The 56,927-nt window shown below is 61.7% G+C and carries 53 protein-coding genes, 1 pseudogene and 1 riboswitch (1 of these 55 running past the window's edge); of the genes and pseudogenes, 29 read left to right on the forward strand and 25 right to left on the reverse strand.

The features are described 5' to 3' along the window. From BLT50_RS19005 to BLT50_RS09060, 8 genes and pseudogenes are all read right to left on the reverse strand, one after another. Positions 1-103, reverse strand: a pseudogene (locus BLT50_RS19005) (IS5/IS1182 family transposase); the annotation flags it as partial. Between the two features lie 232 nt (positions 104-335). Then, a complete protein-coding gene (locus tag BLT50_RS09035) occupies positions 336-2,330 on the reverse strand; it encodes an acyltransferase family protein (protein WP_090028360.1) in 1,995 nt (664 codons plus the stop codon). Between the two features lie 227 nt (positions 2,331-2,557). After that, complete coding sequence (locus tag BLT50_RS09040; protein WP_090028361.1) at positions 2,558-3,352, reverse strand: WecB/TagA/CpsF family glycosyltransferase; 795 nt, start codon at positions 3,350-3,352, stop codon at positions 2,558-2,560. Beyond that, positions 3,352-4,221 carry a hypothetical protein gene (locus tag BLT50_RS09045; protein WP_090028362.1) on the reverse strand — a complete coding sequence of 290 codons (870 nt, stop codon included), beginning with the start codon at positions 4,219-4,221 and terminating at the stop codon, positions 3,352-3,354. Before BLT50_RS09045 ends, BLT50_RS09040 begins: the two co-directional genes overlap by 1 nt. Before the next feature lie 11 nt (positions 4,222-4,232). Then, positions 4,233-5,336 carry a Gfo/Idh/MocA family protein gene (locus BLT50_RS09050; protein WP_090028363.1) on the reverse strand — a complete coding sequence of 368 codons (1,104 nt, stop codon included), beginning with the start codon at positions 5,334-5,336 and terminating at the stop codon, positions 4,233-4,235. 7 nt (positions 5,337-5,343) lie between these two features. Beyond that, the gene (locus BLT50_RS19010) at positions 5,344-5,613 is read right to left on the reverse strand and encodes a hypothetical protein (protein ID WP_139170498.1); all 270 of its coding nucleotides are present in this window, start codon (positions 5,611-5,613) and stop codon (positions 5,344-5,346) included. Positions 5,614-5,684: 71 nt separating this feature from the next. Next, a complete protein-coding gene (locus tag BLT50_RS09055; protein WP_175491438.1) occupies positions 5,685-6,701 on the reverse strand; it encodes a glycosyltransferase family 61 protein in 1,017 nt (338 codons plus the stop codon). Positions 6,702-6,705: 4 nt separating this feature from the next. After that, positions 6,706-8,226, reverse strand: a complete 1,521-nt coding sequence (locus BLT50_RS09060; protein WP_139170499.1) for a hypothetical protein — start codon at positions 8,224-8,226, stop codon at positions 6,706-6,708. Positions 8,227-8,621: 395 nt separating this feature from the next. On the opposite strand from BLT50_RS09060, the gene BLT50_RS09065 reads away from it, so the two are divergent. Together BLT50_RS09065 and BLT50_RS09070 are read left to right on the forward strand one after the other, a co-directional pair. Beyond that, positions 8,622-9,269 (forward strand): hypothetical protein, encoded by a 648-nt coding sequence (locus BLT50_RS09065; protein ID WP_139170500.1) that lies wholly within the window; start codon positions 8,622-8,624, stop codon positions 9,267-9,269. Positions 9,270-9,559: 290 nt separating this feature from the next. Then, complete coding sequence (locus tag BLT50_RS09070) at positions 9,560-10,630, forward strand: leishmanolysin-related zinc metalloendopeptidase (protein ID WP_139170501.1); 1,071 nt, start codon at positions 9,560-9,562, stop codon at positions 10,628-10,630. Positions 10,631-10,793: 163 nt separating this feature from the next. Here the strand turns inward: BLT50_RS09070 and BLT50_RS09075 are convergent, their stop codons facing one another. Beyond that, complete coding sequence (locus BLT50_RS09075) at positions 10,794-11,531, reverse strand: VPLPA-CTERM sorting domain-containing protein (protein WP_090028368.1); 738 nt, start codon at positions 11,529-11,531, stop codon at positions 10,794-10,796. 622 nt (positions 11,532-12,153) lie between these two features. On the opposite strand from BLT50_RS09075, the gene xrtD reads away from it, so the two are divergent. Then, positions 12,154-13,746 carry a VPLPA-CTERM-specific exosortase XrtD gene (gene xrtD, locus BLT50_RS09080; RefSeq protein ID WP_090028369.1) on the forward strand — a complete coding sequence of 531 codons (1,593 nt, stop codon included), beginning with the start codon at positions 12,154-12,156 and terminating at the stop codon, positions 13,744-13,746. A 190-nt stretch (positions 13,747-13,936) separates the two neighbouring features. Here the strand turns inward: xrtD and BLT50_RS09085 are convergent, their stop codons facing one another. From BLT50_RS09085 to BLT50_RS19015, 3 genes are all read right to left on the reverse strand, one after another. After that, complete coding sequence (locus tag BLT50_RS09085) at positions 13,937-17,926, reverse strand: PA14 domain-containing protein (RefSeq protein ID WP_175491439.1); 3,990 nt, start codon at positions 17,924-17,926, stop codon at positions 13,937-13,939. Positions 17,927-18,390: 464 nt separating this feature from the next. Further along, positions 18,391-18,678, reverse strand: coding sequence for a hypothetical protein (locus BLT50_RS09090; RefSeq protein ID WP_139170502.1), 288 nt, complete (start codon positions 18,676-18,678; stop codon positions 18,391-18,393). A gap of 52 nt (positions 18,679-18,730) precedes the next feature. Beyond that, the gene (locus BLT50_RS19015) at positions 18,731-19,045 is read right to left on the reverse strand and encodes a hypothetical protein (RefSeq protein WP_139170503.1); all 315 of its coding nucleotides are present in this window, start codon (positions 19,043-19,045) and stop codon (positions 18,731-18,733) included. A gap of 51 nt (positions 19,046-19,096) precedes the next feature. On the opposite strand from BLT50_RS19015, the gene BLT50_RS09095 reads away from it, so the two are divergent. Further along, complete coding sequence (locus BLT50_RS09095; protein ID WP_175491440.1) at positions 19,097-21,682, forward strand: AMP-binding protein; 2,586 nt, start codon at positions 19,097-19,099, stop codon at positions 21,680-21,682. A 10-nt stretch (positions 21,683-21,692) separates the two neighbouring features. On the opposite strand, the gene BLT50_RS09100 is transcribed toward BLT50_RS09095, so the two are convergent. Further along, a complete protein-coding gene (locus BLT50_RS09100; RefSeq protein ID WP_090028373.1) occupies positions 21,693-22,895 on the reverse strand; it encodes a glycosyltransferase family 4 protein in 1,203 nt (400 codons plus the stop codon). Positions 22,896-23,210: 315 nt separating this feature from the next. Here BLT50_RS09100 and BLT50_RS09105 point away from each other — a divergent pair, with 315 nt between their 5' ends. Beyond that, the gene (locus BLT50_RS09105) at positions 23,211-24,074 is read left to right on the forward strand and encodes a glycosyltransferase family 2 protein (RefSeq protein ID WP_090028374.1); all 864 of its coding nucleotides are present in this window, start codon (positions 23,211-23,213) and stop codon (positions 24,072-24,074) included. Positions 24,075-24,078: 4 nt separating this feature from the next. Continuing rightward, positions 24,079-24,885, forward strand: a complete 807-nt coding sequence (locus BLT50_RS09110; RefSeq protein WP_175491441.1) for a sulfotransferase — start codon at positions 24,079-24,081, stop codon at positions 24,883-24,885. Between the two features lie 3 nt (positions 24,886-24,888). Here the strand turns inward: BLT50_RS09110 and BLT50_RS09115 are convergent, their stop codons facing one another. The 3 genes from BLT50_RS09115 to BLT50_RS09125 are packed head-to-tail and all read right to left on the reverse strand — an operon-like array spanning position 24,889 to position 27,700. After that, positions 24,889-25,866, reverse strand: a complete 978-nt coding sequence (locus BLT50_RS09115) for a glycosyltransferase family 2 protein (RefSeq protein ID WP_090028376.1) — start codon at positions 25,864-25,866, stop codon at positions 24,889-24,891. Continuing rightward, a complete protein-coding gene (locus BLT50_RS09120; protein WP_090028377.1) occupies positions 25,856-26,707 on the reverse strand; it encodes a sulfotransferase family protein in 852 nt (283 codons plus the stop codon). Before BLT50_RS09120 ends, BLT50_RS09115 begins: the two co-directional genes overlap by 11 nt. A 3-nt stretch (positions 26,708-26,710) precedes the next feature. After that, positions 26,711-27,700, reverse strand: a complete 990-nt coding sequence (locus BLT50_RS09125) for a glycosyltransferase family 2 protein (protein WP_090028378.1) — start codon at positions 27,698-27,700, stop codon at positions 26,711-26,713. 218 nt (positions 27,701-27,918) lie between these two features. Between BLT50_RS09125 and BLT50_RS09130 the strand changes: the two genes are divergently transcribed. The 12 genes from BLT50_RS09130 (at position 27,919) to BLT50_RS09185 (ending at position 38,164) form a co-directional block, all read left to right on the forward strand. Next, positions 27,919-29,013: a CaiB/BaiF CoA transferase family protein gene (locus BLT50_RS09130; protein ID WP_090028379.1), complete on the forward strand. Its 1,095-nt coding sequence runs from the start codon at positions 27,919-27,921 to the stop codon at positions 29,011-29,013. Between the two features lie 35 nt (positions 29,014-29,048). Continuing rightward, the gene (locus BLT50_RS09135; RefSeq protein WP_090028380.1) at positions 29,049-29,846 is read left to right on the forward strand and encodes a crotonase/enoyl-CoA hydratase family protein; all 798 of its coding nucleotides are present in this window, start codon (positions 29,049-29,051) and stop codon (positions 29,844-29,846) included. Positions 29,847-29,897: 51 nt separating this feature from the next. Continuing rightward, complete coding sequence (locus BLT50_RS09140) at positions 29,898-30,557, forward strand: dimethylsulfonioproprionate lyase family protein (protein ID WP_090028381.1); 660 nt, start codon at positions 29,898-29,900, stop codon at positions 30,555-30,557. A gap of 58 nt (positions 30,558-30,615) precedes the next feature. After that, positions 30,616-30,837, forward strand: a riboswitch (cobalamin riboswitch). Positions 30,838-30,967: 130 nt separating this feature from the next. Beyond that, positions 30,968-32,761 carry a TonB-dependent receptor plug domain-containing protein gene (locus tag BLT50_RS09145; protein ID WP_090028382.1) on the forward strand — a complete coding sequence of 598 codons (1,794 nt, stop codon included), beginning with the start codon at positions 30,968-30,970 and terminating at the stop codon, positions 32,759-32,761. After that, positions 32,748-33,584: an ABC transporter substrate-binding protein gene (locus BLT50_RS09150; RefSeq protein ID WP_175491437.1), complete on the forward strand. Its 837-nt coding sequence runs from the start codon at positions 32,748-32,750 to the stop codon at positions 33,582-33,584. Before BLT50_RS09145 ends, BLT50_RS09150 begins: the two co-directional genes overlap by 14 nt. Then, positions 33,581-34,564, forward strand: coding sequence for a FecCD family ABC transporter permease (locus BLT50_RS09155; RefSeq protein WP_090028384.1), 984 nt, complete (start codon positions 33,581-33,583; stop codon positions 34,562-34,564). Before BLT50_RS09150 ends, BLT50_RS09155 begins: the two co-directional genes overlap by 4 nt. Beyond that, on the forward strand, positions 34,561-35,313 hold the full coding sequence (locus tag BLT50_RS09160) for an ABC transporter ATP-binding protein (RefSeq protein WP_090028385.1): 753 nt from the start codon (positions 34,561-34,563) through the stop codon (positions 35,311-35,313). Before BLT50_RS09155 ends, BLT50_RS09160 begins: the two co-directional genes overlap by 4 nt. After that, positions 35,310-35,960 carry an adenosylcobinamide amidohydrolase gene (locus tag BLT50_RS09165; protein ID WP_090028386.1) on the forward strand — a complete coding sequence of 217 codons (651 nt, stop codon included), beginning with the start codon at positions 35,310-35,312 and terminating at the stop codon, positions 35,958-35,960. The genes BLT50_RS09160 and BLT50_RS09165 overlap by 4 nt, the downstream gene beginning before the upstream one ends. Beyond that, positions 35,957-36,562, forward strand: a complete 606-nt coding sequence (locus BLT50_RS09170) for a MotA/TolQ/ExbB proton channel family protein (protein ID WP_090028387.1) — start codon at positions 35,957-35,959, stop codon at positions 36,560-36,562. The genes BLT50_RS09165 and BLT50_RS09170 overlap by 4 nt, the downstream gene beginning before the upstream one ends. Beyond that, on the forward strand, positions 36,562-36,942 hold the full coding sequence (locus BLT50_RS09175) for an ExbD/TolR family protein (protein WP_090028602.1): 381 nt from the start codon (positions 36,562-36,564) through the stop codon (positions 36,940-36,942). Before BLT50_RS09170 ends, BLT50_RS09175 begins: the two co-directional genes overlap by 1 nt. Before the next feature lie 5 nt (positions 36,943-36,947). Next, positions 36,948-37,325: an ExbD/TolR family protein gene (locus BLT50_RS09180; protein ID WP_090028603.1), complete on the forward strand. Its 378-nt coding sequence runs from the start codon at positions 36,948-36,950 to the stop codon at positions 37,323-37,325. Beyond that, on the forward strand, positions 37,322-38,164 hold the full coding sequence (locus BLT50_RS09185) for a TonB family protein (RefSeq protein WP_090028388.1): 843 nt from the start codon (positions 37,322-37,324) through the stop codon (positions 38,162-38,164). The genes BLT50_RS09180 and BLT50_RS09185 overlap by 4 nt, the downstream gene beginning before the upstream one ends. A 216-nt stretch (positions 38,165-38,380) precedes the next feature. Here BLT50_RS09185 and argE read toward each other — a convergent pair whose 3' ends face one another. Continuing rightward, the gene (argE, locus tag BLT50_RS09190; RefSeq protein WP_090028389.1) at positions 38,381-39,544 is read right to left on the reverse strand and encodes an acetylornithine deacetylase; all 1,164 of its coding nucleotides are present in this window, start codon (positions 39,542-39,544) and stop codon (positions 38,381-38,383) included. A gap of 173 nt (positions 39,545-39,717) precedes the next feature. Between argE and BLT50_RS09195 the strand changes: the two genes are divergently transcribed. The 5 genes from BLT50_RS09195 to BLT50_RS09215 all read left to right on the forward strand — a co-directional run bounded on the left by BLT50_RS09195 (position 39,718) and on the right by BLT50_RS09215 (position 44,885). Beyond that, on the forward strand, positions 39,718-40,338 hold the full coding sequence (locus tag BLT50_RS09195) for a CDP-alcohol phosphatidyltransferase family protein (protein WP_090028390.1): 621 nt from the start codon (positions 39,718-39,720) through the stop codon (positions 40,336-40,338). Between the two features lie 5 nt (positions 40,339-40,343). Then, positions 40,344-41,540, forward strand: a complete 1,197-nt coding sequence (locus tag BLT50_RS09200; protein WP_090028604.1) for an ABC transporter substrate-binding protein — start codon at positions 40,344-40,346, stop codon at positions 41,538-41,540. Between the two features lies 1 nt (position 41,541). Continuing rightward, the gene (locus tag BLT50_RS09205; RefSeq protein WP_090028391.1) at positions 41,542-43,224 is read left to right on the forward strand and encodes an ABC transporter permease; all 1,683 of its coding nucleotides are present in this window, start codon (positions 41,542-41,544) and stop codon (positions 43,222-43,224) included. Further along, positions 43,217-43,852, forward strand: coding sequence for an ATP-binding cassette domain-containing protein (locus tag BLT50_RS09210; RefSeq protein WP_090028392.1), 636 nt, complete (start codon positions 43,217-43,219; stop codon positions 43,850-43,852). The genes BLT50_RS09205 and BLT50_RS09210 overlap by 8 nt, the downstream gene beginning before the upstream one ends. 139 nt (positions 43,853-43,991) lie before the next feature. Continuing rightward, complete coding sequence (locus tag BLT50_RS09215) at positions 43,992-44,885, forward strand: crotonase/enoyl-CoA hydratase family protein (protein WP_090028393.1); 894 nt, start codon at positions 43,992-43,994, stop codon at positions 44,883-44,885. A gap of 83 nt (positions 44,886-44,968) precedes the next feature. Here the strand turns inward: BLT50_RS09215 and uvrC are convergent, their stop codons facing one another. The 8 genes from uvrC to BLT50_RS09250 all read right to left on the reverse strand — a co-directional run bounded on the left by uvrC (position 44,969) and on the right by BLT50_RS09250 (position 52,337). Next, entirely contained in the window at positions 44,969-46,831 is a 1,863-nt protein-coding gene (gene uvrC, locus BLT50_RS09220) for an excinuclease ABC subunit UvrC (RefSeq protein WP_090028394.1), read from the reverse strand. Positions 46,832-47,133: 302 nt separating this feature from the next. Beyond that, a complete protein-coding gene (locus tag BLT50_RS09225) occupies positions 47,134-47,913 on the reverse strand; it encodes an SDR family oxidoreductase (protein WP_090028395.1) in 780 nt (259 codons plus the stop codon). A 16-nt stretch (positions 47,914-47,929) separates the two neighbouring features. Next, the gene (locus tag BLT50_RS09230) at positions 47,930-48,883 is read right to left on the reverse strand and encodes a calcium/sodium antiporter (RefSeq protein ID WP_090028396.1); all 954 of its coding nucleotides are present in this window, start codon (positions 48,881-48,883) and stop codon (positions 47,930-47,932) included. Positions 48,884-48,886: 3 nt separating this feature from the next. After that, a complete protein-coding gene (locus BLT50_RS19280; RefSeq protein ID WP_175491442.1) occupies positions 48,887-49,054 on the reverse strand; it encodes a hypothetical protein in 168 nt (55 codons plus the stop codon). A 1-nt stretch (position 49,055) separates the two neighbouring features. Next, a complete protein-coding gene (locus BLT50_RS09235) occupies positions 49,056-49,853 on the reverse strand; it encodes a S49 family peptidase (RefSeq protein ID WP_090028397.1) in 798 nt (265 codons plus the stop codon). Between the two features lie 80 nt (positions 49,854-49,933). Continuing rightward, positions 49,934-50,695 carry an ABC transporter permease gene (locus BLT50_RS09240; protein WP_090028398.1) on the reverse strand — a complete coding sequence of 254 codons (762 nt, stop codon included), beginning with the start codon at positions 50,693-50,695 and terminating at the stop codon, positions 49,934-49,936. After that, positions 50,692-51,621: an ABC transporter ATP-binding protein gene (locus tag BLT50_RS09245; RefSeq protein ID WP_090028399.1), complete on the reverse strand. Its 930-nt coding sequence runs from the start codon at positions 51,619-51,621 to the stop codon at positions 50,692-50,694. The genes BLT50_RS09240 and BLT50_RS09245 overlap by 4 nt, the downstream gene beginning before the upstream one ends. Positions 51,622-51,824: 203 nt before the next feature. Beyond that, complete coding sequence (locus BLT50_RS09250; RefSeq protein WP_090028400.1) at positions 51,825-52,337, reverse strand: SRPBCC family protein; 513 nt, start codon at positions 52,335-52,337, stop codon at positions 51,825-51,827. A gap of 111 nt (positions 52,338-52,448) precedes the next feature. On the opposite strand from BLT50_RS09250, the gene BLT50_RS09255 reads away from it, so the two are divergent. The 6 genes from BLT50_RS09255 to BLT50_RS09280 form a co-directional block, all read left to right on the forward strand. Then, a complete protein-coding gene (locus tag BLT50_RS09255) occupies positions 52,449-53,429 on the forward strand; it encodes a DMT family transporter (RefSeq protein WP_090028401.1) in 981 nt (326 codons plus the stop codon). A 42-nt stretch (positions 53,430-53,471) separates the two neighbouring features. Next, positions 53,472-54,137, forward strand: a complete 666-nt coding sequence (gene pgsA / locus BLT50_RS09260; RefSeq protein ID WP_090028402.1) for a CDP-diacylglycerol--glycerol-3-phosphate 3-phosphatidyltransferase — start codon at positions 53,472-53,474, stop codon at positions 54,135-54,137. Continuing rightward, the gene (moaD, locus tag BLT50_RS09265; protein ID WP_090028403.1) at positions 54,134-54,382 is read left to right on the forward strand and encodes a molybdopterin converting factor subunit 1; all 249 of its coding nucleotides are present in this window, start codon (positions 54,134-54,136) and stop codon (positions 54,380-54,382) included. Before pgsA ends, moaD begins: the two co-directional genes overlap by 4 nt. 2 nt (positions 54,383-54,384) lie before the next feature. Continuing rightward, a complete protein-coding gene (locus BLT50_RS09270) occupies positions 54,385-54,828 on the forward strand; it encodes a molybdenum cofactor biosynthesis protein MoaE (protein ID WP_090028404.1) in 444 nt (147 codons plus the stop codon). An 86-nt stretch (positions 54,829-54,914) separates the two neighbouring features. Then, positions 54,915-55,343, forward strand: coding sequence for a peptidoglycan-binding protein LysM (lysM, locus tag BLT50_RS09275; protein ID WP_090028405.1), 429 nt, complete (start codon positions 54,915-54,917; stop codon positions 55,341-55,343). 155 nt (positions 55,344-55,498) lie between these two features. After that, a protein-coding gene (locus tag BLT50_RS09280; protein WP_090028406.1) for an acyl-CoA synthetase crosses the window boundary here: on the forward strand, positions 55,499-56,927 show its 5' portion. 455 nt of this gene lie beyond the right edge of the window; 1,429 of the gene's 1,884 nt are visible here — the first part of the coding sequence; it begins with the start codon at positions 55,499-55,501; its stop codon lies off the right edge, out of view.

Here is a 56,927-nt window from a genome sequence, read left to right on the forward strand (position 1 = left end):
TCAACACACGTCGATCATCAACGCGTGGCTTGCCGTGTGACTTGGGGAAGAAGGGCTCAAGACGCGCCATCTGCGCATCCGTCAGCCAGAAAAGATCAGACATGCTCACCGCTCGGTTTTCGAAGCGTGAATCACGCTCCAACGCGGAAATCAATGGGTCCTGACCCTAGGCGGAGTAGCGAATATCGATCGCAATGGTGTCAATAACTCTGAGAAGACTTTTTTGACTTGGAATTAGATCAAACAAAATGGCCGATACTTTTGTCGCCAGACAACCAAATCCTGTTGCAATTGCTGACCGCGAGATTTTTAACGCTGGAATGATTTGAACAAAATCAATTCTGGCCCACTTCAAAAATACTTTTCAATCCAGAGGGAAGCAGGTTAAGCGCGGCTGTTAGGCTAATATGATCATCGTCAAAGTACAGTGGGGTCCCTTGATCGTCTTTCATATGACAAAATTGATCATCACAAAAGAGATCTGACAACGGGATGTACCACACATCGTCGTAAGCCTCAGCGATATGTTCTAGAATTCGTTCAGTCTTGCCTGCTCTTGCTTCGTATTCCTTTCGAGTGACAGGAGAACTCACTGTCCAGCCAAGCAGGGCTTCCCGAGCGGTGAACTCTGGTACACTTCGACCAACTTCAGGAACAGGGCCGAGTAGTATCACCTTCCTTCTGGTGGCCACGATTTTCGCGACCGTTGCGCTCAACCCGGCTTCAAATAAAGCTGCATTGTCTACAGGGCTCGGTTGTTTCCCGGAGGGGCCTATCCATTCGAGGCTTACGCTGCCGCCTGCCTCGCCTTTATAGCGTGTCCCTTCGACTGAAAGTGTCCAGCGTGCACCGAGTATCACCAAAGGAATATCCCGCTGGCCTTCAAGCCAAGTCCAGACACTCTCATTGAAAGCTGTACACTTTTGACCGTTTGATACTCTCTGTATGTACAGGATAGGCGGGCAGGCGCTATGCCCTGCGAATATACCGGTTTGACCAAAAAGATCCGCCGTTCTGTCCATGCCTGGCATGAACGCGTCGGCGTGACTGTCGCCCCAAAACAAAAAATCTCGTCGACCGTCTTCACCGCGAGGTGCACCAATTGAACATAGGCCGTCGGACGGCTTGACACCAAAGCAATCATCTCTTCTTGGATTTCTATCGTCCGCAAATGACGCAATTGCAGTAACTGCCGCGGGCAATCGGGCAGGAACACCGTCCGAGGCGTGCAAGAACAAACCTGCTCCTATCAAAGTCACCAGTGAGAGAGCTGAGGTAAGAAAGATTGCGCGCTGGTTGAGCGATGCCCGAGAATGCATTCGAAACGGGCGTTCGACAAAGCGAAAGGACAGCCAAGCCATTGCGATGGAAACGGACACGGCAGTGATGGACGTTGCAAAGTGCAAGTGTGCTGTTCCCAATATAATCCGAAGGAATGCAAGGATTGGCCAATGCCACAAATAAAGCGAGTAGGATATCAAGCCGAACCATACAAAGACTCGGTTGCAAAGCAGCGTGTTGACTATGCTTCCTCCGCCGCGTGTTCCGACCCAAATTAAAACAGTCGTTCCAACTACGGGTGGCAACGCGGCCGCTCCCGGAAACGGTGTAGTGGCATCAAAAATGAAAACTGGAACGAGGATTGCGGATATCCCGGCCAACGCCAAAAATTCTCGTGCAAAGCGGTTTTTGGGAGAATGAATTGAAGCAAGAGCAAGTATTGCTCCTGCACCGAGTTCCCAGGCTCGAAAAAAGATCAAATAGAAAGCCCAGTCAGGTTGAATCGGCAGCATCAGTACTGCAGCCCCGAATGAGAAAACCGAAAGACCGATCACAATCCAAAGCGGTTTTCTCCGATCGCGCCAAGGGAGGAGCATCAGTAGAAGAGGAAAGAATAGGTAAAACTGTTCTTCTACAGCAAGCGACCAAGTGTGTAGGAGAGGAGCAAACTCAGCTGCGTTGGCAAAATAATCAAGCGTTTTCGTAAAGTATACGTTTGATAGGAAAAAAGCGGTGGCAAAAGCGGACTGGCCGAGTTTCTTCATCTCTGCTGGCAGTAGAACAAACCAACCAATTGCGAGCGAGGCAAGAACAACAGCCGTCAGTGCCGGTAAGATGCGGCGAGCACGTCTCTCATAAAAGGAAACCAGCGAGAAACTGCCTTTTGCGATCTCATCGGCTACGATTGAAGTAATTAGGTAGCCCGAGATCACGAAAAATACGTCGACGCCAATGAAGCCGCCTGAGGGCCATGGAATGCCTGAATGGTAGAAAACTACCGGTAGAATAGCAACGGCACGCAAACCGTCTATATCTGCCCGATACTTCATTCAGCCTGTTGACCTCTCATGCGCCAATAATCTTTGGTTGCTTCTTAATGCAAAAAAATCGCTTTCTCATCTACCAATACGCCTTGTGTGTTCAGCAGCTTTAACGAAGACCACCGAGAGATCGAGTTTGTTAGCTGCCCTTATGCTGACGCCAGTATAAGCAGGGGCAGGGCGACGAAGACAGCTTTGAATCTTGATGAGCTTTGCTGTGGATCGAAAATAACAGTTTAGCCAAACGGACTGCGATACATACCCAGTTTCTGCTTCAGAACAGCCCAGAGAAACGGCGGTTCATGCACCACGTAGCGATGGAAGCGGGCGCGGGGTTCCTTGAGCAAGCGGTAAAGCCACTCGAAGCCCCATTCGGTGATCCAAGTTGGTGGGCGGGCGAAGGTGCCGCTTTCGTAATCGATCGTACCCCCCAAGGGCAGCCAGAGCCGCACTTCAGGCATGCGGTCACGGTAGCGCATGATGAACTTTTCCTGCCGTCCACCGCCCAGCCCGACGAGGCAGACAGTCGCGCCACTGTCGTTTACGGCCGCGATCATCCGGTCGATTTCGGTGGGATCGGTCTCGAAATCAAAGGCAGGGGCATCGGTCCCGACGATCATCTTACGGCCGACCTTTTCGTTGATCCGCGCAGCGGCCATATCGGCAATTCCCGGCTTGCCTCCCATCAGGAAAACCGTAACCGACGGGTCATCGGCATAGCGCGTGTAAAAACGTGGAAAATAGTCCGAGCCCGACACGCGCTCACGCACAGGATTGCCAAGAAATTTCGTAGCGAAATACATGATCTGGCTGTCACAGGTGATCACGTCGAACCGGTCGAGCAGAGCATGAAACTCGCGGTCGGTCTGGAGCTTCATAATCATGTCGACGTGCAGCGTCAGCATGGCACCTTCGCGGAGATTCTCGATGATGTCATCCATCGACACGTCGTGAACCCAGGCGTTGAGCATGGGCACCCGTTTCAGCTGCCCCAATTTTCCACCGCGTTCCATGTTGCTGCCATCCGCCATCACGCTGTTGCCCCCATATACTTTTCCACCAGCGACTTGGTTCCGCGTATATTGCCCGCCGAGGAGGCGCCGAAGACAATCGATTCCACGCCCGGCAATTCGGAAATCCAGTGTATCGCCTCGTCCGCCGGGATAGCCCCGGAGGCATAGACAGACATCGCCACCGCCCGCACCCGGCCTGATTTCAATGCGTCGAGATAGGCATCGAACCCACCCGACATTCGAAAACCGATCTTGTTGATATTGGCACAGACGATCGGTCGCTCGATGCCTTCCTTTTCGACCGCGTCGAGCAGCATCGGCAGGTTCATGGTGATATAGGCGGGCTCAGCCCCATATTTTTCGATGATATGGTCGTGGAAGATCCGGAAGGCTCGGGTAAAACCCATGCCCAGCAGCAGATCTGTAAAGACGTTTTGCACGAAGACTACCGGCGTCTTGGTGCCCTGGAACATCTTCATCTCCATGTCGATTAGGACACGGGCGATGCCGTCCACCTCCTTGGTTGCCAGCGCCTTGCCGCCCGCCAGCGCCGTCGAAAGCAGTCCGTCGGAAGGCATGAAATGCCGCAATGCGCCAACCATACCGTGTTCGGTCACGGCATTGGCGTATTTATGGGCGTATGGCATGCAGGGGTAGAACTGGAAATCGCCATAGCGCGCGGGGTTTGCACGAATGCGATCGGCTACCTCGGCGATCCGGTCATGGGTGGTGCACATGAAGGTGCGGATACCCTCGTCATAGGCGACGTCCAAGACATCCATGATGGCGTCCGCGTGCTGAAACCGCATGGCCTGGGCGCGCGCCTTTTCCTCGGACATATGATTGATACCGAAAAACTGGTTGTCGCCGAAAAGAAGCCTGTCCATTCTCGGCATGATCAAGCCCCCCGTGCGAACCAGCTGCGTTTGCGCGCCGGTATTGTCTGTTTTGCCATCGGTGGTGAACCTACAGGCGCGCCCGTCTCGGAGTTCTCGATGACCATGGCCATCGTCCGGTCGGTTTGCGTGGCCGAGGCAAAATCGTTCTCGATCGCCTTGCCCTTTCCTGCCGCTACGGCGGTGACGAAATCGTTCAATTGGGCGGAATATTCCTCACCGCGGAGGTAAAACCAGGGGTCCTCGGTCAATTCGGTGGTGTATTTCACGGTCCAGCCTGCATCGTAGCTAGGCAAGGCCGGGTCTGACTTACGTAGGTAAACCTGACATTCCTGCCGGTCGGCAAAGATGCGACCGTTGGTACCTATCATGGTAACGCGTGTTGTCATCTTCCGATGGCTTTCATCGGACCAATTGACTGAAAGCTGTGCTGTCGGACCATCGTTCCAGCTGAGCGTCGCCATGACCTGGTCGTCGATCCCATCGGAAAAGACAGGCGTCAAGACCGAGCCCGAGACCAGCGACGGCACTCCGAAGAACCAGTTCAACAGGTTAAGCGGATGTGCTGCATAGTCGTAGAGGCATCCCCCGCCCTCTTCCTTGCGGGTGCGCCACGTGCCGCGCTTGGGTCGCAGAACGACAGGACCATAAGCCTCGGCGATGACATGCGTGATCCGCCCCAGCGCCCCGCTGTCGACGATACGTTTCATCTCGCGGAACGCTCCCACATAGCGATAGTGATACCCCACCTGCGCGACACGCTCTTTCCCGGCCGCCATTTGCGTCAGCCTTTCACTGTCGGCCCAGTCGAGACAAAAGGGTTTCTCACAAAACACATGCAAATCTCGCTCGAGGGCTGCCGTGACCATCGGGGCGTGCAGCCGCGATGGCGTGGCAATCAGCACTGCATCCAGCCGCTCGGTTTTCAGCATGGCATTGTAATCGCGATGGACCGGGGCAGTAATATTCCGGCTCAGTACATCGACCATGAATCCGGCACCGTCACAGGCCACGGTATCGACCTGCGGATGTGCATTGACCATCGCGAAATGCGACAGGCCCATTTTGCCCAAGCCAACCACCGCGATCCTGATCTTATCGTTCATTCTACTCTTAGCCTCTGTTGTGGCGTTTGCCATCCATGTATCGGTCCATACTTGCAAGCATGGCCAATCCCTGCGGCATCGCCGATATCTTTGCAATGCGCATCGGGCTATAGTAAGGCAACATTCCGCAAAGATTTCGCTGATATTCGGACGTAAATATTTGAGGTGGTCCGGTCAGGGTCGGAGGTCGAACCATCAGCTTGATACGTGACCAGAGCGGCAGAACACCCGCGGCCAGTTCGAATGTTTTTCTGAGTGCTGGCGAGAAATACTTCATGAAATAATGAATGCACGTGACAACTTATTGTCAAACAGCCAAGTTTAAGTGTGAAAGCTTATTCTTTAAGGCTATTTCATGTCCAACGCGATTTCCAACGACTTTGGATCCACGCTGAAGGACTGAAGTGAATACTCAAGGAACGGCTTGTCCAAGTCGTAGGCGCCGGCGATATGTTCAGGTTTGATCCGTCCGCGCACACCGATCCACCGGCATCCGACCTGATGGCACATGACCCGAAAATTGTCAGTCATGTGGCCGCATGGGAAGAGTTCGACTAAACGACTTAGCAAAGACTCCGGCCTCCGATAGAGTAGAGGCGCAATCGCAGCCCCGTGTATTGAAACAATTTCTTCTGCATGTTGAAATATCTTGAATTGGTCGCTAGCAGAAAAGTCTTCTGCGTATATTTTGTGGTAACCCCTTTTCGACAGAAGTTCAGCTATTTCGGTTTCATTCTCAAGGTTGCGAGTAGCTCTTCGCGAAATGAAAAGCTTTCTTGGTAAAGAGTATGATGACGCATCAAATACGCCATGTGTTAGCAGGATATCGTCTACTTCCCTCGAACGCGCCCACAAATGTCTCACAGGACGATTCGAAGTCCATGGCTGCAAAGAGAAAGCCAGGACACTACCTTTCACTGGCGTATCTGTTTGTATTGTATTGATAGAAAAGAGCTTTGCGGCTTCGACTATGTATCTTGGAGTCTTCTTTGGTAGTAAAACCCTCAGCGTTTCTTTCTTCAGTCCGGACTCTTCGATCAGTTTGTAAAGCAAGGGGAGGTGATCATTTAGAAAGTGTGCCCAATTTTGCGGGTGGTGTGTCCGAAAGTCAATCAATACGCCATCGAGTTCATGGGCTTTTTTTCCAAACATTGCTGCGCGCTGAATTGTCCGTAAGTGATCTGAGTGCGAAATCGATTCTTTAAGCTTGATTTTCAAACTTCCGCCGCGCACTGTTTTCGGTGGCAAGGTGATTACTTCACAATCTGGAACAAATCTATCGACCAAGTGCGAGCTAGCTGAAATCAAAATTCCTTTAGGGCACTTATATGGTGGAATTTTAGTTGTAGGAAATTCGTCAGTCATCAATCTACCCCTGTCTCCGGCTGCGATGATGCAAGGGGCGTTTGGCATGATTTGACATAGGCTTAGGTTTATGGCCCAGCGATGATGGGACGCCGTCAAGCCTATTGGTTGCCTCGCGTTGAAAATTTTCTTTCTTGTGAGGTGGTTTCTCGATTTTGCATGCCGTTTGATACCTTCCGGTCAAAGCCCCAGCTAGGAGCCAAGTGATCGGAGATATGGTTCCGTTAGGCAAAAGGTCGATCATCGATCCTGCCAGAGCCAAAGTTAGGCCAGTACTTGCATGAGTAATGCCCTGAAGTTTCCGACTTGCAGCCAGCAAAACAGTCGAAAACCCAAGTAAGCCGAACTGTGCTGTGTAACCAAGCCATCCATAGACGCCGGCGACAATAATCCAATATCCATCTGATGCTATGGTGCGTCCCCGCTCAGTTTTGACTCGGTTACGGCCACCGCTTCCCCAACCGGCCCAAGGTTTGTCGTTGGCGTGAGCAAGCATGGCCTGCTCTGCGTCAAAGCGGTATTCTAGGGAGTCAGCACGCTCCTGGCTTATGCTGGCCATCACCGAATATATTTGTTTTGTCGGCACGAGGTTCGCACCTCTCAAAGCTGGGTATGTGAGTACAGCTAAAACGATAGTTGCGGCTGCAAGCAGCTGAATTCTCGCGGAAAAAAATAGGGTCAGCGGTAACAAGAGCAGCGCGATAACAATAGCGGTCAACGATTTGCAAAGTATTAACGTCATTAGCAGCCAGAAACATGTCATCAGCCAACGCCCGGCTTCATTTGTGGCCCTCATTTCGCGCCACAAAGCACCAGCTGCAAGCACGGCAGCAGCAAACACGATCGCAACCCAGATACCGTGATTGAGGAAAATCACAGGTCGGTATCCGCCAAAGCGTACATGTTGCGCGAACCGGTGCGGCGAAAAGCCATAGATCTCACGGTTAAGTTGTGGGCTCATCCTGACCTCGTAGAGCGCCAGCAAAGAATAACCGAGGGCGGCCACCACAAGAACTTTCAGCAATACAACCTGGCTTTCGGCGCTGTAAAGAAACCTGCGTGCCAAAAAGAATGGAGTAACCATTACAAGAAGATCCAAATTGGCGGAAAGCCCGTCGTAGATCTTGAGGCCTGCCAGAAATCTGTCTCCATCGATAAATGGTTTGGAATTGTTCAACGCGGTAATTATCGGCGAGCCGAAGAGAAGCAGAAAAAGCCCCCAGAATAGAACCTGACCGCGCCTTACTGTAAAATCGTCGGCAAACGCAGTCTGCGGGTGCTCGGTAACTCTTTGGCTCGTCGAGCCCCGGTTTTTCCCGCGTCGCGACACAATAGCCGCGTAGCACATGATAACTGCGAAAAGGCTCGGCACCAGATCTTTGTTCCACGCTGGCAGTAGGGGCAGGTCAAAAACCGCGATGTTTGGCAGCAGCAGGTACCCGCCGATGATCGTCCATGCCAGGGCCTCGTTCAGGGGGCGCGTTCGGAAAAGGACGATGGTAACCACCGGCCAGATGAACAGCATGGCGTATGCGAAAGTGTTCGGCATGAAATGCGTCTGCAGGTTCCGTGGGGCGCGTTATCAGCGGCGGTGGCTTCAGATCATCTGGTTTCAGTCATACGTGGTTTGGGGCTTCGGAAAAACCTTCGTTTTGAACTTAAACCGATTGTATCCGCCGTGTTGCAGGTTTTCTTGCTGCCCTCGTCCAATTAAGCCGATTCGGCTCGGTTTTGCTTGCGGATAGGGCTGAATACTACCTTGGCGCTAATGGTGGCGATGGGTACGTCTTTGCCTTCAATCATTGGGTGAATCTTGCGGGTCGTATTCTGATTTTCCTACAAAATGGGGCGAGAATGTGGCAGTGTTCTGGGGAATTTTACGAGTTGTTTTTGAATGGTTTGCATCCAAGGAGATTCGAAATGGACTTTTTCAAAAAGCTGGCTTTCCCGATCTGTGCGGCTGTTGGACTGTTTGCAGCTGCATCGGCAGATGCGTCTACTTGCAGTGTTTCTGGCGCGACTATTACTAAAATCGGAAGCACCAACGTCGCGCCCGCATTGGCCGCAACCGCATGTGAAGACTACGCAGGGAACATTGGTGCCGGCAGTACTTTCATTGACGGCCTCAATGCGGGCACGTTTTTCACGGGTGAGTTCGCTGCCGGAACGACTTGGACATTCGTTGGAAAAGAAGATTCAAGCACAGATGATCCAGACATAACTGCGCAAATCGGCAATACGATTGGTACATGGTCTGCCGACTTCGATAGCTTGCTGGTCAACAATGTCATCATTGCCCTCAAGGGTACTCAGAATGGTGCTTTGTTCCTGTTCAAGGGCCTGAACCCATCTGCTTCCTATTTTGAGGGTGGATTTGACATGACTTTGGCCGGGTTGATCGCTGGTGGTTCTGGCGGCGGTGGCGGTCTATCTAACCTGTCTGTTGCCGGAGTGTATGTTAGCGACCCGCCGGGCGGCGTAATTCCACTTCCTGCTGGCCTTCCTCTCCTGCTGTCGGCCATAGGGATCGGTGGACTTATCAGCCGGCGAAAGCGTAAAACGGCGTAAACTCGCCTGCAGCCACAATACCTTGGGATAGGGCGCCTTGATGGGCGCCCTATTTTCGTCATACTGGCCGCATAATAACAAACCCCGGTCGGGGGCAAGATCGAGCGAGAGCGGACATGAAGCAGCACAACGGCAAGGGCCCACGCGGGCCAATGGCAGACATTCTGCCCCCGGTGTTTGATGCAGAAGCGGTATCCGAGTTTTTTTCACGAGAACATCCAGGCAAGGCGGAACTGCCAGCCGATATTCCCTCCTTTGAACCAGAGTTGACCCGGTCGCATCACACGGAAGTGGACAGCGCGATCGAGCACCCCGTTTTGCCCGACGCGATGCAGAACGCAAAGGACGGGCTGGAGCGTGCGGACGACGTTGCGGCGGTTGACCTGCAGGATCGCGCGACCCCGTTTTCCGTTTTCGAAAGGTCTGAAGCACCGTCAGACATCATTCTGGATGCCGCGGCCAAGCCAAGCTGGGCTGGCGGCGGCGATAAGACCACCGATGGCGGTGGCGGCGGTAAAGGTAAAGGCAAGAACAAGTCTGCCGATATCGGTGATGGTACGACCGATACCAATCCCGATAGCGGAACGAACACCGGCACCGATACGGGATCGACTACCGACACCGGGACCGGGTCGAATACCGGCACGGACACAGCGACCGGTACGGGCACCGAAACCAACACCGGCAGTAACGATCCAAACGTCTATGTCAGCGGATTGGACACACCGGATGGTTACAACATCGCACTCGTTTTCCAGGGCGACTGGTTGCAGTCGCAGCGTGACGCACTTGCGCGCGCCGCCGAGGCAATCAGCGATTTCATCACCGGTGACGTGGCCAGCCATAACGGCATCGACGATATCGAACTCACGCTGGTGCAGGCCAGCATCGACGGTGGCGGCGGGGCTTGGGCGACTGGTGGGCCGCGCTCTCTACGGTCGGACAGCTTGCTGCCCAGCACTGGTGTTCTGACGTTCGATACGGCCGACATCGGCAGCCTCGACTCAAGCGGGCTTTGGGAAGACCTGGGCATGCACGAAATGCTTCATGCGATGGGGTTTGGCACGCTGTTTTCAGCGCTTGGGCTGATAGACACGGTCGATGGCCAGAAACGATTTACCGGAACGAACGCTGTCGAGGCTTACAATGCCGAATTCGTGACGATCGCCGGCAACGATCCGCTATCCGATATCGGCATTCGCCTCGATAGCTCGGGCGCGCATTGGGATGACGGCACGTTTACCAAGGAATTGATGACGCCTTACCTGCGCTATTCGGGCAACTACCTGTCGGACATGAGCATCGCGGCGATGGAAGACATCGGCTATGAAACGATTTACGAGCCCGTCACCATAGCCTGATTGTTGGCCAAGCAAGAGCCGGTGACGCGAATGCGACACCGGCCCTCTTCAATGCGAGACCGCAGAATGAGGTTCGCGGTCCTCTTGATGAAAAGATCGTCGGCACATGGCCGTTAAAAGTGCTTTCTACGCGACCCAGGCACTAGTTACGGTAATTCGTTGATCAGTCATTGCTCTGCTTACGCTTCCCGCGGCCGACAGCGGCAAGTCCACCGAATGCTCCGAGCAGAAGAAAACCGGCAGCGGGCAGGGGCACGGGCGTTGCAGTGACCAGGTTCTGGCTCAACTGTGCGCCGGTCTGATCCAAGCCGGATTCCAGGAAGGTAAGCTTGTAGCGCTTGGAAACCGGTCCATCGATATTTGCCAACAGGTTGTCGGCAAAGACCTCGCCGGCGTTGTACCCATTCGCCTTGAAGTCGCCCGAGCTGATATCGAATTGTCCCAGTGCAACGCGGCCGTCGCTTTCGTTGATGACCTCCCAAAGGGCCAGTTGGAACCCGACGGATTGGTCGTCCTTTGTCAGATCCAGCGTCGCATAGGCCGTGTCGAATAGCTTTTGCACCAGCGACTTGCGTTCAAGCGACAAGGGCGAAGACGTGTAAGGCACATAGCCTGCGCTGTCCTCGGTCGCTTCATACGTATTGGGAAGCTTCAGCCAGTGGTCGATATCGAGGCAGAACGCGACGAAGTCTCCTAGGCTCCCGCCGGTCAGGGCGAAGGCACCCACATCGGCATCAATCTTGGTCCCTGCATCCGACAACTCCATGATCTTGTGACCATAGGGGCCAAAGGTGCTCGAGAATTGCTTGGAGATCGTCAGGGTTTCCGCCTGCGCACCGCATGCTGCCAGCGCAAAGCCCGCTGCCATTATTGTGGATTTGGCGATCGAAACACTCTCCATAAACTCAACTCCTGTCCTGTAGCCCCCGGTGCCAAAGCTCGGCTGAAAATTGACACGTTACCGCCACAATCTATCAATCGGCGAAAATTGGGCATAGAACAGAGTGCAAAATACCACCCTGGCGAGAAATGCTTGCCAAAATTTTGACACATATCTCGCATTGGTAGATTTCAGCGGGAACAATTTTTGTCTGTAATTTCGACTGGTTCAGAACCGGAAACAGGGGATTTGCAGGTTCGCCAGAAAATTGCCCAGATTCACACTGCGCAAATGGTGGGCGATTCTCGTCGATGATGGCGGTTTTCCCGGGGGTCGGGCAGATCACTGCGTTTCGTGATCCAGAACAGTTACGCAGAAACTTACTCAGATCTTGGGCGCAATTGTTGCATGAATTCTATACAAAATATTGAAAGAAAACGAAAAAACTATACTTCTCCTGCTTGTTTTGGGTGTGTTCACAAAAATGAGGCAAAAACTCCCGCCATCTGCGGACGTCCGTTCACGGCTGCGTCAGCTGGCATGATTAATTTGGTTTTTCGGGCTTCTTCAGGTAGAACCGTGTGAGTTCACACAATTTTCTTGCCCACCGGGTTATTAGATTTCGACAGGGTCTGACTCAGTCATGACAGATATATCAAGGTCTCATACGCCGATCGTTTCAGGCTTTCTTCATTGGGGAACATTCTGGCTGCTTTTGGCGACCCTCGCTGCGGCCGTGTTCTACTGGGATGGCGTAGCCGAACTTCTCGTGGCTTGGCAGCTACCGGAATACAGTCATGGTCCTTTGATTCCGGTTCTTTCTGCGCTGCTTTTCCTGCGTCAGCTGAAAACCGTACCCGTCAACCACGGACCGGTCCATGATCGTTGGCCCGGTGTCCTTCTTCTTGTCATAGCGGTTGCGCTTGGCGGGGCAGGGCGGTTGTTGGAAATTCACGACATCGTGGCATACGGGCTGATCCTGTGGGTCGGGGCGATCCTGCTGATCAGCTTTGGCTGGGATACGGGCAAACATTTCTGGCCGCCCGTGGTGCACCTCGTTTACATGCTGCCGTTGCCCGGTGCGCTTTACTATGGTCTCTCGACCTATCTTCAGGGCGTGTCGTCCGAGTTGGGCGTCTACTTTCTACAGTTGATCAGCGTGCCTGTTTTCCTCGAAGGCAACATCATCGACCTCGGAGTTTACAAGCTCCAAGTGGCCGAAGCCTGTTCCGGTCTGCGCTATCTGTTCCCTATTCTCAGCTTTTCGTACATCTTCGCCGTGCTCTATCAAGGTCCGATGTGGCACAAGGCCCTGCTGCTGATTTCGGCGGCACCGATCACAGTCTTCATGAATTCGGTGCGCATCGCGATCGCAGGCTTCATCGTGAATCACTACGGCCTCGACTGGGTCGAAGGCTTTACGCACTTCTTCGAAGGCTGGGTGATCTTCATCGCCTGTGTCCTGATCCTGTTTGCGCTGGCATGGGTTCTGGTCCTGCTGCGCCGCGACAAGGTGGGGCTGATCGAGGCGCTCGATCTTGAAACCGACGGGCTTGGCACTCAGGCAAAGCGCATCGGACTGGTCCAACCGAGCAAGGCAATGCTGACTGCGGCCTTGCTGGTCGGCTGCCTTGCTATGGCCTGGAAGGTCATACCCGAGCGCGAAACCGTCTTTGTCGAGCGTGAACCCTTCACGCTCTTCCCGTCCAGCGTCGGTGACTGGCGCGCATTGCGCCTTGGATCGTTCGACCCACAGGTCGAACGGGTGCTCGCCGCCGACGATTACCTCGTGGCGAACCTAACCCAACCGGGCGTGGCCGAACCTGTTGAATTGTTCGTCGCATGGTACAAGGACCAAAGCCGGGGTGGCGTTCACTCACCCGAGGTTTGCCTTCCAGGCGCTGGCTGGGAAATCGCCGCGCTGGATCCCATCGACGCGACGGACGAAACCACCGGCCATGCGTTTACCCTGAACCGGGCGATCATCCAGAAAGGCGTAAACCGGCAGCTGGTTTATTACTGGTATGAACAGCAGGGCAAGCGGACGTCGTCCATGTTCACGGCGAAACTGCACCTGTTGCTCGGCAAACTGGCGAACGGCCGCAACGACAGCGCAATCGTGCGCCTTACGACGCGCATGGGCGCCGACGAAACGGTCGCTTCGGCCGAGGCCCGGCTGCAGGAAAGCATGCAAGATGTTCTGGTCCGCTTGCCGCGTTTTGTGCCGGGGCTTTGATCAGGGCGTATCGTATCGATAAATAGGTGGCGTTTCCAGAACAGTTCAAGTTTTTCTGGCTTGAGCAGGATACGTTTGGCCCATCTGAGTTTTGCGTACTTGGATTCATAGGTGCTATGTTATCGGCAAGCAAAAAACGGCCCACTGAGAGCTCCGTGGGCCGAAATGCAATCCAGATTATCCCAAAAGGTTAGGCGTCGTAGATGTCGATGAAGACCGTGCCCTTGGACAGAACACCGTCCCCGTCGGAAACCCAATAGTCGAAACTTTCGACCCCCACCTTGTTTTCATGCGGTGCAAACAGCAGGGTGCCATCCTCTTGTAGGCTGAGATCGCCATGGAACGGATTGGTGAAACCATCGACATGCAACTCGCCACCTTCGGGGTCCAAGTCATTGGCCAGAACGTCGATGACGATGGGTGCTTCCATTGGTGTGCTTACGAAATCGTCCCGAGTGACTGGAGCCAGGCTGTCGAGGTTGATCAGACCGTTGTTGTTCACCTCATACTTGGCCAGTATCTCATCCGAGATGTCGAGCGTTATCACGTGAACCATTTTTAATAGCTCACCTGTGGCCCGATCTGCGATGAAATCCTTCAATAGCATAACGTGCTCGCCATTTTCGGTTTCGTAGTAACCATCGCGCTGTAGCATTGGCAGAATGCTCGTTTTAAAATCTACTACATGAACATCGTCGGCAAATTCACGTGTGCTTTCACCGATCGAATCGATTTTAGTTCCAGTCAAGTAAAGGTCTTCCCACATTTCGATCGTCGTGTCGCTGTCAAGCACGAAAGATAGTCGGCCTTCAACAAGCTCATCAGACGCTATTATTGTGTGTTTGCTTGGGTCGTACCCAATCATGTCATACTTATTATTAAGCAACTCAACATCGATGAGAACATGGCCAACATCTTCTGGTGACCAATCGGGTCGTTCCCGTTGGTCAAGGTCGAGACCTGTAGCAAAACCATCAATTGTCATGCCATTTAGCGCAAAATCAAAGGTATGAGGACCAAACTCATAACCCGTATGAGCCCTTGCTACGTAGTCTGGATTTGTTGTCCCTAAGAGGTCAAAATCAAGCAGGGTATAATGCGATGTATATGTCATTTGAACGCCGTTTGAGGTTTCCCAGTTGGTGAAACCATCCATTACCGTACGTACGTCATGTCCCTGCCAATTCATCCGCTTGACGACGATCATGCCAACTTGTGTGCCGAAGGCTTCATTGTCGTGAAAGCCTTGAATTGGGACTTGGGCATTTGCTCGTGGGCTTTCACTTCCATAATATGCGTCTGGGTTGTCGAGCTGATCAACCGTAGGAACGCCGTCCGAGGCACGTAGCATCCATACGTACCCATGTGTTGTGTTCGCTGCTACATTGTGGCCTGTCTCAACCGCCCTCCCAGCGAAGAAGAAAGCATCACCAGTGCGCCCGACATCATCCCGCACCACATCTTCGCCGGATTTGGTCTTGGCATGCCCGTAACCGACGCCCTCCGATTTGATTGCCATGTTTTCCCACCAAAGCCCGGTCTCGTTGCCGTCCTCAGCGACAAATGCAGCGCCAAATACATCAAAGGCAATGTTCTGGACAAACTCCGCATGGCTGTCATGGTGCACATAACCCCAGCCGGGGGACCCGCTGACGGTGTTGCCGAATGCGATCGCGGGGTTATCCTGATCCTCGGTGCCCGTCTTGTGCAGGTGGAAAGAATAGCGACCCTGGATATTCGTATCGGCCTCGATCGTGGAAGGGTCGAGGCGCTCGATCAGGAAGGCCGGTTTTGACTTGTCCGTACGTCCCAGATCGTCGAACGCGGCATAGCGCACATCGACGTCGTCATTGTGCATGAACATGACGTGACCACGGTGGTTGATAGCCGTTGCATCGCCATCTTCGCTCGAGAACGTGATGTTGCGGCTCATGTTCGCGACATAGCCCGAAAGGTCCTCGCGCGGGGCGTCGTGATCATACTGAAGCGGGCGGTCGACTGTGATCTTGTCACCGTCAATGGAAACGATCACCAGTTCTTCATCTTGGCTCTCAGTGTGCTCTTTACGTCCGTCCACCAAGGTCCAACCGGTCTTGTGCGTTCCCGTCACCACAATGGTGTCGCCGACGGACCAGTTGTCGGGCACCTCGTCGAGTTGGATCACGGAGTCACCGGCCATCGGATCAGCAGCGAACTTGGTGTAGGCCGTCTTTTCGGCACCGTGGATTTCCACTTCACCGTGCGAAATCACGCCACGCGACAGCAGCATCGGATCCCAGCTGACATCGATATCGCCATTGTTTGCGATCACGATTTCCACGTTCACGTCATCCTGCACCGGGTTGTCTTCGGTCCCGATTTCCAGACGGCCGGACTTCGAAACGATCATCGTGTCGACCAGCAAACGGCTATCCATGTCGGTTGCAAAGGAAAGCTCGCCATCGACGCGGACGGTGAACAGCGATTCATCGCTTTCGCCGGCGTATTTGACCGACACGCCTTCCGGGATCAGAACCTTCGCGCCCTCATCGGGAATGCGGCCCTGGTACCAAGTGTCCGGGTCGAACCAATCGCCATCCCGCACCGCGACGTGTGTCGCTTCAGAGCGCGGCACGAGATTGAGCAATTGGCTATGTTCCGAGGCCTTGTTCACGTCGTCCGAATGGACCGTGTGCCCGCCGGTATCGGCTTGTGCCATGACTGCGGCAACGAATGCGTCTTCTTCCTCAGGCGTGGTGGGCTGCGAGATGGCCATATCGCCATGGTCGCCGTGGTCCATGCCGGTGTCACCGCCCATGTCCATGCCTGTGTCGCCACCCATGTCCATGCCTGTGTCGCCACCCATGTCCATGCCGCTGTCGACCGAGTCCTCGCCTTCCGATCCAACCAGCGAGTCATCCTCCGCGGGCGCCTCGTGCGTGAAGCTTTCGCCGCCGATGGTCTGGCGCGCACCGCCTGAATCCGGGCCTTCCCATTCGAGCGTCAGAACCTGTTCGCGGTAGTTGTCGAAATACTGGACCTCGAACGCATGTGCCCCGGCGTCCAGTTCGATGGTCACGGTTTGCAATGTTGCGCTATGCGCACGGTCGTTGTCGATGATCTGCTCACCATCAAGGTAAAGCGCCGAGCCATCATCCGAGGTCAAATAAAAGGTGTAGGTGCCACCGTTCACGATGTTCAGGAAGCCTTCGTACTGCGCGGCAAACTTGTTTGCGGCGCCGCCGTCCCAAAACGCGTCGTTCGTATGGGTGTAGTCGAGCGCATCGACTACCGCGGTGGCGTCCGGCGTTGCGTCGAAATCGATTTGCGACAACGAGCGCACATGAGTGTCCATTGCGAAGAAGCTTGCCCGCAGACCAAAAAGGTTGGCCTGATCCTCTTCGACGGTGTCCGGGGCAGTCGTATTGTCGCCGCCCATGTCCGCGCCGGTATCGCCGCCCATATCCATGCCGCTGTCGACCGAGTCCTCGCCTTCCGAACCAACCAGCGAGTCATCCCCTGCTGGCGCCTCGAGCGTGAAGCTATCGCCGCCGATGGTCTGGCGCGCGCCGCCCGAATCCGGGCCTTCCCATTCGAGCGTCAGAACCTGTTCGCGGTAGTTGTCGAAATACTGGACCTCGAACGCATGTGCCCCGGCGTCCAGCTCGATGGTCACGGTTTTCAATGTTGCGCTGTGCGCACGGTCGTTGTCGATGATCTGCTCGCCATCAAGGTAAAGTGCCGAGCCATCATCCGAGGTCAGGAAAAAGGTGTAGGTGCCCGCCGTTTCGACATTCAAGAACCCCGTATACTGCGCGGCAAACTTGTTCGCGGCGCCGCCGTCCCAAAAGGCGTCGTTGGTACGGGTGTAGTCGAGCGCGTCGACCACCATCGTGGCATCCGGCGTCGCGTCGAAATCGATTTGCGACAACGAGCGTACATGTTTCGCCAAGGCGAAGAAGCTTGCATTCAGACCCGTCTGGATTCCGCCTGCGGCAACGTCGCCGCTGTCGGAGATGACTGTCCCGCCCGCATCGCCCGTGGATGTGGCCAATGTTCCCATCGGCTCGGTCTGCAGGTTATGCAATTGAACATCCATGTTGCTGACGGTCAGCGGTGTCGCGCCTTTGCGCTCGTCATCCTGAAACAGGGTTTCCAGGTTGGTGTTGGTCGTCAGTTTCTTGCCTGCCACGCTTTGCATTCTGTCTGCTCCTCGGAAACGGATCGCGTTGTTTGGCGCCATGGGTGACCCAGCTTTTGGGCCAATTTGCGGCGCGCTGTTGTCCAATTTGGGAAGTCATCCCAAAGCCACGGAGCAGCCTAAAGCTTGGAAATCATTGTCATTCCGTTCCTCATCCCGGTCTCAACCGACTTCCAGGGCAGGATGCGGCATGGCAAACGGACGCGCGAAATCACGCGCACCGAAATGCATCCACAACCAATAACTGAGCGGAAATCCGTTGAAACACACTGCCATCACGTCGCGGCTTAATTGCCGCGATCTTTTATGCATCCTGAGGTAACTAAAGGATTGACACCGGGCAATCTTCCGGCCGTTCACGCCCCGAAAAGAGCGTGATTTCGCGCATTACGCTGGGTCAAAAGGCAAAAGAACGCCGTTTCCTGGCGTTCTGCACCCGTCCAAGCGGCTGGCGGAGCGATTACTTAAAGATTGAAGTGGAAATCGTCCATCGACAGGTAGTCCGAGACCGCGGCCTTCTTCGGAGGCGTTGCGTCGGGGTCGTGAAACGTGCGCGGGCGTGATTGCGGCACGGCTTTCGCCTGGGTCAATTTCAGCGGCTTGGCCGTTTCGTCGATGCGCCGGGCAAAAGCTGGCACGTCGGCGGCATCATGTGGCGCGGGATCGGCGCCTGCCTGGAGCAGAAAGAAAATGCCCTGCCGGGTTCCCACAAGATCTTCGGGAATCGGGGCTTCGTCGGTGATTTCTGACATATCCAACTCTCCGCGGTGTTTTTTCACCAGGCGCCGGGCCTTGCTCTAGAATTCAGACAAAATTGTCGAAAAAACGGCAGAGCGCCGGAAAGCCGCGGAAACGTTGGCACGCGAATATTTGGCCATGATGACTGCTCCTCAACGCCCAACCGCAGTTGGGCCCGCCTGTATGCATCGTCGACGGTGTTGTTGTCCCCGTTCGTTCGACGCGTCTGTTATTTTGCCTCGCGGTCATAGTGCCTTTTTCAGTTTGATTGGAAAAGCCCCAAATGGACGTGTCGGCGGCAAACCCCTTGATTGCCGTAATGAAATGCTGCCACTCTTGGCCTGCATTTGAAATCGGTTGGGACAGACTATTGTCGATCATTCGTTTCTTACAGTTCGGTGGTAACGCGCTTGTGCAGGGGCGATGCCGCAAATGACCGCAAGGCTTTCGGCTGTGGCAATTCAGGCCACGAACTCACTGGATTTTCTTGAGCGGGCTTTCTCGCTTTATGCCGCGGGAACGACCTTCACCGTTCAGCGACCGGGTCTGGATCTTTCTCGATATCCGGGTCTTGCTGTCGCGGACCGGCAAGAAGCGCTTGCCGGTGGAGGATGGGGCAAACTGTCCTTCGTGCCCGAAGACAGCGACCGGCCTGCGCAAATCCTGTTCTCATCCGGCACCGAAGGCCTGCCCAAACCCATTGTCCTGAGCCCGCGCAATATTTCGGATGTCGTAAGACGGCTGAATGCCGCGATGGACGTGGACGAAACGATCCGGGAATATATCGGGGTGCCGGTCACCTATTCCTTTGGCCTGGGCCGTGTCCGGGCGGTTTCGGCTGCAGGGGGCAAGTTTTTTCTGCCTGACCGCTTCGATCCGGCGGAAATCCGAAGAATGCTGGAAGCGGATGAGATCAACGCGATATCCGCGGTGCCGACGCTTTGGCGCATCGTGCTTGCAAATCCGGACGCAATCGGTGCGGCCGGCGCCCGTGTGCGCTGGATCGAGATCGGCAGTCAATACATGTCCGGCGAAGAGAAAGCGGCCCTGAAACGTCTGTTTCCGAACGCCCGCATCGTTCAGCATTATGGCCTGACCGAAGCATCGCGCACCACGTTCCTCGATGTATCCCGTGACGACGAAGATGTGCTGGAAAGCGTCGGCCATGCCGCCCCGCCCGCTGAAATCCGTATTGGCGGCGAAGGCGAAGTCTGCATTCGTGGCGACCATGTCGCGCTGGGTCAACTTACCGAAGATGGCAGCATAGCCCCGCTTGTCGGCAAGGATGGGTGGCTTCACACTAAGGATCGCGGGGAAATCCGCGATGGCGTACTTTATTATCTTGGCCGTTTGGATGACCAGATGAACATCGCCGGCGTCAACGTGAACGCGGAAAACCTCGAACGCGAAATTGTCGACCTGTGCAACTGTGCAGGCCACGTCGCTGTAACCAGTATAGCCGATCCATTGCGTGGCGATGCGGTTGTCGTGGCGGTTGATGCAGCTTTTTCCGACCGTGCGCCGCTGATCGAAAAGGCCGCAGAAATCGCCCTGCGGAAGATGGGGGTAAACCAGGCTGGCGGCCTTCATCTTTTCGAAGTCGACGAAATTCCCGTGACCGGAACGGGAAAGATCCAACGCAAGGAGCTGCGCAGACGTTTCGAAGCGCGGCCCGAAAGAACGTCTGCCGCCTCGCCGGACGCCGTCGCGACCGATCTTACAGAGGGGCAGGAACGCATCGCGGAGGCTTGGCGCAAGGTTGTCGGGCAAGTCGCGATTTCGGCCGACGAAAGCTTTTATGACATCGGCGGTGACTCGCTCAGCGCGGTTCAGATCGGGCTGGTGATGGAAAGCGGCTTCGCCCAGGCCACGGTGCGGGCCACGCTCGAAGGTCGCAGCCTGCGCGAGGTTGCCGACACCCTGGAGGCGGAGGGCAGCTCAACGGATGAAAGCAGATCGCTCCCCAACCGCACGACCGCGACGTGGTCCGTCAACATTGCACGTGCGCTGATGGTGATGGCGGTATTGACCTCTCATTGGGGCCCGGGCTTTTTTCAGCGGCTCGGTATCGGACGCGAAGCCGACTACGTCCTGGGTGGCATCTACCGAATGGGAACAGAAGGTTTTGCCACCGTCTTTGGATTTGGGTTGGGCTTTTTCTACTTGCCGCGCTACGCGAGCGACAAATCGGCCGTCCACAGACGCTTGCGCCTGTCGCTCGTTCTGGTCCTGTCCGGCCTGACGTTGATCGCGTGCGTGCATCTTTTGCTTTTGGCGCTCGAGGGTCGGGCGATCGGTGGGCTCGAGGTCGGGCTCGCATTCTACAATATTCTTGCATTTTACGTGCTCGCATTCGCGACCGCGCCTGTCTGGCTTTGGTATCTCGGACGGGGCAGCGTCACTGTGCGCGCGCTTGGTGTCGCGGTGGCGGGGCCGGTTCTGATGTGGATTTTCCGGTCGCTATTCCCTGATCGGGTCGATGGTGTTCTGGAATGGTTGCGCCTGCTGACAGTCGCGAATTACAGCTATTTCCTTCTTCTTTCCCTGGTATTTCCCGCCATCGCGATCGGGTATTGGTTCTCGGGTCAAAAGGGATCTGCGCAAGCCAGCCGGACGTTGCTGGGCGGCGGGGTCACGGGCATGGCTCTGGCCACTCTGATCGGGATCGACGTGATGGGGCTGGATGCCTTCGCAACCGGGAAGTCGCCGTTTTTCACAAGCTTCCTGGGGAACTTGTTCTACTTTTCGTTGGTGGTCGCGCTTGTCGGTTCGTTTGATCTGGTTCTGAAATCCTGGCACGGTTTCGGAACGGTGCGACGTGGGATACTGCAAATCCTGATCGTGATCGGGGGGCTGGCGCTTCCGATTTTTGCCTTTCACGGCATCGTCATACCCACCAAGGACATTCTGGTCGTTCTCGGCCTTCCCGGCATTGTCGCCTTGGGCGTGCCAATGGGCGCATTCCTTGCGGTCATGCTGTATCTGGGATGGCGGCTCCGCCGGATGTATTTCGGCTGACCCGTCGACTTTATCCGACGACTTCGCGGATATGCCCCAGCAGTGCCCGTGCCTCTTTGCCGATGTCGTGCTGACGTTCGACACGGCTGCGTCCTTCCGCGCCCATCGCGCGCAGCCTTTCGGCGCCGGTATCCAGGGCCGCGCGCATCGCGGCGGCGATGTCGCTGACCGAGCCCGCAGGCACCAGCCATCCGCAACTTTCGTCGACCAGCTCCGGGATGCCGGCGATATAGCTGGAGATCGCCGGGCGCCCGAGGGCGAAGGCCTCCATGATCACGACGGGCAGGCCTTCGGCGAAGCTGGGCAGAACCAGCGCGCGGGCCCGGCCAAGCTCCTCCCGGACCTCGGCGTTGCTCCGCCATCCCATCAGGGTGACGTTCCGCTCCAGCCCATGCCGGGCAATCGCCGCTTCGACATCCGCGCGCGTTTCGCCGTCGCCGATCAGGTGCAGCCGAACATCCGGGTGGGTCTTTGCGACCTCGGCGGTGGCCTCGACGATCAGCGTTTGCGCCTTTTGCGGGCAAAGCCGCCCGACGCAGACAAAAGGGGCTCCGCCGTCAAAGGGCGCGTCGCTCACCGGGTAGTCGCCCAGGTTCACCCCGCAATGCACGATCTTCAGCTTGTCCCAGTGCGCCATCCCGGCGGCCAAGGCCAACTGCACCCGCGCGAAATTGGAAATCGCCGCAACGAAACGTGCCTCGACCACCTTCATCGCCAAAGAGGCCGGCCCCCAATCGACGAACTCGTCGGGGCCGTGGGCGGTAAAGCTGTATCCCGGCCCGCCAAGACGCTGCGACAGCAGCGCCACGGCGGCTGTGTTGGTGGAAAAATGGGCATGGATATGCGTGATGCCGTCACGCAAGGCACGCCGCTTCAGCGACACGGCCTCGAGCAAATAGGCCACATGCGGCACGAAGCCCCGTCCCGCATTCCTCCAGAGCCGCGCCCAACCACCCAGCGCGCGCCACATGCCCAACGGGTTTGCCACGCATTCCTTCGCGAAATCGGCCAGCAATGCGGGCACGCGCCCCGACAGGAGGTAAAACGTGCGCTCTTTTTCGGCCTTGTCGGCGGGGTCCACCAGTTCGCCATCCCAGGGACGCAGCGCATAGCGCATCACCTCGACCCCATCGGCCTCGATCGCATGGATCTCGCGCCGGATGAAGGTGCCGCTGATGACCGGGTACATATTCATCAGATAGCCGATGCGCATCGCTGAAATCCCTTGAACAAATCCGTGTTGCGCCAACCCTTTGGAAAACGGGTGTAGCGGAAATTTCCGGGCGATTACAGGCTGTAAAGCGCGGCGCCCGGTCCGCTGGCATGTCGCGCGCGCATGTCATTACTATGACCGCAAACGGGAAATCCCGAGAAACCCGCCTTGGGGTTGCCGCATTGCCCCACCTTTTGCCGAATGATGCAAGCGTAACTGCTTGACCGTCGACAAGCGCAAAGCCTTGCGGCTATCGCGGGAAGGTGATGTTTGCGATACGAATGGTTTCAACGGGTTTTTTGACGGCAGGATGGCATGACGTCTGCGGAAATCGCGCAAGACAACAGGGATGAACCGCTCTCGGTCATCATCGCCGCGCGCAACGAAGAGAATTACATTGGCGACTGCCTGCGCTCGGTGCTGGCACAGGACGATCGCGCCGGCATTGTCGAAACGATCGTCGCCGCCAACGCATGCACCGACCGAACGATCGAAGCGGCGCAGGCATTTCTGCCCGACTTCGAAGCCCGCGGTTGGACGCTCAAGGTGATCGACGTGCCGGAGCCGGGAAAACCCAACGCCTTGAATGCCGGTGATGATGCCGCCAGCTCCAATGCCCGCGTCTATCTGGATGCCGATATCCGGCTTGACCCGCATATGCTCGGACAATTGCGTCAGGCCCTGTCGCCGGATCGCGCCGTTTACGTAACCGGCACGCTAGCCGTTACACGTGCCAAAAGCTGGATCACCCGCCAATACGCAAGGCTGTGGATCGAACTGCCTTTCGTGAAAGGCGGCGCTGTCGGTGCCGGTTTTTTTGCCGTGAACGCGGCCGGCCGCGCGCGATGGGACGCCTTTCCCGCAATCATTTCCGACGATACATTTGCGCGTCTTCAGTTCACACCCGATGAGCGCGTCGAAGTGCCCGCCCGGTATCACTGGCCCATGGTCGAAGGTTTCACCAACCTGGTGCGTGTGCGCCGCCGCCAGGACGAAGGGGTTCGCGAACTTCTACGCCTGTACCCGGGCATTGCAGACCGCGAAGCCAAGGCAAGCCCGACACGCGCCGAACTGATCGGGCTGGCCATGCGCAAGCCGGTGCCGTTCCTGACCTATGCCATGGTGCATGTTACCGTCCGGCTCAGGAACTCCGGCACGGAATGGACAAGGGGGAGGTAGGGGTATGGAACACCACGTCATACTGACCCTCGGCAGAAGCGGCAGCAATACCTTGCGCGACATGCTGAACCAAAGCCCGGAAGTCCTGAATTTCGGAGAGGTTCTCGGTGAATGGAACCTTATTCGCAAACTGCAGCGCAAGGTGCCATTCATGCCCCGCACCGACGAGGCGTTCCTGGATTGGGTGCTCTACTCCAATGCTTTCCTGACGGGCGTGAATACCGTGCGAACCCTTCGAAAAAGGCTTTCGGGCGAGGCGGCTCATGCCAAGCCGCGCGGTCAGATCAAAACGTTCGGCATCAAGGATTTCTCGCTTAACTTTCATCGATACGGGCTGGCGGACTATCTGGACAAACGCCCTGATATCAAGGTGATCGGCCTGATCCGTGAGGATGTGGTGGATCGGATGATCTCGAACGCGATGCTCGGGGCGACGGGGGTCGTGGCGGCGAGGGATGAAAGCGGCACGCGCAAACGGCTGCGTATCGACCCGGCCCACATCTCGACCTTGCTTTCGGACATCGAACACGAGAATGCCCAGCTCGATCAAATGCTGGGGCGCCTTCCAGAGGCGCGCAAATACATCATACGGTATGACGAGCTTTTTTCCGACCCGGACAGCCGTAGTCGCATAATGACCGAAGCTTTCGGGTTTCTCGGTGTGACGCCGGTCGCAACCACGGAGCGGATGAAAAAGATCATTCGCACGCCCATCGCCGAAACGATCGAGAATTTCGAAGAGTGTCTCACCGCGGTCAAGGGCACAGCGCACGAAGCCTTGCTGCGTTCTGCGGCCCAGATGCCCGACTGACGCCTATTTATACTCGATCAACCCGCCCCGTTGGCCGCGCAGGCGGTGCCACCAATACTCGGCTACTCCGGCCAGTTCCGCGAATTTGCCGACGACCAGAAAGAACGCCCGTTCCCAGGCAGTCTTGCCGCCGCCTTCGCGCAGGGCGAGGCGGGCCACTTGCGCGGGGTAGATCAGCGCCAATGCCAGCGCCCAAGGCCCGGCGAAGGCCGCCAAAAGCAGGATCGCCAACGGTATCACGCCGCCCCAGACGATCGCGCGCCGTGTCTCGGTGACCCAGTGGCGGGTCGGGCCGCGCCCATGCAGTGCCGCACCTTCGGCAAAGGCGTGGCCGGACCGGCGGCTGCGTTTCCAGAACTGGCCAAACCGCGTCATCGCCGCGTCGTGCCACGTCATCTCGTGGTCCAGCCGCCAGATCCGCCAGCCTTCAAGGCGCAGGCGCACGCAGAGTTCCGGCTCCTCGCCTGCGATCAGGTCGGGGTTGTAGCCGCCAACGGCGCGCAACGCCGCCACCCGCATCAGCGCATCGCCGCCGCAGGCCGTGGCCTCGCCCACCGGCGTGTCCCATTCCCAATCGCATAGCCGGTTATAGACGGTGGCATCGGGATACCGTTCGCGCCGGCGGCCGCAGACAACGGCGACATCGGGATGCGCCTCCAGAAAGGCGCTGGCCGCCGCGATCCAGCCGTCGCGCAACTCGCAATCCCCGTCGATGAACTGCACATGGTCGAACGCGCCTTGCGCCAGCAACGCGTCCAGCCCGGCGTTGCGCGCCCGTGCGGCGGTAAAGGGCAGGTCCATGTCCAGGGCGACAACCTCGACGCCGCGGGCGCGGGCCTCGGCCACGCTGTCGTCGGTCGATCCTGAATCCACGTAGACGACATGCGCCACGCCTTTGCGGACCGAGTCGAGGCACCGGATCAGGCGGTCGCCTTCGTTCCGGCCGATCACGACCGCGCCGATGCGGGGATCAGCCGTCATCGGACAGGAACGGATAGCTGGCGCGCAGGTCGTCGCGGTCCGGGAAGAGGCGCCGGAGCTGCGCGAAATCCTTGGTGAACCGCGCGATCAGGCGCGCGCGGGTGGCGGGTGACATTTCGGGCCTCTGGCGCATCTGGCGCGATGCCTTGATCCGGTCGCGCACCCCCTGTGGGATCAGCGCGCGGCGCAGGGCCGCGGCAACGGGGTTGTCGAACACCAGCTTGTGCATCGGGAAACGCCGGATGCGTTCGGCCGACACGTTCATCTGCGCCAGATCGTCCTTCCAGCGCGGTGTTCCGGTATACCCGATGAATGCGCAGGCGCGTTCCAGCGTGGCCTGGGGTTCTGCCTTCATACCCTCGAGGCTCAGGATCAGCACGTTTTCGCGCCCGAACCTGTCGATATAAGGCGCGATCTGCATGGCATAGCAGCCGTAGGCGGCCAGTTCCTCGTGCTGTTCGAACGCGGTGTCGATCTCGCCCGACATCACGCCCATCGTCCATTCATGGATATAATGCGACACCGCGCGCGCCACCGGATCGCGGATCAGGTAGATGATCTTGGGTGCCTCCAGCGCCGCGGCCATGCGGGGCAGGGCGTCGGGGTGGGTGGGCTGCTTGGTGTAATGCGTGCTCGCCTCGCCCTTGAGGTCGCCCGGGGCGGCTCCGGCGAACAGGTTTTCGTACCAGCCCAGCCCGCGGGCAAAGACCTCGTCGTCGGAAAAGAAGTTCGGCTCTTTCGGTTCGGTCATGAAGATGCCGGGCTGTGCGCCCAACTGCGCGGCCAGCGTGCTGGTGCCGCATTTCATCGCGCCGACGATCAGGTAATCGGGTAAAGCCAAGGCTCAGCCCCCCATCCGCAGGCTGTCATCCAGCGGCGACAGGACGTTCGTCCAGATATCGCGCGCCTCGCTTGCGTTGCTGGGAGGAACGGCCCTGCCGAAAATCAACCGCAGCCGCGCCAGCGCACGGCCCGCCAGCCAGGCGACGTTGGCGCGCATCGGCCCGGTTGGCCCATGGGCCTGACGGAAGAACCGCGTGCGCGATGCATAGAAATAGGCCGGCAGGCGTTTCTTTTCCTTCGCCAGCGCCTTGACCGGGCCGCTGCCCCCGCGGAAATGCACGGCGCGCGCCTGCGGCACATAGGCGATCCGCCAGCCCGCCTGCCGCGCGCGCCAGCAATATTCGATATCCTCGAAATACAGGAAATACCCCTCGTCCATCGGGCCGATCGCGTCGATCATCCGGCGGCGCAGCAGGATGCAGGCGAAACTGGCCCAGTCGATCTGGTCCGGTTCGGGCGGCATGCGCAGCGACACGAGGCGACGCGCCAACAGTTTGCTGATTGCGCCTGTCCGTGCACCCCGGTCGAACTCGCTCGCCGGGGATGGAAAGCGAAAGCAGCTGATCTGCTGTTCACCGTCGTCATAGTCGATGCGCGGCGCGAACAGTCCGATGTCCGGTTGGGCATCCGCGGCGGCCAGGATTTCGGCCATGAAGCCGGGGCGCAGCACTGCGTCCGAATTCAGCACCAGGACATAATCGGACGACCGTGCCGCAAAGCCCTGGTTGTGACCGCCGGAAAAGCCGGAATTCGTGGCCGACCGCACCAGACTGACCCGGCGGGGTTCGGGCAGGCTGTCGATCCAGGCGGCGATCTCGTCGGCCGATCCGTCGCCCGACAGGTTGTCGACGATCACGACATGCCCGTCGATATCGCCCAGGTCGTCCAGCACCGATTGCACGCATTGGATGGTCAGCGCCCCGGTGCGGTAATTGATGATCGACACCACGACCCTGTGCGGTGGCGTAATGGTACGGGGCGTGTCCGGCATCAAATAATCCGCTTGAAAATCCTTTGGCGCTAGGCACGCCTGTCGCGCGGAGTATAGGGAGCGCCCCCCAAGCCCGTAAACCCCCAGAAAGCCCGTGGAAACACTGTTTCAGACGCCCGGCCGCACAGGGGCGACCCTGCGTCACTTTTCGCACCCTGTCTTGAATTTGCCGTCCCGCTTGCGGTTAATGCCAGCCGGACGGCAAAGGGGAGGGCGCCATGCTCGACGGCATCCGCATTATCGAGATCGAAGGCCTTGGGCCCGGTCCTTTCGCGGCGATGACGCTGGCCGATCTCGGCGCCGAAGTGATCGTCGTGCACCGCAAGGGCGGGGGCAGCGCCCCGGGGCAGCCCGCGCGCAACCCTCTCGACCGGGGCAAGCGGTCGATCTCGCTCGATCTGAAAGACCCCGACGACCTGGAAACCGTCAAGCGCCTGATCGCCGGGGCCGACGGCCTGATCGAAGGGTTCCGCCCCGGCGTGATGGAGCGGCTGGGCCTTGGCCCTGCGGATGCCCACGCGCTCAATCCGGCGCTGGTCTATGGCCGCATGACCGGCTGGGGCCAGGACGGGCCGCGCGCCATGCAGGCCGGGCATGACCTGAATTATATCGCGCTGTCGGGGGCGCTCTGGTATGCCTCGCCCGCCGGACAGCCGCCCTTTACCCCGCCGACAATCGTGGGCGATATCGGGGGTGGGGCGCTCTATCTTGTGGCCGGGATGCTGGCCGGGCTGATCCGCGCGGGGCGAACGGGGGCGGGCACGGTGGTCGATGCCGCAATCGTCGACGGATCGGCGCACATGATGAACCTCCTGATGTCTCTGGGTGCGGCGGGCGGTCTATCGATGCAGCGCGGCCAAAGCATTCTCGACGGACCGCATTGGAGCCGCTGCTACGCCTGCGCCGACGGGCAGTTCCTGTCCGTCCAAAGTCTCGAGCCGAAATTCTACGCCATTTTCCTCGACCGCATGGGCCTGTCCGACGATGCCGAATTTCAAAAGCAGTTCGACAAATCCGCCTGGCCCGCGCTGACGGACCGGCTGGCCGCGATCTTTGCCGGGAAACCGCTGGCGCATTGGGTCGCCCTGTTCGAGGGCAGCGATGCCTGCGTGGCGCCCGTGAATGCCCCGGACGGCGCGGCGGCGGATGCCCATATGGCGGCGCGCGGCATCTGGCACCAGGATGAACAGGGTCTGCAGGCGGCCGCGGCCCCGCGTTTCGACGGCAGGACGCCGCCCGCCCCACGCCCCGCACCAACCCGTGGCCAGGATGCCGATGCGATCCTGGCCGAACTCAACACCGGCCGGGCCTGACCCGCGCCACACTTACAAACCCGAAGGAACACATCATGGACAGCCTCGACATCTTCGACCTGGAAAACCTGGCGATCAGCGCCGATGACGATGGCATCGTCACGCTTTCGCTCAACCGTCCGGCCAAGCGCAACGCGCTCAACGCCGCGACCGTGGACGAGTTGATCGAGGTGTTTTCGAAACTGCCGCGCATGGGCGCGCGCGCCGTGATCCTGCGCGCCGAAGGTCCGCATTTCTGCGCCGGTCTCGACCTCGTGGAACACCACGCCGAAGATCGCCGCCCCGAAGATTTCATGCATATCTGCCTGCGCTGGCACGAGGCGTTCAACAAGATGGAATATGGCGGCGTGCCGGTCATCGCCGCGCTCAAGGGGGCTGTTGTGGGCGGTGGGCTGGAACTGGCCAGTTCGGCCCATATCCGGGTTGCCGATGCCAGCACCTACTTTGCTCTGCCCGAAGGGCAGCGGGGCCTGTTCACCGGTGGCGGGGCCACGATCCGCGTGGCCGATCTGGTCGGCAAGGCGCGCATGATCGACATGATGCTCACGGGCCGCGTCTACAAGGGCGACGAGGCGATCAGCGTGGGCCTTGCGCAATACCTGGTCGAGGATTCCGAGGCCAAGGCGCTGGAAATCGCGCGCGCCGCCGCCACCAACCCGCCGCTGTCGAATTTCGCGATCTGCTCGGCGATCTCGCACATGCAGAACATGTCGGGGCTGGATGCGGCCTATGCGGAATCCGTGGTCGCGGGCATCGTCAACACGCAGCCCGCCTCGCGCGGGCGGCTCGAAGCGTTCGCCAACAAGACGGCCGCGCGCGTCCGGCCCGAGTGACCGGATGCCTGCAGGGGCGTCTTGCGGCTCTGAACAGGGGGCAAGCCTGCGATGACGACGGAACGGCGGATAAGGGATTGCCCTGAATGGGAATATCTTCTGCGCGATTTCTATGAATTCTACCGCCGGCTGCCCGCCGGCGGCAGCGCCAAGATCCGCAGCCACCAGCGCAATGTGCGCGAACAGATCAGCCGCGTGATGAAGGCCAATGCCGAGGTGCGGTCGGTCGAACCGGTCGAAAAGCCCGTCACCGCCCATCTCCAGCGCGCGCTGGACAATGGCCGGCTGGAGCGTCACGCGCCCTTCATCCGCGCGCTCGAGGCAGTGCGCGATCAGTTCGTGTGGCAATACGGCTATGAAAAGGTGCCTCGCGGGCTGGAACGCAAATACGCCTATGCCGAACTGGTCGGACCGACCGGCCCGGTCGTCACCGACGAGGTGATCCTCGGCCTTGTGCTGTTCGCGCCGAAATGCACCTATCCCGCCCATTCCCATGACGGCATCACCGAAAGCTATATCTGCCTGTCCGGCGCGGTGTCGGAAAACGATCAGGGCGTCTACAGCCCCGGCTCGCTGATCTTCAACCCGCCGGGCCAACTGCACCGCATCACCACCGCCGACAACAATCCCGCGCTCTTGTGCTATGCGTGGACGGGAGCGCGCGAAAAGCTGGCCAACCAGAAAATGGTGTTCACACGCGCCCCGCGCTGATGTCGCGCCGGCGCGCCGCGGCGTCGCCTTTCCCCTTTCATCGAATCCCTCCATCCAGTAATCACGACATTGCTTCGGTCCGGTCGATTCACTCGGCCGGGTAAAAGGGAACGCGGTGAGGGCCGCCCGAAAGGACAGCCCAAGGCCGCGACTGCCCCCGCAACTGTAAGCGGTGAGCGACGCCGGCATATGCCACTGCCGCGCCCTGTGGGCGCCGCGGGAAGGCCCGGCCAAGCGATGACCCGCAAGTCAGGAGACCTGCCGAAGTGATCACCCTATCCGGGCGCGGGGCGCGCCGTGGATAACGGACCTTCCGTAGTGGTGGCATCTTTCACCGTCACGGGAGGGCGCAGTCCTTCCGCAAGACAATACAAAATCCCGGGCCATGGCCCGAAGGAGGGACAAGAACCATGAAAAGGACGCTACTGGCATCCGTCGCTTTCACCGCATTGCTTGCCGCGCCCGGTCTGGCGCAGGAGGCGTTCGATCTCGACGAGATCGTCGTGTCGCCCAGCCTGGCGCCGGTCGACCCCGCCCGCACCGGCGCGACCGTCGAGGTTGTCGAAGGCGACAACCTGCAAAATGCCGACACCTCGCTGATCCAGACGCTGTCGCGCGAACCCGGTGTCAGCTTTTCGGCCAACGGCGGGGTGGGCAGCAACACGACGCTGCGCATCCGCGGCCTGGACACATCCTATATCGGTGTGCGCGTGAACGGGATCGACGTGACCGATCCGTCCTCGACGCAGACGGGGTTCAATTTCGGCGGGCTGACCGCTGCGGGGCTTGGCCGGGTCGAAATCCTGAAAGGCTCGCAATCGGCGATCTACGGGTCCGAGGCGATTGCCGGGGTCGTCGACATCACCACCGCACGCCCGCGCGGCCTGGGCTTTTCGGCCGATCTCAACCTCGAGGCGGGCAGCTTCGGCACGCGGTCGGGCAGCCTTTGGATGGGGCATGCAACCGAGCGCGGCGAGGTCGCGCTCAGCTATTCGCGGCTGATCACAGATGGCATTTCGGCGCTGGCCTCGGACACCGAAGAGGACGGTTTCGAACAAGAGATGCTGACCCTGTCCACGCGCTACGACCTGACCGACACGGTCACGGTCGGTGCCTCGGCGCTCTGGCGTGACGGCATGGTGGAAATCGACCGCCCGTTTGTCGGCAATGCCGGCGAAAACTTCTTTACCCAGCGCGGCGCACGTGTCTTCGCCGAATTCGAAACCGGCGGCATCGATCATCGCCTCAGCTATTCGGTGTTCGATAGCGAACGCCGCGATCCCGGCGGGTTCACCCCGTATTTCAACGGCGACCGCGAAGAGTTGCAATATCTTGGATCGGTGGAAATCGGTGGCACGAGCACGCTTGGCTTCGGTCTGGACGAAACACGCGAAACCTTCGACATTCCCGGCGCCTCGGGCGAGGTGACCACGCGGTCTGTCTTTGCCGAATTGCAATTGCGTCCGGCCGACGATCTCGATCTGTCGCTGGCGCTGCGGCATGACGATCATTCGCGCTTTGGCGGCAGCACCACCGGGCGCATCGCGGCGGCCTGGCGCGCACAGCCGGACCTGACGCTACGCGCGGTTCTGGGCAGCGGATTCCGCGCGCCCTCGCTCTATGAACTCTTCGGCCCGTACGGCAGCACCACGCTGCAACCCGAACAAAGCCGTTCGTTCGAATTGGGGGCGGAAAAGACGTTCGAGGCCGGGTTCGTGCGCGCGACTGCGTTCTACACCGAAATCGACGATCTGATCGGCTATGACTTCATCCTCTCGGCCTATAACCAGCAGCCCGGCACCACCGTCACGCGCGGGCTGGAACTGGCCGGCCGCTACGCGCTTTCGGACCGTGTGGCGCTTTTTGCCAACTACACGCTGACCGATGCCAAGACCGAAGGCATCCGCCTTGTCCGCGTGCCGCGCCACGATCTGGTGCTTGGCCTCGACGCCGATCTCGGCAACGGGTTCAACGGCACGTTCGAGGTTCAGCGCGTCGCCGATGTCGAAGCCAGCGCCTTTGCGCCGGTGGACAACAAGGTAGGAGATTACACCCTGGTCAATCTCGGTGTCAGCTATGACATCACGGACCGGGCGCAGGCCTATCTGCGGGTCGAGAACCTGCTGGACGAAGACTACGAAACCGCGGGCGGCTACAACACGCCGGGCCGCGCGGCGTATTTCGGGCTCCGTGCGTCCTTCTAGGATCATACCCTGGCTCGCCGCGCTTGCCCTGGCAGGCGCGGCTGCCCATGCCGACATCCCGAAAAGGGTGGTGTCGGTCAACCTGTGCACCGATCAGCTTGCGATGCTGGTCGCGGGGCCGGGGCAGCTTGTGTCGGTCACGCCTCTGGCCGCCAACCCGCGCACCTCGGCCATGGCCGAAGAGGCGGCGGCGATACCCGTCAACCATGCCCGCGCCGAAGAGGTCTATCTTCTCAAGCCCGACCTGGTGATCGCCGGGCGTTTTACGGACCGCGCCACCGTCGACATGCTGCGCCGCCTTGGTATCCGGGTCGAGGAATTCGCCCCCGCCTATGCGCTTTCGGATGTGCCCGACCGGCTGACGCGCATCGGGGCCCTGCTGGGGCAAGAGGCGCGCGCGGCCGAACTGGTCGACCGGTTCAACGCGCAACTGGCCGAATTGTCCTCTTCCACACAGGACCGTCCGCAGGCAGCGCTTTATTACGCCAACGGATACACGTCGGGCGATGCGTCGCTGGCCGGGCAGATCCTGCGCGCGGCCGGGTTCGACAATGTGGCGACCGGGATGGGTTATGGCGCGATCGGCGCTCTGCCGCTGGAGCTGCTGGCGATGGCCGACCCGGATGTCGTCGTGACGGGCAACCCCTATCCGGGTGCCTCGCGGTCAGAGGCGATCATGGACCACCCCGTTGTCACAGCGCTTAAACGGGGCCGGGTCACCGGCACCGTGACCGACCGCAACTGGGTGTGCGGCACGCCTTACGTTTTGCAGGCGGTCGAAGACCTGGTCGCCCTGCGCCGCGCGGTGGAGGCGGGGCAATGACGCGGCTGATGGCATCGCTGTCGCTGGCCGTCGCGGCGCTTTTTGTGCTGTCGCTGCTGGTTGGCCCGGCCAGCATCGCTCCGCTCGATAGCCTTGCAGGGCTTTTCGGCGGGGGGGACGGGCCGGTTGCCATGGTGATGCGCGAAATCCGCCTGCCGCGCGCGATCCTGGCCGCGATGATCGGCGCAAGCCTTGGCCTTGCCGGGGCGGCGATGCAGGGATACCTGCGCAACCCGCTGGCCGAACCGGGGCTGATCGGCGTTTCGGGATCGGCCGCGCTGGGCGCGGTGATCGCGATCCAGACCGGGCTGTCGGCGAGTTTCGCGCTGGGGCTGCCGCTGATGGCTCTGGCCGGTGCGCTGGGCGGCGTGCTTCTGGTGCTGGCCCTTGCGGGCCCCCGCGGCGGGTCGCTGGTGCTGATCCTTGCGGGCATCGCGATCTCGGCCATGGCCGGGGCGCTGACGCAACTCGTGCTGAACCTGTCGCAGAACCCCTTTGCCGTGAACGAGATCGTGTTCTGGATGATGGGATCGCTTGCCGACCGCTCGATGACGCATCTGTGGCTGGCCTTGCCCTTCACGCTGCTGGGTTGGGTGCTGCTGGCCTCGCTCGGGCGGGGGCTCGACGCGCTGACGCTGGGCGAGGACGCGGCCGAGGCGATGGGCATTCACCTGTCCCGCCTGCGGCTGGTGCTGATCCTTGGCACCGCCTGCGTTGTGGGGGCTGGTACCGCCGTGGCCGGGGCCATCGGGTTCGTCGGGCTGGTGGTGCCGCACCTGTTGCGGCCCTGGGTGGGCGCGCAGCCTTCGCGGCTCCTTTGGGCGTCGGCACTTGGGGGGGCGGCGATGCTGCTTGCGGCCGATCTTGCCGTGCGCCTGGTGTTGCCCGAACGCGACCTGAAACTGGGCGTTCTGACCGCGCTGGTGGGCGCGCCGCTGTTCCTGCACCTCATCTACAAGACGCGGAGGGAGATGCCATGACGCTGCTTTCCCTGCGCGATCTGTCCGTCACCCTGCGCGGCAGGCCGGTCTTTTCCGGCGTGACGCTGAATATCGGCGCGGGCGAAATGGTGGGACTGATCGGCCCCAACGGTGCGGGCAAGACCACGCTGATGCGCGCGGCGCTGGGACTGCTCGACCATGACGGCCAAAGCAGCCTTGCCGCGCTCGATCCGCGCGCGCGGGCCCAAGCGGTCGCGTGGATGCCGCAGGCGCGTGAAATCGCCTGGCCGGTCACGGTCGAGGCGCTGGTCACGCTTGGCCGCACGCCGCATCGCGCCCGCCGCCTGACCGAGGCGGATCATCACGCCGTCGACCGGGCGATCGACTGGATGGGTCTGTCGCATATGCGCCAGCGCACCGCCACGCGGCTGTCGGGCGGAGAGCAGGCCCGCGTCCTGATTGCCCGCGCCCTGGCGCAGGACACGCCCCTTGTCATGGCGGACGAACCCATCGCCGGGCTCGATCCCGCCCACCAGATCGCGACCATGGAAACCTTTGCCGGGCTCGCGCGGTCGGGCCGGTCGGTGTTGGTGTCGCTGCATGACCTGGGCCTTGCCGCGCGCCACTGTTCGCGGCTGATCCTGCTGGGGCAGGGGCAGGTGATGGCCGATGGCACGCCGGCCAAGGTGCTGACGCCCGAAATGGTCGCACAGGCTTTCGGGATCACCGCCTACCAGGCCGAAACCGACCAGGGCCGCATCTTCCAACCGCTCGAGGTGCTGGAATGAGTGTCACGCTGTCGCGCCCCTGGCTGGACTTCGATCTTGGCGCCGAAATGCCGGTGCTCAGCTTCACGCTGAACCGTCCCGGTTTCGTCACGGCGCGGCGTATCCTGTGGCGCGAGGTGCGCAATGCCGATCTTACGCCCGATCTGGACGTGGCCGATTGGCTGGCCGGCGAGCTTGCCCCGCGCGGCGGGCAGGATGCGCCCTGTTTCCTGACCTCGCGCGACGTCAGCGCCTTCGAGGTGGCCGAGGCGGTCGTCGATGACGTCACCGCAACCGCCGTTGCCACGGTGGGCTTGTCCAATGCCGAAAGGATCGGCACGCGCATGGCCTATGACCCGGACAGCTTCGGTACGATCAACGTGGCGCTTCGCCTGTCTGCCGGGCTGACGCAGGCGGCGTTGGTGGAAACACTGGCCATCGTTGCGCAGGCCCGCACAACCGCCGTCATCGAACTGGGCCACCAATTGCCCACGGGCATTGCCACGGGCACCGGTACCGATTGCATCGCCGTCGCCGCGCCGTCGGGGGACACAGTGTTTGCGGGCATGCACACGGCGATTGGCGTGGCGGCGGGCCGTGCGGTATACGACGCCGTGCGCGCGGGCGGCGCATACTGGATGAAACATGTCAGACGGGGGGCGGCATGACGGGATTTGACAGCCTTCAGGGCCTGCTCGACCGGGGTGGCCCGGCGCTCTGGGTCATTGCCGCGCTGTCGGTTCTGACGGTCGCCATCATCGCATGGAAGCTGTGGCGCCTCGCGCTGGCGGGTGTCTGGGCGCCTGGCCGCGCCGAGGCCGTGGTGGCCGGGCATGGCGCGCCCGCGCCCGACAGCGCCAACCTGCGCCTGCGCTTCGTGTCGCGGGTGCGTGGCGTTCTGTCCGGCGCCTTGCCGCCCGAGGCGCAGCGCGACGAGATCACCCGCCTTGCCATGCGCGAAATCGCGGGCCTGCGCGCGGGCTTGCGGCCGCTGGAACTGATCGTGACGATCGCGCCGCTGGTCGGGCTTCTGGGCACGGTGCTGGGCATGATCGACGCGTTCCAGGCCTTGCAGGACAGCGGGTCGCGCGCCGATCCGTCGGTTCTGGCCGGCGGCATATGGGAGGCGCTCTTGACCACCGCCGCCGGCATGGCGGTGGCGATCCCCGCCGCCGTGGCGCTGTCGGCCTTCGAAGGGGTGGCCGAGCGGGTGCAGGGCGACATGGAAGACATGGCCACCCGCATGGTCAACGCGCAGGGGGGCACGTGATGTTCGCCTTTGCCGCACCGCGCCTGCGCCGCCGGCCCAGCCTTACGCCGATGATCGACGTGGTGTTCCTGCTGCTCATCTTTTTCATGCTGGCCGCGCGGTTCGGGATGGATGCGGCGCTGCCGCTGGATCCCGGCGGGCTTGGATCGGGCAGCTACGAAGGGCCGCCGCGCTTGGTGGATATCGGCCCCGATACGCTGCGCCTGAACGGGCGCGAGGTGGCCGCGGATACGCTTGCCGATACCCTTGCGCCGCTGATGACCGGGCCGGACGACATCGTCGTTCTGCGCCCGCGTGACGGGGCCGATCTGCAGCGGCTGATCGATGTGGCGAACGTGTTGCGCGATGCGGGGCTGACCCGTGTCACGGTGGTGGAGTGACGCCCATGCGCTTTGCCATACCGGCCCGCCGCCAGACGCCCGAAAGCATCGTCCCGATGATCAACGTGGTGTTCCTGCTGCTGATTTTCTTCCTGATGTCCGCGCAGATCGCGCCGCCCGATCCCTTTGCGACGGACCTGCCCACCGCAAATGCCGAGGCCGAGATCGCGGGCGAGGCGGTGTTGTGGCTGTCGGCGGAAGGGGTTCCGGCGCTTTCGGGACAGAGCGGCGATGCGGCATGGGCCGCTCTTGGGGCGCTCGATCCGCAGACGCCGGTGACGATCCGGGCGGACCGCTCCCTGCCGGCGGTCGAATTGGCGCGTGTGCTGCAACGCCTTGGATCGTATGAGTTTTCTACGATCGAACTGGCGGTGCAGCCATGAAGATCCTGTTCGAATACGCGGCCTTCCTGACCCTGTCGGTCGGTGCGCATGTGCTGGTTCTGGCGCAGCCCGGCGGTGTCGGTGGCGGTCCGGGGGGCGAGGGTGGCGAGGCGCAGATCACGCTGGCGGCGATGTCGGGAAACATGGCCGACATGGTCGCCGCCTGGACGGCAGCGCCCGAGGTGCAGGCCGTTCCCGTGGCGATGGCGCCGCCGCCGGTTTCCGATGTCGTGAAGCTGCCGCAAGTCGTTGAAATGAAAACACTTCCGCAGTCGGTGCCCGCCGGTCTGCCAATGCCGCAGACCCCGCAGGCCGCCCCACGGGCCGATACCGCGCCGCCGCCAAGGCCGGTTCGGCCTGAGCCTGAAAAAACCGTTTCAGAACAAAGCGATAGACCTGACGTGCGGCCAGTTGCGCGCCCAGTCGAGCAGGCGCAGCCAAGGCCGGCCCAACAGGCATCGCGCGCCGCGCAAAAGGCCAAGGGGCAGGGCAACGCGCCGCAGGCCGGGCATGTCACCGTAAATGTGGTGAAAACGCCGGCACCGAGCGCTGCCCAAACCCGCAGCCTGATGGCCGACTGGGGTGGCCGAGTGCGTGCAAGTGTCGAGAAAAACAAGCGTTTTCCGCGTGGCACGCGTGCGTCGGGCAAGGTTAACCTGCGTTTGACATTGTCGCATACGGGGCAGTTGCAGGGCGTCGTGATCACCCGGTCATCGGGCAACGAGGCGCTGGACCGTGCGGCGGTGGCTGCTGTTCAGCGTGCCCGGTTCCCGGCCGCGCCCAAGGGGCTGGCGGCGGGCAGTCACCGGTTCAACCTGCCGGTGTCCTTCAGCCGCTAGGCAGGCGCGCGGCCCATTAACCGCGCGGTTGCCGGGCGAAAGCGCGCAGTTCCTGACAAGGGATTAACGAAAACCGCGCGGTCCGGGTTCTAAACCGCGCGGTTTTCGCCTGCCATCATGCCGGAATCAGGCGGATACGCGCGGATTTTCCCGCGACCGGTCCGCAATCGCGCGGTTTACCCATCAAACCGCGCGGCCGTTAGCATTTTTGCGCGGCTAGTGTTCGACCAGCCCGTCGCAGAGCTTTTCCAGCATGTCGACGCATTGGCGCAGTTGGTCGGCGCTGACGAATTCATCGGCCCTGTGCGCCTGCTCGATCGAGCCGGGGCCACAGACCACGGCGCTCATTCCCAGGGACTGGAACAGCCCGGCTTCGGTGCCGAAGGCCACGACGTCGGCGCCGTTCTGCCCGGTCAGGCGCTGGATGATGTCGCGCGCCTCGTTCTCGGTCGCGGGTTCCAGCCCTTGGACGTCGCCGATCACCTCGGTCGCGATGGTGGCTTCGGGATGTACGGCGCGCATCGCGGGCAGCAGCACCTCGTTGGCGTAGCGCGCGATTTCCTCGGTCACGTAGGATTTGTCGGACGCCTGAACGGGGCGCAGTTCCCATTCCACCTCGGCATCGCCCGCGATCACGTTATGGGCCACGCCGCCATGGATGCGGCCGACCTGCAGGGTGGACCACGGCGGGTCGAACCGGCTGCCGGCGGGGGCGCGGGGTTTGAGGTCTTCGCGCAGTTCCAGCAGGCGCATGATGTAGCGCGCGGCATATTCCACCGCCGAAACGCCACGGTCGGGGGCCGATCCGTGCCCTTCGAGCCCGTGAAAGCGGGTGGTGTATTCGCAGCAGCCCTTGTGCCCCTCGATGATGCGCATCATCGTCGGCTCGCCGATGATCGCGGTCGCCGGGCGCAGGCCGGTCTGGGCCAGTTCACGCACGAGGTGCTGGGCACCGAGGCACCCGACCTCTTCGTCATAGGTAAAGGCGAAATGGACGGGCCGGCGCAAACGCACCTCGGCAAGGCGGGGCGCCATGGCCATCGCGGCGGCGATGAACCCTTTCATGTCGCAGGTGCCGCGCCCGTAGAAATTGCCGTCGCGCGCGACCATTTCGAACGGGTCGGCGGACCAGCCCTGTTCTTCGGCGGGCACGACGTCGGAATGGCCGGAAAAGACGATGCCGCCATCGGTTTCGGGGCCGATGGTGGCGAACAGGTTCGCCTTGTGGCCGCTTTCATCCGTCATGACCTGCACATGCGCGCCCACATCGCCCAGGCGGTTGGCGAGATAGGCGATCAGTTCCAGGTTGCTGTCCGCCGAAACCGTGGGGAAGGCGATCAGATCGCCCAGGATATCGACAGTGCGTTCAAAGCTGGTCATGCGCGTGCCCTTTGCTGTCCGTGTCCCCCACGCATATCGGGCCTGATGCGCGTTGCAAGCCCTTGCGCGACATTCCGTGGGCGGGGCGCGCCCCCTTGCGACCGGCATTGTTACAGCGCCGTCACGCGATTGGCACTTTCCCGTGTGTGCCCGGGCGGTCTATCCCTAGGCGCATGATCGACGCCTATATCCGCCCTGTCATCGACCCGGTCCTGAACGCGCAGGGGCGCGTTCTTGCGCGGCTTGGCGTGCGGGCGGATGCGGTGACGCTGGCCGGGCTGGGGCTTGGGCTGCTTGCGGCGGCGACGATCGGCTTGGGCGCGCCGGGCTGGGCGCTGCTGCCGCTGCTGCTGAGCCGTTTGGCCGATGGGCTGGACGGAGCGGTGGCGCGGGCCAGCCGCACGTCGGATTTCGGCGGTTACCTGGATATCGTCAGCGATTTCCTGTTCTACGGGGCGATCCCGATGGGGTTCGTCTGGCTGGACCCGGCCGGAAACGGCGCGGCGGGGGCGTTCCTGCTGTGCAGTTTCTATTTCAACGGGGCGAGTTTCCTGGGCTACGCGATCCTGGCGGAAAAGCACGCGATGAAGACGGATGCGCGCGGGGTGAAATCGCTCTATTTCACCGGGGGGCTGCTGGAAGGTTTCGAAACGATAGCGTTCTTCGTCATCCTGTGCCTGTGGCCCGACTGGTTCGCGCCTCTGGCCTGGGGGTTCGGCGCGTTGTGTTTTGTGACCGGTGCGTCCCGCATCCTGCTGGCGCGGCGGGTCTTTGAAGGAGTGAAAGGGGAGTGAGAATGCTGAAACACCTGATGGCCGCCGCATTGGCCGTGTTGCCGGGATGGGCGATGGCCGATCCCGTTCCGTCCGACTGGACTGCCGTTCTGGACGAGGCGCGCGGGCAGACCGTGTATTGGAATGCCTGGGGCGGATCGTCGACCACGAACGATTTCATCGCCTGGGTCGGGCGCCGGGTGGCCGAAGACCACGGTGTCACGCTGGAGCATGTGAAACTGTCGAACACCGCCGATGCGGTTGCGCGGGTGCTGGCCGAAAAGCAGGCCGGGCAGGACAGTGGCGGCGCGATCGACCTTATCTGGATCAACGGGCCCAACTTTGCCGCGATGAAGGATGCGGGGCTTTTGTTCGGGCCCTTCGCCGAGCAATTGCCGAACTGGGCGCTGGTCGATGTCGCGGGCAAGCCGGTGCAGGCCGATTTCACCGTGCCGACCGATGGCATGGAAAGCCCCTGGGCCACGGCGCAGGTGGTGTTCATGTATGACACCGCCGATATGGAGCCGCTGGCCGACATGGACGCGCTGCTGGCCTGGGCCAGGGCCAATCCGGGGCGGTTCACCTATCCGCAGCCGCCCGATTTTCTGGGCACGACCTTTCTGAAACAGGCGCTTTACGGGGTGCTGGACGATCCTTCGGTGCTGCTGGCGCCGGTGGATGCGGCGGATTACGACGCCGTGACCGCGCCGCTCTGGGCGTTTCTGGATGCGTTGACGCCGAACCTGTGGCGGCAGGGCAAGGCCTATCCGCAGACCGGGCCGCGTCAGATCCAGCTTTTGGCGGATGACGAGGTGTCGCTGGCGATTTCCTTCAGCCCCGGCGAGGCGTCGACCGCGATTGCCAACGGCCAGTTGCCCGACACGGTGCGCACCTTCGTGCCCGATGGCGGCACCATCGGCAACGCTAGTTTCGTGGCGATCCCCTACAACGCCTCGGCCAAGGCCGGCGCGATGGTGGTGGCGAATTTCCTGATGAGTGCCGAGGCGCAGGCGCGTGCGCTGGACCCGGCCTATCTGGGCTATGGCACGGTGCTGGACGTGGCCGCGTTGCCCGGCGATCAGCGCGCGCTGTTCGACGGGATCGACCTGGGCGTGGCGACGCTTTCGCCCGACGACCTCGGCCCGGCGCTGCCCGAGCCGCATCCAAGCTGGATGACCCGGATCGAGGCCGACTGGATCGACCGGTACGGCGTCGCCGACTGACGTGAGCCTGCGCGCGGTCCCGATCCTGACGCTCGTGCTGCTGCTGGGGCCGGTTCTTGCGGGGCTGGCCGGCACGCTGGCGCCGGCCTTTGGCATCCTGCCGGTGATCGGACGGGTCGAGCCGGGGCTGGACGCCTTCGCCTCGCTGTTCGGCTGGCCGGGCCTGCCGGCGGCGATGCGGCTGAGCCTTGTGGCCGGGCTGGGTTCGGCCGTGCTGTCGCTTGGTATCGTGACGCTGCTGGTGGCCTGCTGGTCGGGCACGCCGTCCTTTGCGGCGTTCCGGCGGCTGCTGTCGCCGCTTTTGTCGGTGCCGCATGCGGCGGCGGCGTTCGGCCTGGCCTTTCTGATCGCGCCTTCGGGGCTGATCGTACGGGCGCTGTCGCCCTGGGCCACCGGCTGGACGCAGCCGCCCGATCTGCTGATCGTGCAGGACGGCGCAGGGCTGAGCCTGATGGCCGGGCTTGTCGTCAAGGAGGTGCCGTTTCTGTTGCTGATGACGCTGGCCGCGCTCGGACAGGCCGACGCCACGCGCGCCGAGGCCGTGGCGCGCAGCCTTGGGCACGACCGGCCGGCGGCATGGCTGAAGGCCGTGTTTCCGCGGGTCTACACCCAGATCCGGCTGCCGGTACTGGTGGTGCTGGCCTTTTCCATGACGGTCGTGGACGTGGCGCTGATCCTCGGGCCGAACACGCCGCCCACGCTGGCCGTGCAGATCGTGCGCTGGATGAACGACCCGGACCTTGCCATGCGGCTGCAGGGGGCCGCGGCGGCGACCTTGCAACTGGTGCTGGTGATCGGTGCGCTGGGCCTGTGGTGGCTGGGTGAACGCGTGGTGGCGCGGCTGGGCCGGGCCTGGGTCTGGTCCGCGCTGCGCGGCGCGGGCGGGCGGGCGACCGGGGCCGTGGCGCTGGTGCTGGCCGGGCTGACCGCGGCGGCGGTGCTGGCCGGGCTTGGGGTGCTGGCGGTCTGGTCGGTGGCAGGCTTCTGGCGCTTCCCCGAGCTTTGGCCAGATGCGATCACGCTGCGCAACTGGATGCGCCACTGGCCCGGCGTGGCGGATGCGCTGGGCGACACCGTTGCGATCGCCTGCGTGGCCACGGCCATCGCGCTTGCGCTGGCCATAGGCTGCCTCGAGGCCGAGCACCGCCATGGCCTGCGAATGCGGGCGCGCGGGCACTGGCTGCTGTACCTGCCGCTTCTGGCGCCGCAGGTGGCCTTTCTGCCGGGTGTGCAGACCTGGATGCTGATCCTTGGCGTAAAGGGCGGGGTCGGGGCGGTGGTGGCCGTTCATGTGCTGTTCGTCTTTCCCTATGTCTTCCTGTCGCTGGGTGATCCGTTCCGCGCCTGGGACAGCCGGCAGGCGACCGTGGCGCAGAGCCTTGGCGCCGGGCCGGGCCGGGTGCTTTGGACCGTGCGGCTGCCGATGCTGTTGGCGCCGGTGCTGACGGCGGCGGCCGTGGGGCTGGCGGTGTCGGTGGGGCAATACCTGCCCACCCTGCTGATCGGTGGCGGCCGGGTGCAGACGGTCACGACCGAAGCGGTGGCGCTGGCCTCGGGCGGGGACAGGCGGGCGATCGGGGTCTGGGCGTTGGTGCAGACGGGGCTGGCGCTGCTGCCCTTCGCGCTGGCCATCGGCCTGCCGCGGCTGGCCTGGCGCAACAGGAAAGGAATGCAGCATGGCTGAACCGGGTTTGATGCTTGAGGATCTGGCCATCACGCTGGACGGCCACGCGATGCTGCGCCTGTCCGCGCATGTGCGGCCGGGGCAGGTGGTGTCGGTGATGGGCCCGTCGGGGTCGGGCAAATCGACCCTGCTGGCCGCGATCATGGGCACGTTGGGCGCGCCCTTTGCGGTGTCCGGGCGCGTGTCGCTGAACGGGCGCGACATCACCCGCCTGCCGACCGAGGCGCGCGGCATCGGCATCCTGTTCCAGGATCCGCTGCTGTTCCCGCATCTGTCGGTCGGCGCGAACCTGGCCTTCGGGCTGCCGCGAACGGTGCGGGGACGTGACAGGGCCGCAGCGGTCGAGGCCGCGCTGGCCGAGGTCGGACTGGCGGGTTTTGCCGGCCGCGATCCAGCCACGCTTTCGGGCGGTCAGCGGGTGCGGGTGGCGCTGATGCGCACGCTTCTGGCCGCGCCCGGCGCGCTGTTGCTGGACGAGCCGTTTTCGTCGCTCGACGCCGACCGCCGGGCACAGATCCGCACGCTCGTCTTCGACCGTGCCCGCGCCGCCGGGTTGCCGGTGCTGCTGGTGACCCACGACCCGCAGGACGCCGAAGCCGCCGGCGGCGAGGTGCTGCGGCTGGGATAGGCGGGGCCTGTCCTCTTCATCTTGCTGAAAATACCTCCGGGGGGTGAGGCCGCAGGCCGAGGGGGGCAGAGCCCCCCCCCCCGGTTCCGCCCATCCCGGCTGCGCAACGCGGCGTCGGTCTTGGCCCGCCTCGCTGTTGATGCTTTGCTGGCGCCAAAGGGAGGAGACCGACATGAGCAAGGTGCTTTATGAAAAGGACGGGCGGATCGCGCGGATCACGCTGAACCGGCCCGAGGTGATGAACGCCATCGACGACGAGGTGCCGGTGCTGCTGGAAGAGGCGGTCAAGCGCGCCGATGCCGATGACGGGGTGCATGTGATGGTGCTGTCGGGTGCGGGCGATGCGTTCTGCGCGGGGTATGACCTGACCTATTACGCCGAGGGCAACGGCAACGGGCAGGCCACGCAGGACATGCCGTGGGATCCGATCAGGGATTACCGCTTCATGTGGAAGAACACGCAGCATTTCATGGCGCTGTGGCGTGCGCTGAAGCCTGTGGTGGCCAAGGTGCACGGCCATGCCGTGGCGGGCGGGTCGGATATCGCGCTGTGTTCGGATTTCGTCGTGATGGGAGAGAACGCACGCATCGGATACATGCCGGTGCGGGTCTGGGGCTGCCCGACCACGGCGATGTGGGTTTACCGGCTGGGGCCGGAGCGGGCCAAGCGGATGCTGTTCACCGGCGACAAGGTTTCGGGGCGCGAGGCGGCCGAGATGGGGCTGGTGCTGAAGGCGGTGCCCGAAGCCGACCTGGATGCCGAGGTCGAGGCGCTGGCCGCACGCATGGCCAGCGTGCCGATCAACCAGCTTGCGATGCAGAAGATGGTGATCAATCAGGCGATCGAGGCCACGGGGCTGATGAACACGCAGCGGCTGGCGACGATTTTCGACGGCATCACCCGCCATTCGCCCGAGGGGCTGAATTTCAAGGCGCGGGCCGAGGCGGTGGGCTGGAAACAGGCGGTGGACGAGCGTGACCGGGGCACCTGGGACTGGACCGAGAACGGGCCCATACCGGGCGCCAACCGGTAGGCGGGCAGGGGGGCGCTGCCCCCCTCGGCCTGGCGGCCTCACCCCCCGGAGTATTTCGGGCAAGATGAAGGGGCGGGCTGTGCCTAGCCCTTTACGTGGAAGAAGGCGTAAATGGTTTCGGCCATGCTGCCCGATATCCCCTCGACCGCCTTGAGATCGGCAAGGTTGGCGCGGCTGACGGCCTTGGCCGAGCCAAAATGTGCCAGCAGCGCGCGTTTGCGCGCGGCGCCGACGCCCGGCACCTCGTCCAGCGGGGTGGCGCCCACGGCCTTGGCGCGCTTGGCGCGGTGGGTGCCGATGGCGAAGCGGTGCGCCTCGTCGCGCAGGCGCTGGATGAAATAGAGCACCGGGTCGTTCATGCGCAGCGCGAAGGGGCGCCGGCCGGGGCGGTGGAACTCTTCCTTGCCGTGGTCGCGGTCGATGCCCTTGGCGACGCCGACCATCGGGATGTCGCTTACCCCGTGCCCGGCCATGATCTGCGCGACGGCCGAGACCTGGCCCGCGCCGCCGTCGATCAGCAGCAGGTCGGGCCAGAGCCCCTTTTCGCGGTCGGGGTCTTCTTTCATCAGGCGTTTGAAGCGGCGCGACAGCACCTCTTTCATCATGCCGAAATCGTCGCCCGGCGTCAGGTCTTCGCCGCGGATGTTGAACTTGCGGTAGGCGTTTTTCATGAACCCGTCGGGGCCGGCGACGATCATCGCGCCCACGGCATGCGCGCCCTGGATGTGGCTGTTGTCGTAGACCTCGATCCGTTGCGGGGGGGCGGGAAGGTCGAACGCTTCGGCCAAGCCGCGCAGCAGTTTCGCCTGGGTCGCGGTTTCGGCCATCTTGCGCGCCAGGCTTTCGCGGGCGTTGCGCACGGCGCTTTCGACCAGTTCGGCCTTTTCGCCCTTTTGCGGGACAACCAGTGCGACCTTGCGGCCGAGTTTCTCGGTCAGGGCCTGTTCCATCAGGTCGGGATTTTCGATGCCGTGCGACAGGATGATCTGCCGGGGCGGATCCTTGGTGTCGTAGAACTGGCCCAGGAACGCTTCGAGCACTTCGGGTGCGTCGATATCCGCGCCGGTGCGGGGATAGAAATCGCGGTTGCCCCAGTTCTGGCCGGCGCGGATGAAAAAGACCTGGACGCAGGCCTGGCCGTTTTCCAGGTGCAGCGCGACGATGTCGGCCTCGGTCACGGTGCGGGGGTTGATGCCCTGTGCGGTCTGGACCTGGGTCAGGGCGCGGATACGGTCGCGCAGGGCGGCGGCGCGTTCGAACTCCATCGCCTCGGAGGCCGCGGCCATGTCGGCGGCAAGCTTTTCCTGGATCTCGGTCGATTTTCCCGACAGGTAGCGTTCCGCGTCCGCGACCTGGGCGGCGTAGTCTTCCTTGCTGATCTTGCCGACGCAGGGCGCGGTGCAGCGCTTGATCTGGTATTGCAGGCAGGGGCGGGTGCGGGTTTCGAACTGGGTGTCCGTGCAGTTGCGCAGCAGGAACACCTTTTGCAGTTGGCTGAGCGTGCGGTTCACCGCGCCGGCGCTGGCGAAGGGCCCGAAGTAGCGGCCTTTTTCCTTTTTCGCGCCGCGGTGTTTCTTGATCATGGGAAAGTCGTGCGCGGTCACGAGGATGTTGGGGAACGACTTGTCGTCGCGCAGCAGCACGTTGAACTTCGGCTTGAGCTGCTTGATGAGGTTCTGTTCGAGCAGCAGCGCTTCGGTTTCGGTGCGCGTGGTCAGGAACATCATCGAGGCGGTTTCGGAGATCATCCGCGCGATGCGCGGGCTGTGCCCGGTCGGGCGCGCGTAATTGCCGACCCGTGCGCGCAGGTTGCGCGCCTTGCCGACATAGAGAACGCGGCTTTGCGCATCCAGCATCCGGTACACGCCCGGCGAGCTGTCGAGCGTTTTCAGATAGTCCTGAATGACGGTGTGGCCTGTCCTGGGCGTGTCGGTTTCGGCGGTCATGGGCAAGAGATATGATTCTGCGGGGTTGGCTGCAACGAATACCGGCAGGGGGCAAGAGAGAACAAATCCACGAATGCTGTGGATAAGTCTGAAGATATCTTTTGGGCAGTCTGATTTTTTCGTTGTTTTTTACAACCTTCCTGAGTTTGCCCAATTTTTAGGCGCAATAATAAGGCTTTGATTTTGTTTGGGAAAAAATTAAAGCGATGGCAAACGCCTGAAATTCCTAACACTTTTGTAACGCTTTGGTCACCGGGCTGTGAGCGGTGCACAACTTGCCGCCGGGTAAGATGCAAACGGAACTATTCCACGCCCAGAACATCGGGTGTCTGCCAGGCGAGATGCTGGCCGCCGTCGACGCAGATCAGTTGTCCGGTGACGCCCGGACTGTCGAGGAAAAACCCCAGCGCTCCGGTGATGTCGGCGGGGTTCGCGCCGCGGTTCAGCACGGTCGCGGCGCGTTGGCGGGCAAAGTGGCTGTCGCTCTGGCGGCCGCCTTGCAGCGTTGGGCCGGGGCCGATCGCGTTCACGCGAATACGCGGCGCCAGCGCCTGGGCGGCGGTCTGCGTAAAGGCCCACAACCCCATTTTCGCGATGGTGTAGGTCATGAATTCAGGGGTCAGCTTGCGCACGCGCTGGTCGATCATATTGACGACAAGACCCTGCGCCACGGGTTCGCCCATCTCGTCACGGAGCGGGTCGGGAATGTCGCGGGCCATCGCCTGTGTCAGGACGAAAGGCGCGCGCAGGTTCGATTCCAGGTGCCTGTCCCAGCTTTCGCGGGTCGCGGTTTCGATGGTGTCGTATTCGAAGATCGAGGCATTGTTCACCAGGCAGGTGACCGGACCGCCCAGTGCCTCGGCGGCGGCGGGCAGCAGCGCCTGGGTGGCCCCCTCGTCCAGCAGGTCGGCTTGCAGGGCAACGGCGTTGCGGCCCATGTCGCGGATGGTCTTCACAACCTCGTCGGCATCCTGCGCGGAACTGGCGTAGTGCACCGCCACGTCATACCCGCGCCCGGCAAGGTAAATGGCCATCGCGCGGCCCAGCCGTTTGCCCGCGCCCGTCACCAATGCCCGTGTCATTGCCCGCCCCCTGTTTTCAGCTCAGCACGATGAGCAGATAGACCAAGTAAAGCAGGGTCAAGACCATGCCCCAGGCGCGCGTGATGTCGCGGCGCAGGAACACGAAGGGAATGAGCAGGATCGAAGCGCCCAGCATCACCCACAGATCGAAGCGCAGGAATTCGGGATCGACCGGGATCGGCGCCACCATCGACGCCACGCCGATGATCGCAAGCAGGTTGAACATGTTCGACCCGATCACGTTGCCCAGCGCCACGTCCGCCTGCCGGCGCAGCGCCGCCATCACGGTGGTGGCAAGCTCGGGCAGGGAGGTGCCGACCGCAACCAGCGTGAGGCCGATCACGGTGTCGCTGATGCCGAATTCGCGGGCGATTATGGTGGCGTTGTCGACCAGCAGGTCGGCGCCAAGCGGCAGGCCCACGAGACCCAGGATCAGGAAGACGAAAATCTGCCACCATGGCATGTCGGGGTCTGCGCCTTCGACTTCTTCTTCTTCCTCGGCCGCGGCGGCCCGTTCGGCCTTGCGGTGCGCCTTGGCGTCGAGAAAGGCAAATGTCAGCATCGCGAACAGCGAAGCGAGCAGGATCAGGCCGGTGATATGGTTGAATTCACCGGTAAACGCCAGGCCGATGAACAGGACCGAGGCGGCGATCATCTGGAGATATGTCTTGCGGCTGTTGCATTCGCTGGTGTGCATTGTGGCCAGCAGGGCCGGTATGCCCAGCACCAGCAGGATATTGGCGGTGTTCGACCCCACCACATTGCCCAGCGCGATGCCGGGCACGCCTTCGAGCGCGGCCTTGACCGAGATCAGCAATTCCGGCGCCGAGGTGCCGAAGGCGACGATGGTCAGGCTGACGATCAGGGCCGGAATGCCCACCCGCAGCGACAGGTTGACCGCGCCTTTCACCAGCGCGTCACCCGCAAGCAGCAGGATCACCAGACCGAGCCCGACCAGCAGCCATTCCATGTCTCAGCGTTTTCCTTTCTTGCAGGGGCAGGGCCCCTTGCCGATCCGGTAACGCCCGCAGGATGGACAGCGGGCCGATTTAAGTTTCGCCTGGCCGGGAAAGCGCAGCTTGCCGAACATGGCCAGCACGCCCATCGCGATCAGGAAAAGGGTGACGATCTTGATAATCACGTCAGAGGCCGAAACGCGCGTAGGCCGCACGCTCCTCAAGCCCGGCGAGGGCGTCTTGCGTGAGCGTGGCGCCCAGGCGCTGGAACAGCGACCTGCGGCGGCCGTAGCGGGCAAAGCGCACCTTGTCGCCGTACAGCTCCTTCATCTTGGGTTCGAGATGGGCAAGCCCGTCGATCAACCCCATGTCCTGTGCCTTGGCGCCCAGCCAGACATCGCCGGTGAAAAGATCGGTCCCGGTGGCAAGCTTGCTGCCGCGGCGTTGTCTGACCCAGTCGATGAAACCGGTATGCATGTCATCGAGGATCACCCGCAGACGGGCCACGTCCTCTTCCTTTTCGGGCTGGAACGGGTCGAGCAGCGATTTCGACTTGCCCGCGGTGTAGACGCGCCGTTCGACCCCTTGCCGGGCCAGCAGAACATGCGCGCCGAACCCCGCCGAAATCACCCCGATCGACCCGACGATCGACCCGTAATCGGCCCAGATATCATCGGCGGCACAGGCCAGCCAGTACCCGCCCGATGCGGCCACGTCCTCGACAAACGCGTGGACGGGCACCTCTTTTTCCTCGCTCAGGCGGCGGATGCGTGCACCGATCAGCGCCGATTGCACGGGCGATCCGCCGGGGCTGTTGATCAGCAGCGCCACAGCCTTGGGCTTGCCGCGGCGAAAGGCGCGTTCCAGCACCGGGGCCAGGGCCTCGTCGCTCAGTTGCGCGCGCGGACCTGCGCCGATCATGCCCGACAGGCGCACCACGGCGACGACCGGATCGGATTTCACGAAGGGGATAAACCTTTTCATGAAAGCTCATGTAGAATGCCGATGCGGGACAAACAAGGCAGCGGCACCTGTTGACCCCCGGCTGTTGCGCAAAAAGCCGGTCAGTCGCGCAGCCGGTACCCGGTGCGGAAGATCCACCAGATGATCCCCAGGCAGAGCAGCGTAAAGCCCGCGATGGCCAGCAGGCTCAGGCCCACTGGCACGTCGGCCAGCCCGAAAAACGACCAGCGGAACCCTGAAATCAGATAGACCACCGGGTTGAACAGCGTCACCGTCTGCCAGGCCGGCGGCAGCATCGAGACCGAGTAGAACGCCCCCCCGAGAAACACCAGCGGCGTCACCACCAGGAGCGGGATCAGTTGCAACTGTTCGAAATTCTGCGCCCAGATGCCGATGATGAACCCGAACAGCGCGAAACTCAGGCAGGTCAGCCCCATGAAGGCCACCATGGCCAGCGGATGCGCGATCTCGATATCCACGAACAGATGCGCCGTGGCCAGGATCACCGCCCCGATGAACAGCGACTTGGTCGCCGCCGCCCCCACATAGCCGATGGTGATTTCCAGGAAAGAGATCGGCGCCGACAGGATTTCATAGACCGTGCCGATGAATTTCGGGAAATAGATCGCGAAACTGGCGTTGGAAATGCCCTGTGTCATGATCGACAGCATGATCAGCCCCGGCACGATGAACGCGCCATAGCTCACGCCTTCGACCTGGTCGATGCGGCTGCCGATCGCGGTGCCGAAGACCACGAAGTAAAGCGAGGTCGACAGGACCGGCGACACGAAGCTTTGCAGGATGGTGCGCCCGAAGCGCAGCATTTCCATGCGGTAGATGGCGTAGATCGCTGTCCAGTTCATGCCGCGTCCTCCGATACCAGCCCAACGAAGATCTCTTCGAGGCTGGACTGCCGGGTCGAGATGTCGCGCAGCACGATGCCTTCGCCCGCAAGCTCCGACAAAAGCGAGGCAATGCCGGTGCGGTCCCCCCGCGTGTCATAGTGGAACAGGATCGCCTGGCCGTCGTCGATCAGCTCCAGCCCCTGGTCGGCAAAGCGGGCGGGCAGGGCGTCGACCTTGTGCTGCAATTCGATGCGCAGCTCTTTCTGGCCCATGCGCGCCATCAGCCTTGCCTTTTCCTCGACCAGAAGGATCTGCCCGCGGTTGATCACGGCGATACGGTCGGCGATTTCCTCGGCCTCTTCGATGTAATGGGTGGTCAGGATGATGGTCACGCCACGGGCGCGCAGCCCTTCGACCACTTCCCACATGCCGCGGCGCAATTCCACGTCCACCCCGGCGGTCGGCTCGTCGAGAAAAAGGATCCTCGGCTCGTGCGCCAGTGCCTTTGCGATCAGCACGCGGCGTTTCATGCCGCCCGACAGCTCGCGCACCTGTGCGCTGCGCTTGTCCCACAGGCTGAGGCTGCGCAGGACGGATTCGATATGCGCGTCGTCGCGCGGCTTGCCGAACAGCCCGCGGGAAAACCGGACCACGTTCCAAACGGTCTCGAAAGGTTCGAGCGCAATTTCCTGGGGCACCAGGCCGATCAGCGCGCGGGCCTTGCGGTAATCGCGGCCAATGTCGTGCCCGCCGACGCGCACCTGCCCGGACGACGGGTTCACCAGCCCGCAGATTATCGAAATCAGGGTCGTCTTGCCTGCGCCGTTGGGGCCGAGAAGGGCCAGGATCTCGCCTTCCTCGATCTTCAGGTCGACACCCGACAGCGCCTCATGCCCCGAGTCATAGCGTTTCTTCAGACCGTCGATTTCAAGTATGGATGCCATGATGCGCCTCCTTTGCCCGTCATACCTAGCGGCGGGGCGGGTCAAACCCAACCCGCGAGCATGCACAGCCGGCCTGCATCTTTCTCTTTTCCGCAAATATCCCGGGGGAGTCCGCGGCACGCGGACGGGGGCAGGGCCCCCGCACCCGCATCGCGCCAGCGATGCAAAACCTGTGCGCGCCCCGGAGGGCGCGCCCGTTCAGGTCACGACCGGCCGGTCAGGCGCTTGAGCCAGCCCTTCTTGACCGCTTCGGGTTCTTCCTCGCCCTCTTCGGCAGGGCCTTCAAGAACCTCCTGGAAGCGGGTGAAGAACTGGTCGGCCATCTTTTTCGCGAACCCGTCGATGATGCGGCTGCCGAGCTGCGCCAGCTTGCCGCCGACCTTGGCCTCGACGTCGTAATGCAGCCGTGTGCCGTCTTCGATCTCTTCCAGCCGGACCTTGGCGCCACCCTTGGCAAAGCCCGCGGCCCCGCCCTTGCCTTCGCCGGACAGCGTCAGGCTTTCCAGTTCGACCATGTCGGACAGGGTGACGGTGCCTTTGAACGTGGCCTTCACGGGGCCCACCTTTTGCACCACCGTGGCCTGGAACCCCTCTTCGGGGCTGCCCGTCACGTCCTGCGCGCCGGGCACGCATTCCTGCAGAACATCCGCGCTCAGCAGCGCGGCCCAGACCGTTTCGCGATCTGCGCGGATATCGCGCTGGTCGTGCATTTCCATGGGGCGTCTCCTTCCATCCTTGTTGGCCGCGACGTTAGCCGAGCGGCCGGCCCGCGAAAAGAGGTCGCTTTTGCGATAGGCGCGCTTTGTCCCCGGTGATAGGGCAGATGCATGCAATCCGGGATCGACAGAAACGCCATCGGCATCGCCTTCATCCTTGCAGGGGTGACGGCGATTTCGCTCAACGACATGCTGATCAAGCAGCTGTCGGGCGGCTATCCGCTGCACCAGATGGTGTTCATACGGTCGTCGATCGGCATCCTGTTTTCGCTGCTGCTGGTGCGGTGGGAGGGCGGCTTTCACCTGCTGGTCACGCGCACGCCCTGGCTGCATGTGCTGCGCGGCGTGATGGTGGTGATCTCCAACATGAGCTTTTTCGCCGCGCTTGCGGTGATTCCCCTGGCCGATGCCACGGCGCTGTTTTTCGTCGCGCCGCTGATGATCACGCTTTTGTCTATTCCGATCCTTGGCGAAAAGGTGGGGCCCTGGAGGATCGGGGCGGTGATGGTCGGGTTCGCGGGCGTCGTCGTGATGATGAAGCCCTGGGCGGGCCAGGCGGCGCTGGGCGTTCCGCGGATCGTCCTTTTCCTGCCTGTGATCGCGGCGCTGACCTATGCGCTGAACCAGTTGCTGACGCGGCGGCTTGGGGTGACGACCAGCGCCTCGGCCCTGGCGGTCTACATCCAGGGCACGTTCATCGCGATCTCGGTGCTGTTCTGGCTGGTGGCCGGCGACGGGCGGTATGCCGAGGGCGTCGGGAACGCCTCGCTCCAGTTCCTGTTGCGGGCCTGGGTCTGGCCCGCGGACGGCGATCGCTGGCTCTTTGTGGCGCTGGGGCTGAATTCGGCGATCGTGGGTTACTGCCTGAGCCAGGCCTACCGGATGGCCGATGCGGCCACGGTCGCACCCTTCGAATATGTGGGCCTGCCGCTCGCGGTCTTCTGGGGCTGGCTGATCTGGGCCGAGCTGCCCGATATCTGGGTCAGCCTAGGGATCGTTCTGATCATCGGCTCGGGGCTTTTCGTGTTCCTGCGCGAGGCGATGTTGAAACGGCGCATCGCCAGCGGGCGGCGTGTGCATCGCAGGTATTGACGGGCCTTCCCCCGGCCCTGCGAAGCGGCTAGGAAAGGTGCGATGAAATGGACATTGCCTAATATCCTGACGGTTCTGCGTCTACTGGCCGCGCCTGGCGTTGCGGTGATGTTTCTCTATTTCACGCGCCCCTACGCGGACTGGTTCGCGCTGCTGCTGTTCATGGGGGCGGCGATCACCGACTGGTTCGACGGCTACCTTGCCCGCGCCTGGAAACAAGAGACGAAACTGGGCGCGATGCTGGACCCGATCGCCGATAAGGCGATGGTGGTGATCGCGCTGATGGTGATCGTGGGCTATTCGTCCATGTCGCCCTGGTTGGTTTTGCCGGCCACCGTGATCCTGTTCCGCGAGGTGTTCGTCTCCGGCCTGCGCGAATTCCTGGGTGACACGGCCGGCACGCTGAAGGTCACGCAGCTGGCGAAGTGGAAAACCACGCTGCAGATGGTCGCGATCGCGGTGCTGTTTTCGCAGGGGGTGTTTGAACATTACTTCGGAATGTCCACATACGGGATGGATGCCGAACTTGTTTCGGACATTCTCGATGGCCGGGAACCCGATCTTCACGGGCTCTGGTGGAAGCTGGAGGGCATGATCTGGGCGGGCCATCTCGGGCTGACGCTGCTTTGGCTGGCAGCGGCGCTGACGCTGGTCACCGGCTGGGATTACTTCCGCAAGGCGGTGCCTTACCTGAAGGATGACAGATGATCGACGTTCTTTATTTCGCCTGGGTGCGCGAACGCATCGGAACCCCGCGGGAGACGGTGGAAACGCAGGCTGCCACGGTGGCCGAGCTTGTCGACGAACTGCGCGCCCGCGAAGAGCGTTATCAGGCCGCGTTTGCCGACCTGTCGGCCTTGCGCGTGGCGGTCGACCAGGATCTGACCGATTTCGATGCCCCGCTTTCCGGCGCGCGCGAGGTGGCGTTCTTTCCACCGATGACGGGGGGCTGACCTTGGCCGTGCGCGTGCAGTCCGAGCCGTTCGACCTGGGCGCCGAGGCGAATGCGTTCGCTGCCGCGCAAGGCGGGGGAATGGGGGCCATCGTGACCTTCACCGGCGTGGTGCGCGACGTGGCGGGTGGCCTGGATGCGATGGAGATCGAGCATTACCCCGGCATGACCGAACGTGCGCTGGAACAGATCGAGGCTCAGGCCCGCGACCGCTGGGGCCTGGGCGACGTGCTGATCCTGCACCGCTACGGGCGTATGCGGGCGGACGAGATGATCATGATGGTCGCCACGTCCTCGCGCCACCGCAAGGATGCGTTCGAGGCGGCGGAATTCCTGATGGACTACCTGAAATCCCGCGCGCCGTTCTGGAAAAAGGAATATACCGCCGAAGGTGCCGGCTGGGTCGCCGCGCGCGACGAGGACGAAGACGCGCTCAACCGCTGGTAAGGGAAAGCGGCAGGGCTTTTCCCCTTGTGATGTGTCGGGGGATACGAAAAACTCTCTGGCGTACTCAATCACGATGGAGGCCAGTTATGGGTCTGTTCAATTTCTGGAAGAAATCCGGCAAGCGCGTCGGAAAGGGTGGCGATGACGCCCCCAGCGCCGAGGAACTGCAAAAGGAAGTGGCTGACCTGGGCCTCGACACCAAGGGTGCCGAAATCTCGGTCGAGGGCGACAAGGTGACCGTCAAGGGCGGCACGATGAGCGCGGAAGAGCGCGAAAAAGTGATCCTTGCGGTCGGCAATGTCGAAGGCGTGGCCGCGGTCGAGGCCGAAGAGGCCGACGACGCGGTTTTCCATACCGTCGAAAAGGGCGACACGCTTTGGGCGATTGCCGAAAAGACGCTGGGCAACGGCGCCAAATACGAACAGATCTTCGAGGCGAACAAGCCCATGCTGAGCCATCCCGACAAGATCTATCCGGGCCAGGTGCTGCGCATTCCGGGCGGCAAATCGGCCTGATCGGGTTTTGTGACGTTGCGAAAAAGGGCGGGTTTCCCGCCCTTTTTTGATGACTGACGTAACTTCCCCGGCCTTGCACGGGGTCGATTTCCCCCGCAGACTGTTCGCGAGGAAAAAACAGCGCCCGGATATGGGCGGATCATGGGAGGAACGTCATGGCCTTTGCGAGTGTGCAGGATTCGGTATCCATCGAAAACGAAATGCCGTGGGCCGAGCGCGATGTGCCCACGACGCTGCACCAGATGCTCCGGCAGACGAAGGACAAGTTCGGCAAGAACAAGGCCGTCACCTTTCAGTTGCTTTCCGGCCCCGACGACAAGGCCGAAACGCTGAGCTGGGACGAGCTTTATGCCCGGACCTGCCAGGCGGCGAACCTGTTTCGCAGCCTCAAGGTCGGCGAGGACGATGTCGTCGCCATGGTCATGCCCAATTGCAACGAAACCGTCCTGACGATCCTGGGCGGGGCCATCGCCGGCATCATCAACCCGATCAACCCGCTGCTGGAGCCCGAACAGATCGCCGCGATCCTGCGTGAAACCAACGCCAAGGTCGTTGTCACGCTCAAGGCGTTTCCCAAGACGGACGTGGCGCAGAAAACCGCCGAGGCCGTGCGCCACGCGCCCAACGTGCATACCGTTCTCGAGGTCGATCTGAACCGCTACCTGACCTTTCCCAAGAACCTGATCGTGCCGCTGGTCCGGCCCAAGAACCCCGGCAATCACCATGCCGACGTTCTGGATTTCAACAAGGAACTGGCCAGGCAACCCCGCACGCTGCAATTCGCGGACAGCGCCGGCGACCGGGTGGCGGCCTATTTCCACACGGGCGGCACGACGGGCATGCCCAAGGTCGCGCAGCACCGTTATTCGGGGATCGTCTATAACGGGTGGCTGGGCGGCACGCTGCTTTACACGCCCGATGACAACGTGATCTGCCCGCTGCCGCTGTTCCACGTCTTCGCCTGCCACGTCATCCTGATGGCCTGCATCAAATCCGGGGCGCATGTGGTGTTCCCGACGCCCGCGGGCTATCGCGGCGACGGGGTGTTCGACAATTTCTGGAAGCTGATCGAACGCTGGAAGATCACGTTCATCATCACCGTGCCGACGGCGATCTCGGCGCTGATGCAGCGCCCGGTCGATGCGGATGTGTCCAGCGTCAAGACCTCGTTCTCGGGGTCGGCCCCGCTGCCGCTGGAACTGTTCCGGCGGTTCGAGGCCGCAACCGGCGTCACCATCGTCGAAGGTTACGGCCTGACCGAGGCGACCTGCCTGGTCAGCGTGAATCCGGTGGACGGCGAGAAGAAGGTCGGATCGGTCGGCATCCGCTTTCCCTATACCGATGTGCGCATCTTCAAGCAGGTCGATGGCGAACCGGTGGAATGCGCAACCGACGAGGTGGGTGAAATCTGCGTCGCCAACCCCGGCGTCTGGGCCGGCAACACCTACACCGAGGCCGACAAGAACCGTGACCTCTATTACCACGACAAGTACCTGCGCACCGGCGACCTGGGCCGGATCGACGCCGACAATTACATGTGGATCACCGGCCGGGCGAAAGATCTGATCATTCGCGGCGGGCACA

The organism is Lutimaribacter saemankumensis (genome assembly GCF_900100005.1).
Taxonomy (GTDB): domain Bacteria; phylum Pseudomonadota; class Alphaproteobacteria; order Rhodobacterales; family Rhodobacteraceae; genus Lutimaribacter; species Lutimaribacter saemankumensis.

Bases quoted from the DNA above. Each gene is read 5' to 3' on its own strand.
- BLT50_RS09235 (WP_090028397.1), bottom strand. From the start codon at position 49,853: ATGAAAAGGTTTATCCCCTTCGTGAAATCCGATCCGGTCGTCGCCGTG.
- BLT50_RS09165 (WP_090028386.1), top strand. From the start codon at position 35,310: ATGAGTGTCACGCTGTCGCGCCCCTGGCTGGACTTCGATCTTGGCGCC.
- BLT50_RS09035 (WP_090028360.1), bottom strand. From the start codon at position 2,330: ATGAAGTATCGGGCAGATATAGACGGTTTGCGTGCCGTTGCTATTCTA.
- BLT50_RS09155 (WP_090028384.1), top strand. From the start codon at position 33,581: ATGACGCGGCTGATGGCATCGCTGTCGCTGGCCGTCGCGGCGCTTTTT.
- BLT50_RS09095 (WP_175491440.1), top strand. From the start codon at position 19,097: ATGACCGCAAGGCTTTCGGCTGTGGCAATTCAGGCCACGAACTCACTG.
- BLT50_RS09245 (WP_090028399.1), bottom strand. From the start codon at position 51,621: ATGGCATCCATACTTGAAATCGACGGTCTGAAGAAACGCTATGACTCG.
- BLT50_RS09145 (WP_090028382.1), top strand. From the start codon at position 30,968: ATGAAAAGGACGCTACTGGCATCCGTCGCTTTCACCGCATTGCTTGCC.
- xrtD (WP_090028369.1), top strand. From the start codon at position 12,154: ATGACAGATATATCAAGGTCTCATACGCCGATCGTTTCAGGCTTTCTT.
- BLT50_RS09060 (WP_139170499.1), bottom strand. From the start codon at position 8,226: ATGCTGTTCATCTGGCCGGTGGTTACCATCGTCCTTTTCCGAACGCGC.
- BLT50_RS09050 (WP_090028363.1), bottom strand. From the start codon at position 5,336: ATGAACGATAAGATCAGGATCGCGGTGGTTGGCTTGGGCAAAATGGGC.
- BLT50_RS09090 (WP_139170502.1), bottom strand. From the start codon at position 18,678: ATGTCAGAAATCACCGACGAAGCCCCGATTCCCGAAGATCTTGTGGGA.
- BLT50_RS09085 (WP_175491439.1), bottom strand. From the start codon at position 17,926: ATGCAAAGCGTGGCAGGCAAGAAACTGACGACCAACACCAACCTGGAA.
- BLT50_RS09250 (WP_090028400.1), bottom strand. From the start codon at position 52,337: ATGGAAATGCACGACCAGCGCGATATCCGCGCAGATCGCGAAACGGTC.
- BLT50_RS09045 (WP_090028362.1), bottom strand. From the start codon at position 4,221: ATGGACAGGCTTCTTTTCGGCGACAACCAGTTTTTCGGTATCAATCAT.
- moaD (WP_090028403.1), top strand. From the start codon at position 54,134: ATGATCGACGTTCTTTATTTCGCCTGGGTGCGCGAACGCATCGGAACC.
- BLT50_RS09225 (WP_090028395.1), bottom strand. From the start codon at position 47,913: ATGACACGGGCATTGGTGACGGGCGCGGGCAAACGGCTGGGCCGCGCG.
- BLT50_RS09130 (WP_090028379.1), top strand. From the start codon at position 27,919: ATGCTCGACGGCATCCGCATTATCGAGATCGAAGGCCTTGGGCCCGGT.
- BLT50_RS09175 (WP_090028602.1), top strand. From the start codon at position 36,562: ATGTTCGCCTTTGCCGCACCGCGCCTGCGCCGCCGGCCCAGCCTTACG.
- BLT50_RS09065 (WP_139170500.1), top strand. From the start codon at position 8,622: ATGGACTTTTTCAAAAAGCTGGCTTTCCCGATCTGTGCGGCTGTTGGA.
- BLT50_RS09180 (WP_090028603.1), top strand. From the start codon at position 36,948: ATGCGCTTTGCCATACCGGCCCGCCGCCAGACGCCCGAAAGCATCGTC.
- BLT50_RS09195 (WP_090028390.1), top strand. From the start codon at position 39,718: ATGATCGACGCCTATATCCGCCCTGTCATCGACCCGGTCCTGAACGCG.
- BLT50_RS09135 (WP_090028380.1), top strand. From the start codon at position 29,049: ATGGACAGCCTCGACATCTTCGACCTGGAAAACCTGGCGATCAGCGCC.
- BLT50_RS19010 (WP_139170498.1), bottom strand. From the start codon at position 5,613: ATGAAGTATTTCTCGCCAGCACTCAGAAAAACATTCGAACTGGCCGCG.
- BLT50_RS09210 (WP_090028392.1), top strand. From the start codon at position 43,217: ATGGCTGAACCGGGTTTGATGCTTGAGGATCTGGCCATCACGCTGGAC.
- BLT50_RS09125 (WP_090028378.1), bottom strand. From the start codon at position 27,700: ATGCCGGACACGCCCCGTACCATTACGCCACCGCACAGGGTCGTGGTG.
- BLT50_RS19015 (WP_139170503.1), bottom strand. From the start codon at position 19,045: ATGATCGACAATAGTCTGTCCCAACCGATTTCAAATGCAGGCCAAGAG.
- BLT50_RS09215 (WP_090028393.1), top strand. From the start codon at position 43,992: ATGCTTTGCTGGCGCCAAAGGGAGGAGACCGACATGAGCAAGGTGCTT.
- BLT50_RS09055 (WP_175491438.1), bottom strand. From the start codon at position 6,701: ATGACTGACGAATTTCCTACAACTAAAATTCCACCATATAAGTGCCCT.
- BLT50_RS09140 (WP_090028381.1), top strand. From the start codon at position 29,898: ATGACGACGGAACGGCGGATAAGGGATTGCCCTGAATGGGAATATCTT.
- BLT50_RS09170 (WP_090028387.1), top strand. From the start codon at position 35,957: ATGACGGGATTTGACAGCCTTCAGGGCCTGCTCGACCGGGGTGGCCCG.
- BLT50_RS09230 (WP_090028396.1), bottom strand. From the start codon at position 48,883: ATGGAATGGCTGCTGGTCGGGCTCGGTCTGGTGATCCTGCTGCTTGCG.
- pgsA (WP_090028402.1), top strand. From the start codon at position 53,472: ATGAAATGGACATTGCCTAATATCCTGACGGTTCTGCGTCTACTGGCC.
- BLT50_RS09185 (WP_090028388.1), top strand. From the start codon at position 37,322: ATGAAGATCCTGTTCGAATACGCGGCCTTCCTGACCCTGTCGGTCGGT.
- BLT50_RS09115 (WP_090028376.1), bottom strand. From the start codon at position 25,866: ATGACGGCTGATCCCCGCATCGGCGCGGTCGTGATCGGCCGGAACGAA.
- argE (WP_090028389.1), bottom strand. From the start codon at position 39,544: ATGACCAGCTTTGAACGCACTGTCGATATCCTGGGCGATCTGATCGCC.
- uvrC (WP_090028394.1), bottom strand. From the start codon at position 46,831: ATGACCGCCGAAACCGACACGCCCAGGACAGGCCACACCGTCATTCAG.
- BLT50_RS09240 (WP_090028398.1), bottom strand. From the start codon at position 50,695: ATGAACTGGACAGCGATCTACGCCATCTACCGCATGGAAATGCTGCGC.
- BLT50_RS09105 (WP_090028374.1), top strand. From the start codon at position 23,211: ATGACGTCTGCGGAAATCGCGCAAGACAACAGGGATGAACCGCTCTCG.
- BLT50_RS09110 (WP_175491441.1), top strand. From the start codon at position 24,079: ATGGAACACCACGTCATACTGACCCTCGGCAGAAGCGGCAGCAATACC.
- BLT50_RS09075 (WP_090028368.1), bottom strand. From the start codon at position 11,531: ATGGAGAGTGTTTCGATCGCCAAATCCACAATAATGGCAGCGGGCTTT.
- BLT50_RS09255 (WP_090028401.1), top strand. From the start codon at position 52,449: ATGCAATCCGGGATCGACAGAAACGCCATCGGCATCGCCTTCATCCTT.
- BLT50_RS09160 (WP_090028385.1), top strand. From the start codon at position 34,561: ATGACGCTGCTTTCCCTGCGCGATCTGTCCGTCACCCTGCGCGGCAGG.
- BLT50_RS09100 (WP_090028373.1), bottom strand. From the start codon at position 22,895: ATGCGCATCGGCTATCTGATGAATATGTACCCGGTCATCAGCGGCACC.
- BLT50_RS09040 (WP_090028361.1), bottom strand. From the start codon at position 3,352: ATGGCGGATGGCAGCAACATGGAACGCGGTGGAAAATTGGGGCAGCTG.
- lysM (WP_090028405.1), top strand. From the start codon at position 54,915: ATGGGTCTGTTCAATTTCTGGAAGAAATCCGGCAAGCGCGTCGGAAAG.